Origin of the sequence: Streptomyces sp. NPDC093225, assembly GCF_044753805.1 — a bacterium.
In the GTDB taxonomy this organism is placed as follows: Bacteria; Actinomycetota; Actinomycetes; order Streptomycetales; family Streptomycetaceae; genus Streptomyces.
Genome location: NZ_JBIVNX010000058.1, coordinates 1 through 43,415, shown reverse-complemented (window position 1 = coordinate 43,415; position 43,415 = coordinate 1). Strand labels below are relative to the sequence as shown.

37 protein-coding genes are annotated in these 43,415 nt (G+C 72.8%); 27 read left to right on the top strand and 10 right to left on the bottom strand.

The genetic code is table 11. The features are described from left to right. The first annotated feature begins 536 nt into the window (after positions 1-536). The gene (locus tag ACIQCH_RS33485) at positions 537-2,411 is read left to right on the top strand and encodes an AMP-dependent synthetase/ligase (RefSeq protein WP_402587235.1); all 1,875 of its coding nucleotides are present in this window, start codon (positions 537-539) and stop codon (positions 2,409-2,411) included. Between the two features lie 133 nt (positions 2,412-2,544). Further along, complete coding sequence (locus ACIQCH_RS33480; protein WP_402587229.1) at positions 2,545-4,110, top strand: alpha/beta hydrolase; 1,566 nt, start codon at positions 2,545-2,547, stop codon at positions 4,108-4,110. Positions 4,111-4,149: 39 nt separating this feature from the next. On the opposite strand, the gene ACIQCH_RS33475 is transcribed toward ACIQCH_RS33480, so the two are convergent. Next, positions 4,150-5,340 carry a lipase family protein gene (locus ACIQCH_RS33475; protein WP_402587227.1) on the bottom strand — a complete coding sequence of 397 codons (1,191 nt, stop codon included), beginning with the start codon at positions 5,338-5,340 and terminating at the stop codon, positions 4,150-4,152. Positions 5,341-5,741: 401 nt separating this feature from the next. On the opposite strand from ACIQCH_RS33475, the gene ACIQCH_RS33470 reads away from it, so the two are divergent. After that, positions 5,742-7,481 carry a hypothetical protein gene (locus tag ACIQCH_RS33470; RefSeq protein ID WP_402587225.1) on the top strand — a complete coding sequence of 580 codons (1,740 nt, stop codon included), beginning with the start codon at positions 5,742-5,744 and terminating at the stop codon, positions 7,479-7,481. A 149-nt stretch (positions 7,482-7,630) separates the two neighbouring features. Here ACIQCH_RS33470 and ACIQCH_RS33465 read toward each other — a convergent pair whose 3' ends face one another. Continuing rightward, the gene (locus ACIQCH_RS33465; protein WP_132902898.1) at positions 7,631-7,834 is read right to left on the bottom strand and encodes a cold-shock protein; all 204 of its coding nucleotides are present in this window, start codon (positions 7,832-7,834) and stop codon (positions 7,631-7,633) included. 237 nt (positions 7,835-8,071) lie between these two features. Between ACIQCH_RS33465 and ACIQCH_RS33460 the strand changes: the two genes are divergently transcribed. Beyond that, complete coding sequence (locus ACIQCH_RS33460) at positions 8,072-8,905, top strand: menaquinone biosynthetic enzyme MqnA/MqnD family protein (protein ID WP_402587223.1); 834 nt, start codon at positions 8,072-8,074, stop codon at positions 8,903-8,905. A gap of 69 nt (positions 8,906-8,974) precedes the next feature. Here the strand turns inward: ACIQCH_RS33460 and ACIQCH_RS33455 are convergent, their stop codons facing one another. Further along, complete coding sequence (locus ACIQCH_RS33455; protein ID WP_402587221.1) at positions 8,975-10,108, bottom strand: alpha/beta hydrolase; 1,134 nt, start codon at positions 10,106-10,108, stop codon at positions 8,975-8,977. Positions 10,109-10,326: 218 nt separating this feature from the next. Here ACIQCH_RS33455 and ACIQCH_RS33450 point away from each other — a divergent pair, with 218 nt between their 5' ends. The 6 genes from ACIQCH_RS33450 (at position 10,327) to ACIQCH_RS33425 (ending at position 16,614) form a co-directional block, all read left to right on the top strand. Beyond that, positions 10,327-12,240 (top strand): protein kinase, encoded by a 1,914-nt coding sequence (locus ACIQCH_RS33450; RefSeq protein WP_402587219.1) that lies wholly within the window; start codon positions 10,327-10,329, stop codon positions 12,238-12,240. Positions 12,241-12,324: 84 nt separating this feature from the next. Then, positions 12,325-13,524: a cyclic dehypoxanthinyl futalosine synthase gene (mqnC, locus tag ACIQCH_RS33445; RefSeq protein ID WP_402587217.1), complete on the top strand. Its 1,200-nt coding sequence runs from the start codon at positions 12,325-12,327 to the stop codon at positions 13,522-13,524. 9 nt (positions 13,525-13,533) lie between these two features. Beyond that, complete coding sequence (locus tag ACIQCH_RS33440) at positions 13,534-14,187, top strand: imidazolonepropionase-like domain-containing protein (RefSeq protein WP_402587215.1); 654 nt, start codon at positions 13,534-13,536, stop codon at positions 14,185-14,187. Positions 14,188-14,297: 110 nt separating this feature from the next. Beyond that, positions 14,298-14,945 carry a Uma2 family endonuclease gene (locus ACIQCH_RS33435; protein WP_402587213.1) on the top strand — a complete coding sequence of 216 codons (648 nt, stop codon included), beginning with the start codon at positions 14,298-14,300 and terminating at the stop codon, positions 14,943-14,945. Continuing rightward, complete coding sequence (locus tag ACIQCH_RS33430; protein ID WP_402587211.1) at positions 14,942-15,640, top strand: demethylmenaquinone methyltransferase; 699 nt, start codon at positions 14,942-14,944, stop codon at positions 15,638-15,640. The genes ACIQCH_RS33435 and ACIQCH_RS33430 overlap by 4 nt, the downstream gene beginning before the upstream one ends. Positions 15,641-15,690: 50 nt before the next feature. Then, positions 15,691-16,614, top strand: a complete 924-nt coding sequence (locus tag ACIQCH_RS33425) for a glutaminase (protein WP_402587209.1) — start codon at positions 15,691-15,693, stop codon at positions 16,612-16,614. A gap of 63 nt (positions 16,615-16,677) precedes the next feature. On the opposite strand, the gene ACIQCH_RS33420 is transcribed toward ACIQCH_RS33425, so the two are convergent. After that, on the bottom strand, positions 16,678-17,181 hold the full coding sequence (locus tag ACIQCH_RS33420; protein WP_402587208.1) for a GNAT family N-acetyltransferase: 504 nt from the start codon (positions 17,179-17,181) through the stop codon (positions 16,678-16,680). Between the two features lie 101 nt (positions 17,182-17,282). Here ACIQCH_RS33420 and ACIQCH_RS33415 point away from each other — a divergent pair, with 101 nt between their 5' ends. Beyond that, positions 17,283-18,566 (top strand): geranylgeranyl reductase family protein, encoded by a 1,284-nt coding sequence (locus tag ACIQCH_RS33415; RefSeq protein WP_402587206.1) that lies wholly within the window; start codon positions 17,283-17,285, stop codon positions 18,564-18,566. 186 nt (positions 18,567-18,752) lie between these two features. On the opposite strand, the gene ACIQCH_RS33410 is transcribed toward ACIQCH_RS33415, so the two are convergent. The 4 genes from ACIQCH_RS33410 to ACIQCH_RS33395 form a co-directional block, all read right to left on the bottom strand. Continuing rightward, positions 18,753-19,973, bottom strand: a complete 1,221-nt coding sequence (locus tag ACIQCH_RS33410) for an ABC transporter permease (protein WP_402587233.1) — start codon at positions 19,971-19,973, stop codon at positions 18,753-18,755. 80 nt (positions 19,974-20,053) lie between these two features. Beyond that, the gene (locus tag ACIQCH_RS33405) at positions 20,054-20,770 is read right to left on the bottom strand and encodes an ABC transporter ATP-binding protein (RefSeq protein ID WP_402587204.1); all 717 of its coding nucleotides are present in this window, start codon (positions 20,768-20,770) and stop codon (positions 20,054-20,056) included. Continuing rightward, positions 20,767-22,350 carry a peptidoglycan-binding protein gene (locus ACIQCH_RS33400; protein ID WP_402587202.1) on the bottom strand — a complete coding sequence of 528 codons (1,584 nt, stop codon included), beginning with the start codon at positions 22,348-22,350 and terminating at the stop codon, positions 20,767-20,769. The genes ACIQCH_RS33405 and ACIQCH_RS33400 overlap by 4 nt, the downstream gene beginning before the upstream one ends. Next, entirely contained in the window at positions 22,347-22,802 is a 456-nt protein-coding gene (locus ACIQCH_RS33395; RefSeq protein WP_402587201.1) for a hypothetical protein, read from the bottom strand. Before ACIQCH_RS33395 ends, ACIQCH_RS33400 begins: the two co-directional genes overlap by 4 nt. A 213-nt stretch (positions 22,803-23,015) precedes the next feature. Between ACIQCH_RS33395 and ACIQCH_RS33390 the strand changes: the two genes are divergently transcribed. Next, the gene (locus ACIQCH_RS33390) at positions 23,016-23,429 is read left to right on the top strand and encodes a peptidase inhibitor family I36 protein (protein WP_402587199.1); all 414 of its coding nucleotides are present in this window, start codon (positions 23,016-23,018) and stop codon (positions 23,427-23,429) included. Between the two features lie 23 nt (positions 23,430-23,452). After that, the gene (locus ACIQCH_RS33385) at positions 23,453-24,436 is read left to right on the top strand and encodes a hypothetical protein (RefSeq protein WP_402587198.1); all 984 of its coding nucleotides are present in this window, start codon (positions 23,453-23,455) and stop codon (positions 24,434-24,436) included. A 125-nt stretch (positions 24,437-24,561) separates the two neighbouring features. Here the strand turns inward: ACIQCH_RS33385 and ACIQCH_RS33380 are convergent, their stop codons facing one another. Next, on the bottom strand, positions 24,562-25,410 hold the full coding sequence (locus ACIQCH_RS33380) for a C40 family peptidase (protein ID WP_402587197.1): 849 nt from the start codon (positions 25,408-25,410) through the stop codon (positions 24,562-24,564). Between the two features lie 880 nt (positions 25,411-26,290). Between ACIQCH_RS33380 and ACIQCH_RS33375 the strand changes: the two genes are divergently transcribed. From ACIQCH_RS33375 to nuoN, 14 genes are read left to right on the top strand one after another with little or no spacing between them, the layout of a single operon-like run. Continuing rightward, positions 26,291-26,650 (top strand): NADH-quinone oxidoreductase subunit A, encoded by a 360-nt coding sequence (locus tag ACIQCH_RS33375; protein ID WP_030201784.1) that lies wholly within the window; start codon positions 26,291-26,293, stop codon positions 26,648-26,650. 10 nt (positions 26,651-26,660) lie between these two features. Continuing rightward, positions 26,661-27,215, top strand: coding sequence for a NuoB/complex I 20 kDa subunit family protein (locus ACIQCH_RS33370; protein WP_402587195.1), 555 nt, complete (start codon positions 26,661-26,663; stop codon positions 27,213-27,215). Further along, on the top strand, positions 27,212-27,937 hold the full coding sequence (locus ACIQCH_RS33365) for an NADH-quinone oxidoreductase subunit C (protein ID WP_402587193.1): 726 nt from the start codon (positions 27,212-27,214) through the stop codon (positions 27,935-27,937). Before ACIQCH_RS33370 ends, ACIQCH_RS33365 begins: the two co-directional genes overlap by 4 nt. After that, positions 27,937-29,298 carry an NADH-quinone oxidoreductase subunit D gene (locus ACIQCH_RS33360; protein ID WP_402587191.1) on the top strand — a complete coding sequence of 454 codons (1,362 nt, stop codon included), beginning with the start codon at positions 27,937-27,939 and terminating at the stop codon, positions 29,296-29,298. The genes ACIQCH_RS33365 and ACIQCH_RS33360 overlap by 1 nt, the downstream gene beginning before the upstream one ends. Continuing rightward, on the top strand, positions 29,295-30,068 hold the full coding sequence (gene nuoE / locus ACIQCH_RS33355) for an NADH-quinone oxidoreductase subunit NuoE (RefSeq protein WP_402587189.1): 774 nt from the start codon (positions 29,295-29,297) through the stop codon (positions 30,066-30,068). The genes ACIQCH_RS33360 and nuoE overlap by 4 nt, the downstream gene beginning before the upstream one ends. Beyond that, positions 30,068-31,435 carry an NADH-quinone oxidoreductase subunit NuoF gene (gene nuoF, locus ACIQCH_RS33350; protein ID WP_402587187.1) on the top strand — a complete coding sequence of 456 codons (1,368 nt, stop codon included), beginning with the start codon at positions 30,068-30,070 and terminating at the stop codon, positions 31,433-31,435. The genes nuoE and nuoF overlap by 1 nt, the downstream gene beginning before the upstream one ends. Then, positions 31,432-33,942: an NADH-quinone oxidoreductase subunit G gene (locus ACIQCH_RS33345; RefSeq protein ID WP_402587185.1), complete on the top strand. Its 2,511-nt coding sequence runs from the start codon at positions 31,432-31,434 to the stop codon at positions 33,940-33,942. The genes nuoF and ACIQCH_RS33345 overlap by 4 nt, the downstream gene beginning before the upstream one ends. Then, positions 33,939-35,306 carry an NADH-quinone oxidoreductase subunit NuoH gene (nuoH, locus tag ACIQCH_RS33340; protein WP_402587183.1) on the top strand — a complete coding sequence of 456 codons (1,368 nt, stop codon included), beginning with the start codon at positions 33,939-33,941 and terminating at the stop codon, positions 35,304-35,306. Before ACIQCH_RS33345 ends, nuoH begins: the two co-directional genes overlap by 4 nt. Then, a complete protein-coding gene (gene nuoI, locus ACIQCH_RS33335) occupies positions 35,299-35,922 on the top strand; it encodes an NADH-quinone oxidoreductase subunit NuoI (protein WP_402587181.1) in 624 nt (207 codons plus the stop codon). Before nuoH ends, nuoI begins: the two co-directional genes overlap by 8 nt. Further along, complete coding sequence (locus ACIQCH_RS33330) at positions 35,919-36,764, top strand: NADH-quinone oxidoreductase subunit J (protein WP_402587179.1); 846 nt, start codon at positions 35,919-35,921, stop codon at positions 36,762-36,764. The genes nuoI and ACIQCH_RS33330 overlap by 4 nt, the downstream gene beginning before the upstream one ends. Beyond that, the gene (gene nuoK / locus ACIQCH_RS33325; protein WP_030201756.1) at positions 36,761-37,060 is read left to right on the top strand and encodes an NADH-quinone oxidoreductase subunit NuoK; all 300 of its coding nucleotides are present in this window, start codon (positions 36,761-36,763) and stop codon (positions 37,058-37,060) included. Before ACIQCH_RS33330 ends, nuoK begins: the two co-directional genes overlap by 4 nt. A 14-nt stretch (positions 37,061-37,074) precedes the next feature. Continuing rightward, positions 37,075-39,015 carry an NADH-quinone oxidoreductase subunit L gene (gene nuoL / locus ACIQCH_RS33320; protein ID WP_402587177.1) on the top strand — a complete coding sequence of 647 codons (1,941 nt, stop codon included), beginning with the start codon at positions 37,075-37,077 and terminating at the stop codon, positions 39,013-39,015. 1 nt (position 39,016) lies between these two features. Further along, positions 39,017-40,588, top strand: a complete 1,572-nt coding sequence (locus ACIQCH_RS33315; protein WP_402587175.1) for an NADH-quinone oxidoreductase subunit M — start codon at positions 39,017-39,019, stop codon at positions 40,586-40,588. 35 nt (positions 40,589-40,623) lie between these two features. Continuing rightward, positions 40,624-42,267, top strand: coding sequence for an NADH-quinone oxidoreductase subunit NuoN (gene nuoN / locus ACIQCH_RS33310; RefSeq protein WP_402587231.1), 1,644 nt, complete (start codon positions 40,624-40,626; stop codon positions 42,265-42,267). A gap of 179 nt (positions 42,268-42,446) precedes the next feature. Here nuoN and ACIQCH_RS33305 read toward each other — a convergent pair whose 3' ends face one another. After that, complete coding sequence (locus tag ACIQCH_RS33305; RefSeq protein ID WP_402587173.1) at positions 42,447-43,034, bottom strand: hypothetical protein; 588 nt, start codon at positions 43,032-43,034, stop codon at positions 42,447-42,449. Positions 43,035-43,415 lie beyond the last annotated feature (381 nt).

Genomic DNA, 43,415 nt, shown 5'->3' with positions numbered 1-43,415 from the left:
GGCTTCGGGGCTTCGCCCTGGCCTTCGGCCACCTCCGGCCCGGGCCTGCCTCCGGTCCAGCCTGCCACCCCCGTCAAGCGCCTCCCCCACACACCGCGGGGCGACGGGGTCGGGTCGGGAGGGCGTCACCTGCCACGGGGTGGGCGAGACCGGGCGGAGGTGGGCCGCACGGCTGGGTGGGTGGGGGTGGCTGGAGGTGGGCTGCCTGCCGTGGGAGTGGGCGGGGCGGGTGGAGGTGCGTCGCACGCGTGGGTGGGTGGGTGGGGGAGGGTGGAGGTGCGTCGCACGCCATCGGGCGGCCTGGGGCGGGTGGAGGTGCGTCGCCACGCCATCGGGCGGCCTCGGGCGGCCTGGGACGGGTCGGTGCTGTGTCGTTCGCCGTCCCGTGGGGGACCCGCGGATGGTCTGCGCATGGTGTGCGCAGGGGCTGCGAAGGCCCTGCGAAACGGTGTCGTGGGGGTTCACGGCGTGCTTACCCGGCAGTAAATTACCGGCGGTAACCTCCGAGTCGCCGAGGAGAGCCCGTGTCCCAGTCCGTGTCCGCCCCGCCGGCCGCGCCCGGCGTTCCGGTCAAGACCGTGGTCCAGCAGGTGGTCCGGGAGGTGTACGTGCCGCCCCTGGCCAACCCGCCCCTCCAGGGCTCCCTGGGCGACATCCCCTTCCTCAACGCCCAGGAGGCCCCGGCCGCCCCCGTCCTCGCCCGCAAGCAGCCCGACGGCAGCTGGCGCGACGTCACCGCCGCCGAGTTCGCGGCGGAGGTGCTGGCCGTCGCCAAGGGGCTCATCGCCCAGGGACTGGAATGGGGCGACCGCATCGCGATCATGGCCCGGACGACGTACGAGTGGACCCTGCTCGACTTCGCCGCCTGGGCCGCCGGGCTGATCACCGTGCCGATCTACCCCACCTCCTCCGCGCTGCAGGCGCGCTGGATCATCCACGACTCCGGTGCCGTCGCCTGCGCCGTCGAGGACACCGCCCAGGCCCGGCTCATCAGCGCCGAACGGGCCCAGCTGCCCGGGCTCGTGCACCTGTGGGAGTTCGACACCGGGGCCATCGCGCAGCTCGTCCGGGCCGGCGAGGCCGTCCCCGACGTGGCGGTCCTCGCCCGGCGGGCCCACACCGCCCCGCAGACCGTGGCCACCGTCATCTACACCTCCGGCACCACGGGCACCCCCAAGGGCTGCGTGATCACCCACGGCAACCTCTTCGCCGAGGTCGACAACGCCGTCGAACTGCTGCACCCCGTCTTCAAGTCGGTCAGCAAGGAGCCCGCCTCGACGCTGCTCTTCCTGCCGCTCTCGCACGTCTTCGGGCGCATGGTCGTCGTCGCCTGCATGCGCGCCCGCGTCAAGCTCGGCCACGCGCCGAGCATCGCCACCGAGGAGCTGCTCGCCGACCTGGCGGGCTTCCGGCCGACCTTCCTCCTCGCCATCCCGTACGTCCTGGAGAAGGTGTACAACACCGGCCGCGCGACGGCCGAGAAGATCGGCCGCGGCTCCTCCTTCGACCGCGCCGCCCGCATCGCGCAGCGCTGGGGCGAGGCCCACCACAACGGCGACCGCGGCAGCCTCGGCCTGCGCGCCGCCCGGGCCCTGTACGACCCGCTCGTCTACCGCCGCATCCGCAGCGCCCTCGGCGGCCGCGTCAAGTACGTGATCAGCGGCGGCTCGCCCCTGGGCCACCGCCTCGCCGCCTTCTACGCCGGCGCGGGCGTCGAGGTCTTCGAGGGGTACGGGCTCACCGAGACCTGCGGCGCCAGTACGGTCACCCCGCCGCTGAGCCCCCGCCTCGGCACGGTCGGCTGGCCGCTGCCCGGCACCGCCGTGCGCATCGCCGCGGACGGCGAGGTGCTGCTGCGCGGGGGGCACGTCTTCGGCGGCTACTGGGACTCCGCGCGCGGGACGGTCGTACCGGCCACCGACCACGAGCAGTGGTTCCCCACCGGTGACCTCGGCGTCCTCGACGACGACGGCTACCTCACCATCACCGGCCGCAAGAAGGACATCCTCATCACCTCCGGCGGCAAGAACGTCGCCCCCGCCCCGTTGGAGGACTGGCTGCGCGCCCACCCGCTGGTCGGCCAGTGCCTGGTCGTCGGCGACAACCGGCCGTACGTCGCCGCGCTCGTCACCCTCGACCCCGACGGGCTGTTCCACTGGCGCCAGATGCGCAAGAAGCAGGACGTCCGGACGGCCCAGCTGGTGCACGACGAAGAGCTGCGGGCGGACCTCCAGCGGGCCGTGGACGACGCGAACCGGCTCGTGTCGCGGGCCGAGTCGATCCGCCGCTTCGCCGTCCTGCCGGTGGAGTTCACGGAGGCCTCCGGGCACCTGACGCCCTCGCTGAAGCTGCGCCGGGCCGCGATCACCCGCGACTTCGAGCGGGAGATCGACGAGCTGTACGGGACGTAGGGGGCATCCCCGCGTCCCGTCCCCGCGAGGCCGTCCGCCGCCCCCTTACCCCGGGCGGCCGGCCCGCGCACGCCGGGCGGGGCGCGGGGGCGGCCCGTATCGTGGCTGCGGGGACGACCCCTGGGAGGTGCCCATGCACCGGCCTCGCACGACCCTGCTCTGCGCCGCCGTCCTGGCGGCCACCGCGCTCGCCGCGGCGCCGGGCCCCGGCCCGAGCCCCACGCCGACCGGCGACCCGCTCGCCCGGTTCTACCGGCAGCAGATCACCTGGGGGCGGTGCGCCGAACCCGGCCCCGCCGACATGCGCTGCGGCACGCTGACCGTCCCGCTCGACTACGCCCGTCCCGCCAAGGGCACCGTCGACCTCGTCGTCTCCCGCATCCCGGCCAGCGGCCCGCACCGCCGGGGGCCCCTCGTCCTCAACTTCGGCGGCCCGGGCGTCCCCGGCGTCGCCACCCTCGCCGTCGCCGCACGCAGCTTCGCCGACCTCCGCGAGGCCTACGACCTGGTCGCCTTCGACCCCCGCGGCGTCGGCCAGAGCGCCCCCATCAGCTGTGGCGGCGCCCTGGCCACGGCGGGCACCGGCACCACCGCCGACGAGCAGCTCCAGTCCCTGCGCGCGACCGCCACGGCGTGCGCACGCCACTCCGGGCCGGTCCTCCCGTACGTCGGCACGGCCAACGTCGCCCGCGACATGGACGTGCTGCGCCAGGCGCTGGGCCGGCCCCGCCTCGACTACCTCGGCTTCTCGTACGGGACCCGGGTCGGCGCGGCCTACGCGGCCGAGTTCCCGCACCGCACCGGCCGGATGGCCCTGGACGGCGTCGACAACCTCACCGAGCCGCTCACCGAGCAGGCGAGGGACACGGCGGAAGGCCAGCAGCGCGCCCTCGACGACTTCCTGACCTGGTGCACGCACCGCCCGGACTGCGTGTACGGGACCAACACCCGCACCGCCAAGGAGCGCGTCCGCGCCCTGATCCGGAACCTGGACGCGGAGCCGCTGGTGGGCCACGACGGGTCGCAGTTCACCGGCCAGGACACGGTGGTGGCGATCGGCGCCGCCCTGTACGCGCAGGCGAACTGGCCGCTGCTGGCCGACGCGCTCGCCCGCGTGGAGCGGCAGCACGACCCGAGCGGACTGATCGAGCTGGCCGGTGCCGTGGTGCCCGACCCGGAGCCCCCGTACGAGCCCGATCCCACGCCCTCGGGCAGCGGCGGCACGGACGGCGTCGTCGGCACCACCGAGGTGCCGGCCGACAACATGGACGCCGCGCTGATCGCGGTGAACTGCGCCGACGACCCCGACGGGCTCCGCGACGGCAGCACCGCCGCGGTGGTCCGGAAGATCCTGTCGCTCCAGGCCGAGTTCCAGGCCGCGTCCCCGGTCTTCGGTCCGGCCCAGCTCGGCACGGTGCTGGCCTGCTACGGCCGCCCCGCGGGCAGCGACTTCGTACGGAAGATAGACCGCCCCGGCGCCCCGCGGATCCTGCTCGTCGGCACCCGGGGCGACCCGGCCACCCCGTACCGCTGGACCGAGGAGACCGCCGCGCGGCTCGGCAACGTCACGGTCGTCGACCACAAGGGCGACGGCCACACCGGGTACGGGGCCTCCGCCTGCGTGCGCGACAAGGTCAACGCGTACCTGGTGGACGGCACCCTGCCCCACGGAACGCGCTCGTGCCCGGCGGGGGAGTGAGGGCTCCCGCCGGGCACGGGCGTCACCTGGCGTCACCCCCTAGCAGTTGGAGGGCGCCGGACGGTCGGCGAACCGGTCGGCCAGCCAGTCGCCGGCCGCCGGGGACTGCGTGAGCCCGCCGCCGACGTGCCCGCCGACCGGGACGGTCCGCCACTCCACGGTCGCGCCCCGGGCGCACCAGTCCGCGCGCAGCCGCCCGGCGACCGCGTACGGGATCAGCTCGTCGGCCTGTGCGTGGTACTGGTACACCGGCGCGGCCGGGGCGGTGCGGCCCAGCTTCGACCCGTCCAGGCGGGCCCGCCAGTCGGGCCGGTCGAGGGGGTCTGACGTCGTCAGGTCGGAGATCCGCTTGAAGGCCCCGGCGGTCGCGGCCCCCGTCACGCAGCGGTGGCTGACGAAGTCGACCAGCGCCCTGCCGGCCGGGTTGAGGTAGGAGTCGAGCCGCAGCTCGGGGAAGGCCGCGTCCTGGCCGGCCGCCGCCATGACGACGAGTCCGGAGCCGAGGCCGCCGTCGTTGGCGGCGGCCACCGCGAGCAGGTCGGCCGGGACGCCGCCGGTGGCCGTGCCCTTGACGTGGAGTTCGGGTGCGTACGAGCCCGACAGCTCGGCGGCCCAGCCGGAGGCCTGGCCGCCCTGCGAGTAGCCCATGATGCCGACGGGCGCGTCCGCCGACAGGCCCGCCCCGGGCAGTCGCAGCGCGGCACGGGCGGCGTCGAGCACGGCGTGCCCGGCGGACGCGCCGACGGTGTACGTGTGCAGGCCCGGGGTGCCGAGACCCTCGTAGTCGGTGACGGCGACGGCCCAGCCGCGGGCGGTGAGCAGCCGGATGAGGTCGCCCTCCGGGGAGGTGCCGCGCGGGAGGTGGTTGCTGGGCGCGCAGGAGTCGTCGAGGCCGACGGTGCCGACGGCGTACGTGACGAGCGGGCGCGGACCGGTCCGGCCGTCCTGGGGGACGATCACGGTGCCGGAGACGACGTTCGGGGTGCCTCCGGCGGTCGTGGAGCGGTAGTGCACCTTCCAGGCCTCGGTGTCGGTCGTCCGGCCGGGCAGCGGGTGGAAGGCGGAGGGCTCGACGGAGACGAGGTCGCCGGGCTTTCCGGCGTCCCGTGGTGCGGTCGCGTCCGCGTCCGCCGTGGCGGCGGCGGACGCGGTGGGTGCGGCGGCCGGCAGTGCCAGCGCGGCGACGGCTGCGACGGCGGCGAGGACGGTGCTGCGGATGCGCGTGCGCATGGGCGCTCTCCCAACGGTCCCGTGGAGGGGGGCAGGTGAGGAGACCGTAGTGACCGGCCGTCGGGCCGTGGCCGGTCGCGGCCGTGAAGGTGCGTGTCTTCCCGCGCGGTTCACCCACGCGACGCCCTGGAGGGGGAGAATGGTTGCAAACCGGTGCTCTTCGGGCACTTGGCTCATCGCCGTCGGTCCGCGGCGGCCGCCGCGTTCCGTCGGACCCCAACGCCCGCCCAGGGCTCGCGAAATGCCCCCTATGCACCATTGCCCGCAAGGGCACCGGGACGGGCAAGTGAACAGTCCGTCATAAAGGTGAGGGGGGACGGCGAGTCGGGGGCGAAGACCTGATAGACAGTGAATATTCACGGCTTGACTCGGCCCGCACGCCTTGGGGGGAACGCCGCACTGTGAAGCCTCTTCGCCGACATCTCATCAGCACCTCGCGCAAGGTGCTGTGCACGGCCGCCCTGGCGGCCAGCCTCACCACGGCCGCGGTCGTCGGCAACCCGCCGACGGCCGACGCGGGCGAGTCCGCTCCGACCCCGGACAGCCCGCAGGCCACCGACCGCGGCAACCCGCGGCTGACCCTGCCCGACCTCGCCGCCCCCGCGCCGCCGACCGCCGGCGGCACGGGCCCCGGCGGCGCGTCGAACAACGGGATCCCCGCGACCGCCCTGGACGCGTACAAGCGGGCGGAACTGGCCGTGGGCGCCGCGCTGCCGAACTGCCACCTGCCCTGGCAGCTGGTCGCCGGCATCGGCCGGGTCGAGTCGGTCCACGCCTCCGCCTACGGCCTGAAGGCGGACGGATCGACCGAGCGGCCGATCCGCGGCCCCCGCCTCGACGGCAACGGCTTCGCGAAGATCCTCGACACCGACAAGGGCGCCTTCGACGGGGACGGGCAGTTCGACCGGGCGGTCGGGCCGCTGCAGTTCATCCCGTCCACCTGGGCGCAGTGGGGGGCCGACGGCAACGCGGACGGCACCCGCAACCCCAACAACATCTACGACGCTGCCCTCGGCGCCGGCCTCTACCTCTGCGCCGGCGACAAGGACCTGCGCCGGGCGCAGGACCTCGACAGGGCCGTCCTGAGCTACAACAGCTCGCGCGAGTACGTGAACACGGTCCTCGCGTGGATGCGGCTGTACCAGAACGGCGTGGACGGGGTCACGAACCCGCCCGCCACGGTCCCGCCCAACGACACGGTCCCGCCCGTCACCCAGCCGCCGTACACGGACCCGCCGAACCGGACCCTGCCGCAGCCCAAGCCGAAGCCGAAGCCGGACAAGCCGAAGCCGGAGAAGCCCAAGCCCGAGAAGCCGAAGCCGGAGAAGCCGCAGCCCACGGTGGCCGGGCTGGAGCGGCTCGGCGACGGCACGCTGCAGGCCGAGGCGGGCTCCGAGTTCACGGAGAAGGCCCAGGCCAAGGCGAAGCTCAGCGACGGCAAGGCGGCCGCGAAGGCGGTCGTGGTCTTCGAGATCGAGGGCGACACCTCCGGCACGGTCTTCGCCGGTACGGGCAAGACGCACGCGGTCGTGAAGACCGACGCGGCCGGCGTCGCCACCGCACCGGTCCTCAAGGCGGGCGACAAGGCCGGCGACGAGCCGGGCGCCTTCACCCTGCGGGCCACGGTGTACGGGACGACGCACGAGTACACGGTGAAGTACGCGGGCACCGTCACGCCGAAGCCGGCTCCGGTCGTCAAGAAGCTCGTGCGCACCGGCGAGGACGCCGAGAGGGCGCTCGTGGCCGAGGTCGGCGACGCGAAGTTCAAGCAGTCGGTGAGCGTGCTGGCCGCGGACGCCGACGGCAAGGGCGTCGCCGGGACCGTGGTGACCGCCGGCCTGCTGGCGAAGAACAAGGCCGGGGAGTGGGTGCCGGCCGAGACCGGCCCGTACTTCGCGGACGGGGCCGGGCGGACCGTGCACAAGCTGGAGCTGACGCCGGCCGACGCGTCGGGGCGGGTCGACCTGCCGGCCGTCCGCCTCGCCGAGGACGTCGAGCCGGGCACCTACCGGCTCCGGCTGACCACGCCCGAGGGTGTCGAGCTGGTGATCGAGCTCGAGGTCAAGAAGGCGGCGGACGCCGACCCGGAGAAGGACCCGAACCCGGAGGCGTCGGCCACCCCGCCGGCCACCAAGCCGTAGCCCCCTCCCGGGGGTGGCCCCGCCCTTCGGGGCGGCCCACCCCCGGGCCGGAGCCTGCAAAAGGCAGGAGCCCCGTCCCCTCGCGCGTGCGAGGGGCGGGGCTCCTTGGGTACTGCTATCCCGACCGCGATCCGGTCGGCCCGGGCAACTTAGGCCGGGGTGACGTTCTCCGCCTGCGGGCCCTTCGGGCCCTGCGTGACGTCGAAGTTCACGACCTGGTTCTCCTCGAGGGAGCGGAAGCCAGACGAGTTGATCGCGGAGTAGTGGACGAAGACATCCGGGCCGCCGCCGTCCTGGGCGATGAAGCCGAAGCCCTTTTCAGCGTTGAACCACTTCACGGTTCCGGTAGCCATAAGCCCTCCTTGGGCCAAAGGGTTGCCCTGCTCCAGAACCTGCTAAGAAGTCTGAAAACTACAAAAGCCTGCGGGGTTACATGCTCCGCAGGCTCTGTACTGCAAGGGAAACCAAACTGCAACTTGCGTTGAGCCTAGCACGCAGAGTGCCCGCAAGGGTAGAGGGAAAGATCACGTCACCCGGACGTTTGACACCCCTGTCCGATGCTGACGAACACCGGCGGCTAGTCTCGCGATGTGGACGCCAATCGCTGCCGGCCCCGGGTCGGCCACATTCAGTTCCTGAACTGCCTCCCGCTCTACTGGGGCCTCGCCCGGACCGGCACGCTGCTGGACCTGGAGCTCACCAAGGACACCCCCGAGAAGCTCAGCGAGCAGCTCGTGGCCGGCGAGCTGGACATCGCCCCGATCACCCTCGTCGAGTTCCTGAAGAACGCCGACTCGCTCGTCGCCTTCCCCGACCTCGCGGTCGGCTGCGACGGCCCGGTCATGTCCTGCGTGATCGTCTCCCAGGTGCCGTTGGACCAACTGGACGGCGCCCGCGTGGCCCTCGGCTCCACGTCCCGGACGTCCGTACGGCTCGCCCAGTTGCTGCTCGCCGAGCAGTACGGCGTGCGCCCGGAGTACTTCAGCTGCCCGCCCGACCTCGGCCTGATGATGCAGGAGGCGGACGCGGCCGTACTGATCGGGGACGCGGCCCTGCGGGCCTCCCTCCACGACGCCCCGCGGCTCGGCCTCACGGTCCATGACCTGGGGCTCATGTGGAAGGAGTGGACCGGGCTGCCGTTCGTCTTCGCCGTGTGGGCGGCGCGCCGGGACTACCTCCGGCGCGAGCCCGTCGTGGTCGGCAAGGTCCACGAGGCGTTCCTGGCCTCCCGCGACCTGTCGCTGGAGGAGGTCACCAAGGTGGCCGAGCAGGCGGCCCGCTGGGAGGCCTTCGACGCGGAGCTGCTCGAGCGGTACTTCACCACGCTGGACTTCCGCTTCGGCCCCGACCAGCTCGCCGGCGTACGGGAGTTCGCCCGCCGCACCGGGGTCGGGCACGTGGACGTGGCGCTCCTCGAGCGGTAGTCCGGTCGTCCTCCGGGCCCTCGTCGAGAGGCCCGGAGGGCGCCGGGGCGGGCCGCCCCGGGGGCCCGCTCAGGAGGCCGGGATCGGGGGCTGGAGGACGTCGCTGATCCACTTCATCGTGCCCTCGTTCATGCCCTCGATGTAGGTGCGGGCGTTGTGGTCGCCGCCCCGGATGATCTGCAAGCGGGTTTTGACCGGACCTTTGCCGAAATTGTCGATGAAATTCTGCACCTTCTGAAGCGTTCCGCGCTCCTTCGAGCCCACCTGGAACGCCAGATACACATCGGGTCCGCCATTGGCGATCAGCTGCGGGGCGAGCCGCTCCGGATTGTTCGCTTCCTGTTCATCCTCGTACCCCTGCCACAAGGGTGAGTCGGGGACGATGTCCGGGCCGGAGGCGATCACGGCCTTGAATTTCTCCGGGTACTGCAGCACCGACTTCAGGGCCACGAATCCGCCCGAGGACGACCCCATGAAGGCCCAGCCGTCCCGGGTCTTGAACGTCCGGAAATTGGCCCGGACGAGATCGGGCACGTCCTCCGTCATCCACGTGCCCATCTTCGGCTGGTCCGGGATGTCGCTGCCGTCGTAGTAGTGCTTCTTGTTCGGGTTCAGCACCGGCATCACCACGATGAACGGCAGGCCCTTCCCCTCCTGCGACCAGCGCGCGATGCTGCGCTGCAGCCCGAGGCCGGCCCCGATCCAGTAGTTGCGGGGGTAGCCGTAGCTGCCGGGCAGGGCGATCAGCACCGGGAAGCCGCTGTTGGCGTACTTCGGGTCGAAGTACTGCTTCGGCGCCCAGACCCACACCTGGCCCGTGAACCCGGACTTCGGTCCGGTGTACGTCGTCACGCCGATGGTCGTGCCGTCGGCGAGCCGGCTCTCCTCGCGGAACTCGGCGCGCGGCCCCGTGGGCAGCTGCGTCAGCCGCTCCGAGAGGGAGACCCGCTGCTGCCGCTTGCCCGTGCCCGGGGAGGCCGACGGGCCGCCGGCGGAGGGGCTCGGGGCGTCGAAGCTGACCGGTGCGCCGGGGCCGCCGCAGCCGGCGGCCAGGAGCGTGGCGAGGGCGGCGGCCCCGACCGCTGCGGCGATCCGTCTGCGCGCGCCGGACCCGCGGGGCGCGGCGCCCGCACGGGTCGTCGCGGACCCGTGGGATATCGGGCGGTGCGGCTCGGTCGGACGGGGCGTGGTGCGGCGGATCATCTGGACACGGTCGCACGCTCCGGCAAGATCCGCTTAATCCGGTGTTCATCCGATGTGCCGTTCATCTGAGGAGGCGGGCCGGGAGCCGGCGGTGCGGGGAGGACGGGGCCGCGGGGAAGCGGTGGCCGGGGGCCGGGCACGGCTAGGGTGCTCGCGTCAGGGGGACGGACGTCACGGGGGCCGCGGCAGGCCCGACGGGACAGGCAGGGGAGGCGCGCATGCATCCGCTCGACGCGGACGAACCGCGGAACATCGGCGGGTACCGGCTGCTCGGCAGGCTCGGGGCGGGCGGCATGGGCCGCGTCTACCTGGGCCGCAGCACGGGCGGCCGGACGGTGGCGATCAAGATCGTGCACCCGCACTTCGCCCTCGACGAGGAGTTCCGCACCCGCTTCCGCCGGGAGGTCGCGGCCGCCCGCCGGGTGGGCGGCGACTGGACGGCCCCGGTCCTCGACGCCGACCCCGAGGCGGCCGTTCCGTGGGTGGCGACCGGCTACGTGGCCGGGCCCTCCCTGGACCGCGCGGTGGCCGCGCACGGCCCGCTGCCGGAGGCCTCCGTACGGGCCATGGGCGCGGGGCTGGCCGAGGCGCTGGCGGCGGTGCACGGGCTCGGGCTGGTGCACCGGGACGTGAAGCCCTCGAACGTGATGCTGACCCTGGACGGGCCGCGCCTGATCGACTTCGGCATCGCCCGCGCCTCGGACGGCACGGCCTCCCTCACCTCCACCGGTGTCTCCATCGGCTCGCCCGGCTACATGGCGCCGGAGCAGATCCTGGGCAGGGGGACGACGGCGGCCGCGGACGTGTTCTCGCTGGGCGCGGTGCTGGCGTACGCGGCCACGGGCGAGCCGCCGTACACCGGTGACAACTCGGCCACGCTCCTCTACAAGGTCGTGCACGAGGAGCCGGAGCTGGGGCGGGTGCCGGGGGCCGGCGGGCTGCGCGAGCTGGTGGCGGCCTGCCTGGCGAAGGACCCGGCCGCCCGGCCCGCGCCCGCGGAGCTGTCGGCGGCGCTGGCCCCGGGCGGGGCGGCGGCCGGCTACGTGGCGGGATGGCTGCCGCCGGCGCTGGTCGAGGAGGTCTCGCGGACGGCGGTCCGGCTGCTGGACCTGGAGGCGGGCCCGGCGGAACCGGCGGGCCCGGCCGGCCCGGTGCACACCGCGGGCGGGCCGCTCGCGACGGGCTCCGCGGTCGCGTACGGGACGGGCACCCCGTACGGCAGCGCGGCCGAGCACGCCCCCGCGACCGGGGCCCCCGGCACCCGGACCCCCACCCCCGCCGGGACCCCCTTCGCCGGCGCCGGCCCGTACGGGTCCGGGGCGGGTGCGGTGGCGGCCGGCGGGGCGTACGGGCCGCCGGACGCCTCGTACGGCCCGGCGTACCCGGCCACCGCGACCGGCGTCCCCGGACCGCGGACGGCCGGCGGTACGGGGGGCTCCGCGGACCCGGCCGGGACCGCGGCGGGCGCCGCCGAGGGGGCCGGCGGACTGACGGTCTCGGCCCGGGCCGGGCGGCGGGTCAGCTGCACCGTGACGCTGGCGGTGGCGGCCGCGCTGGCCGCGGTGAGCCTGGGCGGGCTGTACGCCATGGACCTGCTGCCGGGCCGGGGCGCGCGGCACGACTCCGCGAGCGGCTCCGACGCGTCCAGCCCCGGCGCCACGCCGGGCACCCGCGGCCCGGGCACTTCCGGCGGCGACGGCGACGGCACTCCGGACACCCCTACCACCGGCCCGGGCACGGCCTCCCCCGACACCGGCGCCGGAAGCCGGGACACCGTTCCGGCGGCCCTCACCGGCACCTGGAAGGGCACGGTGAAGACGAACGTCGGCGTGAGGGTGCAGTTCGAGATCGCCATCAGGGCGGGCCGCACCGGCGACTTCGTGGGCCGCGACGTGTCCGGGATGGACCTGCTGGGCACCCACTTCGACTGCAGCGGCAACTGGAAACTGGCGAAGGCCACGGACCGCTCGCTGGTGCTCGACACCAGCGGCGGCCCCAATCCGCACCCGGGCGTGTGCGCCGACGGCTCCCCGAACGAGCGCTTCACCCTCAACGCGGACGGCACGCTGCACTACGCCTCGGGCGACGCGGCGGCCGGCAACCCGGAGGGCGACCTGACCAAGCAGGGCTGACGGAACCGGCCCGGGGGGCTGGCGTAGGCTGGATCGGTCCGTACCTCTTGACAGCCCCTGACACCACCGAAAGGTGAGGCACCGGTGACCGACCAGGCCGCTCTCCAGTCTGTCCTCGACCGCGCCGCCGAGGGGGGTCGGATCTCCGCCGAGGAGGCGCTGGACCTCTACCGGCACGCGCCGCTGCACGCCCTCGGCTCGGCCGCGGACACCGTCCGCCGCCGCCGCTACGCGGGTACCGAGCACATCGCGACGTACATCATCGAGCGGAACATCAACTACACGAACGTCTGCGTCACCGCCTGCAAGTTCTGCGCCTTCTACGCGGCCCCCAAGGACACGAAGAAGGGCTGGACCCGCGACCTCGACGACATCCTGCGCCGCTGCGCGGAGACCGTGGAGCTGGGCGGCACGCAGATCATGTTCCAGGGCGGCCACCACCCGGACTTCGGCGTGGAGTACTACGAGCAGCACTTCGCCGCCATCAAGAAGGACTTCCCGCAGCTGGTCATCCACTCCCTCGGCGCGTCCGAGGTCGAGCACATGGCCCGCATCTCCGGCGTGAGCGCCGAGGAGGCGATCAAGCGGATCCACGCGGCCGGCCTGGACTCCTTCGCGGGCGCGGGCGCCGAACTCCTCCCCGAGCGGCCGCGCAAGGCGATCGCGCCGCTGAAGGAGTCCGGCGAGCGCTGGCTGGAGATCATGGAGATCGCCCACGGCCTGGGCGTGGAGTCCACCTCCACCATGCTGATGGGCACGGGTGAGACGAACGCCGAGCGCATCGAGCACATGCGCATGATCCGTGACGTGCAGGACCGGACGGGTGGCTTCCGGGCCTTCATCCCGTACACGTACCAGCCCGAGAACAACCACCTCAAGGGCCGCACGCAGGCGACCATCTTCGAGTACCTGCGGACGATCGCCATCGCCCGGCTGTTCTTCGACAACGTCGCGCACATCCAGGGCTCCTGGCTGACCGTCGGCAAGGAGGCCGGCCAGCTGTCCCTGCACTACGGCGCCGACGACCTCGGCTCGGTCATGCTGGAGGAGAACGTGGTCTCCTCGGCCGGTGCGAAGCACCGCTCCAACCGCCAGGAGCTCATGGACCTGATCCGCAGGGCGGACCGCGTCCCGGCCCAGCGCACCACGACGTACGAGCACGTCGTCGTCCACGACGACCCGGCGAACGACCCGGTCGACGACCGCGTCGTCTCGCACATCTCCTCCACCGCGCTCGAGGGGGGCACCGCCCACCCGGAGCTGAAGCTCCTCGACGCGAACTGAGCCGCGGCCGTGCGCACGCTGCATGCGGCCCCGCTGCTGCTGCCCGGGGGCGCGGCCGCTCCGCTGACGGGCGGTGCGGTGCTGGTCGAGGCCGACCGCATCGCCGCGATCGGGCCGCAGGCGGAGCTGGCCGAGGCCTATCCCACCGCCCGAATACGGGAGTGGCCCGGGGTGCTCACCCCGGGGCTGCGGCAGCCGCGCGCGGCGTGGCTGCTGACCCGCTGCTACTTCCCGGACCCGCGCGAGTACGCGCTGCTGGGCGCGGAGGTGCTGGGTCCGGGGGCGCTCGCGGACCTGGCCCCGGACGCCGCACGGATGGCGGGCAGCGTGCGCCGCGGGCTCCAGCAGATGCTGCGGCACGGCACCACGGCGGTGGCCCTGCCGCCCGGTGACCCGGCGCTGACCGCCCCGGCGGCCCGGCTGGGCCTGCGCCCGGCCGCCCCCGCGGCGGACCCCGGGGAGCGCCAGGAGTCGGCCGCCGACCTGGATCCGCTCGCCACGGCCGGATCCCTCGCGGCGGCCGTCCACGTCCCCCTCACGCTCGGCGCCCCGGCCGACTTCGCGGTCTTCGACGTCCCCGACGAGCCGGCGCTCCTCGCCCGCGGAGCGGCCTCCTGCGTCGCCACGGTCCTCGGCGGACGGCTGCTGTACCGGGGGCGCTGAGGTGCGGCCCCCGCCCGCGCGTCATTCCGCGCGGGCCGTGGTCGTCCCTTCGTGGGTGGGTACTGTCGTATCCGGGGCCGTGTACGACACCCGCGTCCACACTCGCGTTCATGGGAGCAGTGATGGCGACATCCGGTCGAGACGAGCGGGTCACCGAGGACAACTGGATGTTCCCGCCTGCCGACGGCTGGAGGTTCGACCAGGTCAAACACCTCGACCTCCCCTTCGACTGGGAACTCGTGGACGGAGTCGTGGTGGTCCGGGGCCAGACCAGGCTGTGGCACAACGTGGTGCGCGACAAGATCGCCCGGCATCTGGAGCTGGCACGGGTCGAGCCGTTCGAGGTGGTCACCGAGCAGTGCGTGATGTACGACGACCACAACACCCCCAAGCCGGACGTGATCGTCTACGACCCCACGGGGCTGGACTTCTTCGATCTCGAGTGCGTACCCGTCGACAAGCTGGCGCTGGCGGTCGAAGTGGTGTCCCCCGGGTCGCGCCAGGACGACCGTGTGCGCAAGCCCGCCCTGTTCGCGAGCGCACTCGTGCCGTACTACTGGCGGGTGGAGATCGGGCGCGATCGCAGCCTGGCCGTCCACGAGTTCTGGCTGCACCATCGACACCGCGAGTACATCGAGGCCCCGGAGACGCCGGTGCACCGGAAGGTGCTGGTCACCGAGCACCCGTACCCGATCGAGATCGACCTGCGTACCCTGCTCGGCTTCGGGCGACCGCATACCGGCACAATGAGCACGTGACCCGAGCCTCCCTGGACAAGCAGCCGCACGAAGTCGCCAGCATGTTCGACGACGTCGCGGCGAACTACGACCTCACCAACGACGTGCTGTCCCTCGGCCAGTCCCGCCTGTGGCGCAAGGAGGTGGCCAAGGCGGTGGGCGCCCGCCCGGCGCAGAAGGTGCTCGACCTCGCCGCCGGCACCGCGACCTCCTCGCTGCCCTTCGCCGCCACCGGCGCGTACGTCGTCCCCTGCGACTTCTCGCTGGGCATGCTCCGCGAGGGCAAGCGCAAGCACCCGCACCTGCCCTTCACCGCGGGCGACGGCACGAAGCTGCCGTTCAAGGACGGGGTCTTCGACACCGTCACGATCTCCTTCGGGCTGCGCAACGTGCAGGAGACCGAGGGCGCGCTGCGCGAGCTGTACCGGGTCACCAAGCCCGGCGGCAAGGTGGTCATCTGCGAGTTCTCGCAGCCGACCTGGGCGCCCTTCCGGACCGTCTACACCGAGTACCTGATGCGCGCGCTGCCGCCGGTGGCCCGGGCCGTGTCCAGCAACCCCGACGCGTACGTCTACCTCGCCGAGTCCATCCGGGAGTGGCCGGACCAGCCCGCGCTGGCCCAGCTGCTGCAGAAGGCCGGCTGGACCTCGGTCGCCTGGCGGAACCTGACCGGCGGCATCGTGGCCCTGCACCGCGGCACCAAGCCCGCCGCATAGCCCGCACCCGGCACCGCGGACACGGACACCGACACGGACACGGAACGGGCATGAGCACGGTGGTGGACTACCAGGCCGTCCTGGAGCAGGTCGCGGCCGACGTGGCCCCGCTCGTCGGCAGCGGCGAGCCGGCCGCGTACATCCCGGCCCTGGCGGAGGTCGACCCGAACCGCTTCGGCATGGCGGTCGCCGACCTCGACGGGAACGTCTTCGGGGTCGGCGACTGGCGCGTGCCGTTCTCCGCCCAGTCCATCACCAAGGTCTTCACCCTGGCGCTCGTCCTCGCGCACGGCGGGGACAGCGTCTGGGACCACGTGGGCCGCGAGCCCTCCGGCAACCCGTTCAACTCCCTGGTGCAGCTGGAGTACGAGAACGGCATCCCGCGCAACCCGTTCATCAACGCGGGCGCCCTCGTCGTCACCGACCGCCTGCAGACCTGGACCGGCGACGCGAGCAGCGAACTCCTGGAGTTCCTGCGGCGCGAGAGCGGCAACGAGGACCTGGCCTTCGACGCCGAGGTCGCCGCGTCGGAGTCCGCGCACGGCGACCGCAACGCGGCGCTGGCGCACTTCATGGCCTCGTACGGCAACATCGCCAACCCGGTGCCCACCCTGCTCGACCACTACTTCTGGCAGTGCTCGATCGAGACCAGCTGCGCCGACCTCGCACTGGCCGCCCGCTTCCTGGCCCGGCACGGGCTGCTCGCCGACGGCTCGCGGCTGCTCACCCGCAGCGAGGCCAAGCAGGTCAACGCGGTGATGCTGACCTGCGGCACGTACGACGCCGCCGGCGAGTTCGCGTACCGGGTGGGCCTGCCGGGCAAGAGCGGCGTCGGCGGCGGGATCGTCGCCGTGGTGCCCGGGCGGTGCACGCTGTGCGTGTGGAGCCCGGGCCTGGACGAGCGGGGCAACTCGGTGGCGGGCGTCGCCGCGCTCGACCGGTTCACGACGCTGACGGGGCTGTCGGTCTTCTGACCCGGGGCGCCGCCGCGGGACGTCGGGCGGGCCGGGACCTCGGAGCGCCGGGCGGCCGGGACCTCAGAGCGCGAGGCGGTAGCGGTGGCCCCGGCGCTCACCGCCGCTCAGCGCGAACACCTCCGCCAGCTCCATCCCGAGGCGCTCGGCCACCGCGATCGAGCGGACGTTCGTGGACTCCACCATCGCCACCACCTCCGGCACGCCGGCCGCCCGTACCCTTTCGATGGTTTCGAGCGCCGCCGCGGTGACGTACCCCTTGCCCCAGTACGGCCGGGCCAGCCGCCAGCCGATCTCTATGCTGCCCGCCGGACCCCACTCCCGCGGCCACGGCTGCGCCCCGGTGAACCCGATGACCTCGCCGGCCTCGTCGAGCATCGTCCAGAAGCAGAAGCCCAGCTGGGCGTCGTGCATCCGCTGGCGCGCGGTCAGCTCCTCGTACACCGAGAGCTCGGCGGGACCGCCCTGGAAGCGCATCACTTCGGGATCGTTGAACACCCGGTGCCAGGCGTATGCGTCCTCCTCGGTCGGCACGCGGAGCTGGACGTCGGGGAGCAGCTTGGTCATCGGGGCGGCCCTTCTCGGTGGTGATCGCTCGTCGCTGCATAGACTGCCCATGTCCTGTGCCTTCGGCACGCAGAAATTTAGAGTCGTCGGGAGAACCCGCCGTGGCCGAGTCGCTCTCCGAGCACACCGCTGATGTGATCGTCGTCGGGGCCGGGCCGGCCGGCTCCGCCACCGCGTACCACCTGGCCAAGGCGGGACTCGACGTCCTGCTGCTGGAGAAGACGGCCTTTCCGCGCGAGAAGGTCTGCGGCGACGGCCTGACCCCGCGCGCGGTCAAGCAGCTGGTGGCCATGGGCATCGACATCTCGGAAGAGGCCGGCTGGCTGCGCAACAAGGGCCTGCGCATCATCGGCGGCGGGGTGCGGCTCCAGCTGGACTGGCCCGATCTTGCGTCGTTCCCCGACTACGGCCTGGTGCGCAAGCGCGACGACTTCGACGAGCAGCTGGCCCGCAACGCGCAGAAGGCGGGCGCGCGGCTGTACGAGCAGTGCAACGTGGGCGAGCCGATCCGCGACCCGCGCACCGGGCACATCACGGGCGTGCACGCGAAGCTGGGCGACGAGAAGACCCCGGTGACCTTCCACGCCCCGCTGGTGGTCGCGGCCGACGGCAACTCCACGCGCCTGTCGCTGGCCATGGGCCTGCACCGGCGCGAGGACCGGCCGATGGGCGTCGCCGTCCGGACGTACTTCGAGTCCCCGCGGCACGACGACGACTACCTGGAGTCCTGGCTGGAGCTGTGGGACCGGCGCGGTCCGCAGGACCGGCTGCTGCCCGGGTACGGCTGGATCTTCGGCATGGGCGACGGCACGTCCAACGTGGGCCTGGGCATCCTCAACTCCTCCAAGGCCTTCCGGGAGCTGGACTGGCGCGAGGTGCTCAAGGCCTGGTGCGCGTCGATGCCGGCGGACTGGGGCTACACGCCGGAGAACATGACGGGCCCGATCCGCGGCGCCGCGCTGCCGATGGCCTTCAACCGCCAGCCGCACTACACCAAGGGCCTGCTGCTGGTCGGCGACGCCGGCGGCCTGGTGAACCCCTTCAACGGCGAGGGCATCGCGTACGCCATGGAGTCGGGCGCGATCGCGGCCGAGGTCATCGTCCAGGCGCACGCGCGGTCCACCCCGGCGCAGCGCGAGCTGGCGCTGCACCACTACCCGCGGATCCTCAAGGACACCTACGGCGGCTACTACACGCTGGGCCGCGCCTTCGTGAAGCTGATCGGCAACCCGAAGGTGATGCAGATCGCGGCGCAGCGGGGGCTGACGCACCCGATGCTGATGAAGTTCACGCTCAAGATGCTGGCGAACCTGACCGACCCGTCGGGCGGCGACGCGATGGACCGCATCATCAACGGCCTCTCGCGGGTGGCCCCGAAGGCCTGACGCCGTCCGGGCCACGGCCCCGCCCCGAACCCGTTCCGGCGCTCCGCGCCGGTTCGGGGGTCCGGGGCGGAGCCCACGGTTTCGGGAAGGGGCGGGGAGGGGGAGTCGCCCCGCAGGGCAACGACCCGCGGCCGAGCGGCGACGGACGGCCGGGCCGTATCCGGGCCGGGCCGGGACCGGGACCGGTCAGCGGCGGAGGGCTTCGGCGGGGGCGACGCGCGCCGCCCGCACCGCGGGGTGCACCCCCGCGAGGAGCCCCACCCCCAGCCCGACCAGCGGCGCGAGCCCCACGACGTACCCCGGCACGACGGGGGTCCACGACCGGACGACGGCGACGAGCACGACGGTCACCACCCCCACCGACGTCCCCACCAGCCCCCCGAGCGCACCGAGCACCCCCGACTCCGCCAGGAACTGCGCCGCCACGTGGCGGCCCCGCGCCCCCAGCGCCCGCCGCAGCCCGATCTCCGCGCGCCGCTCCAGCACCGCCACCAGCGTCGTGTTGGCGATCCCGACCGCGCCGATGACCAGGCACACCGAGGCCAGCAGCAGGAACAGCGCCCCCAGGTCCGAGGTCACCGTGGTCCGCAGGGCCCGCGGGTCGGGCGGCGGCACCGCCCGCAGGTACTCGGGATGGTCGGGCCGCAGCGCGACCGGCGCCAGCGCCGCCACCTGCCGCGCCGCGCCCAGCTCGGTGGCGATCAGCATGCGCGCGCTCCCCGGGGTGGGCGGCCCCCACAGCTCCTCGGCGGTGGACCGCGGCACCAGGACGGACAGCAGCGCGTCCGGCTGCCGGCGTACGTCGGCCAGGATCCCGGCCACCAGGAACGGTTCGCCCCCGATCCGTACCGCGGGCCGGGCCGCGAGCGTGGTGATGCCGAGCCGGTCGGCGACCCCGGGGCCGATGACGGCCACCCGCTGCCGGGTCCGCTCGGCGAACCCGTCGTACAGCCGCCCCTCGCGCAGCCGCGGGACGGTCGCCCGTACCGCGCCGGGCGAGGCGGCGAGCACGGGCGCGCCCGGATCGCCACCGGCCCCGTCACCCGCGTCGACGCCGCCCGTTCCGGTGGCGCCCGCACCGTCCCCGCCCGGGCCCGGCAGCCGTACGGGCCACCACACGCCCGCGTCGCGGATGCCGGCCAGCGCGCCGATGCGGCGCTCCGCGTCCGCGGGGAAGCCGGGTCCGGCGAACCCGTCCCGCTGCACGGCCACGTCCTCGACGGTCACCTCGGTGGCGGTGAGCGCGTCGAACCGCCCGTCGATGCGGGCCGCGAGGGTCGCCGTCAGCCCCAGGACCGCCACCAGGCTGCCCACTCCGAGCACCGTCCCGAGGGCGGTCAGCGCCGCCCGGCCGGGCCGGCGCAGGATCCCCGCGAAGGCCTCGCCGAACAGGTCGCGGACGGTCATCCGGGTCCGTTCGACGCCCTCGGGGTCCCCGGCATCCCCGCCACCCCGGTCCGCCCCGGGCCGGGTCGTCCCGGTCGTCGTCACGCCCCCACCCGCCCGTCGCGGATGGTCAGGGTCCGGCCGGCCCGGGCGGCCACGGCCGGGTCGTGGGTGATGACGACCACCGTCATGCCGGCGGCGTGCAGTCCGTCCAGCAGCCCGAGGACGGAGGCCGCGTTGGCGGAGTCGAGGTTGCCGGTCGGCTCGTCGCACAGCAGCAGCGACGGCCGCCCGGCGAGGGCCCGGGCGACGGCGACCCGCTGCTGCTCGCCGCCCGACAGCCGGCCGGGCGGGGCGTCGGTGCGGTGCCCGAGGCCGACGCGGTCGAGGGTGTCGCGGGCGCGTACGAGGCGCTCGGCGCGCGGGAGTCCGGTGTAGAGCCGGGCGAGGGCGACGTTCTCCAGGGCGGTGAGGTGGGGCAGCAGGTGGAAGGCCTGGAACACGAACCCGATGCGCCGGCCGCGCAGCGCGGTGCGCGCGGCGTCGCCGAGCGCACCGGTGTCGATGCCGTCGAGGAGGTACCGGCCGCGGGTGGGGGAGTCGAGCAGCCCGGCGACGTTGAGGAAGGTCGACTTCCCGGATCCCGAGGGTCCGACGACCGCCACGAACTCCCCCCGCCGGACGGCCAGGTCGCAGTCCGCCAGTGCTTCGACGGGCGGCGGCCCGGGGTACGTGAGCCCGACGCCGCGGAACTCGATGACGGGGGCCCCGGCCGGGGCGGGGGCGACCGGGGCGGCCCGGCGCCGCAGCAGCCTCATCGCGGTGCTCCCGGGGCCGTGCCGGTGACGACCCGGGTGCCGGGGACGAGGGTGCCCGGCACGGCGGGGGCCACCTCGACGAACCCGTCGCCGGTCGTGCCGGTGCGCACCTCGACCCGGCGCGGGTCGCCGGCGGCGTCGACCGCCGTGACGACCGTACGGCCGTCGGCCCCGGCGGACACGGCGGTGACGGGGACGACCAGGGCGGGCCCCTGGGTGGCGGCGGCCTCGACGGTGAGCCGGACGTCCTGTCCGGCGAACTCGGCGGGCAGCGGGCGGTCCGGGCGGACCACCATCCGGTAGCCGAGGTCGACGGGGCCGCCGCCGGCGCCGTCCCCCTGGCCGGTGCCCGCGCCCGGATCCGCCGACCCGGCGGACGGGGGCCGGCCCGTGGTCCGCTCGGTGGCGACCAGCCGGACCGTGCCGCGGACGTCCTTGCCGGCGGCCTCCGAGGACACGGTCACGGGCTGGCCGGGCCGCAGCAGCCGCCGCTTGTCGTCCTTGAGGTAGGCCTCGACCACGAGTTCGCCCGCGGAGAGGGTGAGGACCGGGCCGGTGGCCGGTGCGCCGACGGCGGCCGCGATCCGGCTGACCCGGGCGGGGAAGGACCGTACGTAGACCACCTCGGCGGCGGGCAGCATCGGCCCGGCGGCCGCCTCGGCCGCCGCCAGCTCGGCCCGCGCGGCGGCGAGCGTCTCGCGCGCCCGGGCCACCTCCCGGTGGAGGCTGCCCTTGGCCCTCCGGTCCGGCGCGCCCGCGCCCGCGCCGGGCCCGGGTGAGCCGGGTGAGCCGGGTGAGCCGGGTGAGCCGGGTGAGCCGCCGGGCCCCGGGGAGCCGGGGGCGGTGGGCGCCCCCGGTCCGGGCGCGGTCGGGCCCGGGGAGCTCGGAGCGGTCGGCGCGGGCGTACCCGAGCCGCTCGGCCCCGAGCCGCCGGCCGGCGCCGCGGCCGCCGCCGCGACGGCCTCGGCGTCCTCCAGGGCCCACCGGGCGTCGCGCACCGCGGTGCGGGCGGCCGCCACGGCGGCCCCGCCGTCCGCGACCGCGGGCAGGGGGGCGTAGCCGACGGCCCGGTAGTGCGCCGTCAGGGCCGCCTTCGTGCCGGCGCCGAAGACGCCCGCCGGGTCGCCGCCCGTGGGGTGGCCCAGCCCGCGCAGCGCCCGCTGGAGCTGCGCCACGTCGGCGCCCACGGCCCCCGGGCGCAGGTCCCGGTAGCCGGGGAGGGCGCCGGGCAGCGCGCACACGGGCCGGCCCGAGACCTCGGCCACCACCTGCCCGGCCCGCACCGGTGCCCCGGCCGCCACCGGCAGCCGGGTCACCACGGCCCGGCCCTCGCCCCCGCCCTGCGGGGCGACCTGCACCGTCTGCCCCGCCACCACGGTGCCGCGCATGACCACGGTCTCGGCGAGCACCCGGCGCTCCACCTCCGCGAGCAGCGGTCCCTGCGGCGGGGGCCCGGTCTCGGCGGCGAGCTGGGCGGGGGACTTCACGAACGCGGTGGCCAGCAGGCCGCCGGTGGTCATCAGGGCCGCCCCGGCGGCGATGCCGAGCACCGCGCGCCGCCCGCGGACGAGCGTGCTCATCCGCCCAGGACGCCTTCCCCGTCGTCGCTCCCGCCCGGCCGCCGGCACTTGCGCAGCTGCTCGGCGTACGTGGTCTTCAGGCTGTGCACCTGTTCCCGGGTCAGCTTCGTGTCGTCGAACTCGCCCGTGACGGGTTTCGGGTCCGGGTACCAGGTGACGCCCTCGCGGCGCATGCAGGCGGTCTCCTCGCGGGCCGCGGCCATCTCCTCGGGCGGGACCGGCTGGGGGCTGGGCGGCGGGGGCAGGAGGGCGAAGCAGGCCTTCTCGGCGGCCGCGACCTTGTCCAGCGGCTGGGACTTGTCCAGCCGGGGGGCTCCGGAGTCCGTGTGCCAGATTTCCAGCCCCTGCCCTTTCAGACAGTCGTAATACGCGATTTCCTCCGCGGTCGGCGGTGGGCCGTCGCTCTCCGCGGGGTCATTGCCACCGGTGCACGCGGCGAGCGAAAGGGACATAAGGAGGACGGCAGTCGCAATTCGCGGCCGCATCGGGGCGCTTGGCATGGACGTGAAGGTTATGAGGGGATTCCGGGGTGCCCCAGACGACTATCGGCCAACCTCGAAAGCCCGCTTGTGCGCGGATAGCGCAGCCCGTTTAATCCCGGGGCGGCACTGCCGTGTCACGCGATGCCTGTGAGCCCAAAAACCCCCAACGGTGAGGAATAGGCGATGAATCAGACACTTCGCAGACTGGCTTCCGCTTCGGTCGCGGCCGCCGCCCTCGGCGCCGTCGTGCTGGCCGCCGCGTCGCCCGCGGCCGCCTACGCGAAGAACGGCTACCTGGAGGCCGACGAGTTCGGGCTCTATTACGAATCCGGCACCGTCGGCTGCGTATTCGATCTGAGCGGCGCGGACGTGAACTTCACCGACGACGCGTTCCGCGGGCCGTCCGGTTGCCTCGGATACGGGCGCAACGTCAACGACAACACGGAGTCCTACCGGAACCGCGACGTGGTCACGTGGGAGGTCTGGACCGACACCTACTACGACGGAAGTCTGGGCTACATACCCAAGGGGTATAGCGGGGACGCGTCGAGCGCGTTCAAGAACCGGATCTCGTCGTCCGTCTACAAGTTCGGTTGATCGGCCGGACGGAAAGCACGCGCATGAGCAGGAATTTCCCGGTCCGTGCCCGCCTCGTGCCGCCGGGCCTCGCGGCCGCCCTGGCGGCCGCCCTCGCGCTCACCGGCTGCTCGGGGCCGGCGCCCGCCGACGCGGAGCGGGCGGCCGAGCCGCCGCTGGGCGCCGTGGCGGTCAACCCCGCCACCGCCTCGCTCGCCCTCCCCCTGGACGCGTACCAGGACACGGCGGAGGAGAACCGGCGGATGGACGCCGTCCAGGACCGGCTCACCTCGCGCTGCATGGCCCGGTACGGCTTCGGGTACGCGGCACCGGCGTCCCCGCCCGCCTCCGCGGCGGCCGCCGGGGACCGGCACAGGTACCTGTACGGCCTCGCCGATCCGGCGTACGCGGCGGCGCACGGGTACGACAAGGACGCCGGCGCTCCCCGACCGCCCAAGCCGCACGGGCCGCCGCTCGGCGACAGCGCGTACACCGTGATGTACGGCGAACGGCCGGGCGTCCCCGGCGCGTCGGGCCCGGACCCGCGCACCCAGGAGGAAGCGGACGAAACGCCCAGCGGGATCGCGGTGGGCGGCCGGCCGGTGCCGCCGGGCGGCTGCCAGCGCGAGGGGTACCGCAAGCTCTACGCGCCCGCCAAGGACAGCGTGGACCTGCTGTACGCGTTCGGGCTGGCCTCCGAGGCGCACACCCGGGCCGGGCGGGACTCGCGGGTGCGGGCCGTGCTCGCGAAGTGGTCCTCGTGCATGGCGCAGGGCGGCTATCCGGGCCTGCCGGGGCCGTACGACGTGCAGCGCAAGCTCGGGCTGGCGGCGGACCCGGGCGGGCCGCGGGCGGTCCGGGCGGCCGTGCGCGACGTGGCGTGCAAGCGCGAGGTCAACCTGGTGGGCGTGTGGGCGGCGGCCGAAGCGGCCTACCAGCAGCGCCTGATCGAGGAGCACGCCGAGACGCTGGCGCTCTACGCGCGGCAGCGCGCGCAGCGCTTCCGGCTGGCCGCCGCGCTCGCCTGAGGGCCGAGCCGGGCCGGGCATGCCGGTGGGATCCCACCGGCGTGCTGCAGCGCCGCGCCGGACAGGCCGGAGGGCCGGCACTCCGCCCCCGAGCGGGGGAGTGCCGGCCCCTTCGGGTCCGTGCGTCAGAGGACGCGCACGGCGCCCGACGGGGCGTCGTAGCTCAGCGAACGCTCGACGATGCCCGTGCTCGGGTTCTGCGCGCCCACGAACTTGCCGCCGCCGATGTAGACGGCCACGTGGTAGGCGCTGCCCGCGCCGCCCCAGTACAGGATGTCGCCGGCCCGGAGGTTGCTCAGCGAGACCTGGGTGCCGGCCGTGGACTGCTCCTGCGAGGTCCGCGGCAGGGAGATGCCCGCCTGCCGGAACGCGGCCTGGACCAGGCCCGAGCAGTCGTAGGCGGAGGGGCCGGTGGCGCCCATCACGTACGCCTTGCCGACCTGGGCCAGTGCGAAGTTGACGATCGCCGCGGCGGAGCCGGTGGCGGTGCTCGACGATCCGGAGTCCGAGGAGCCGGAGTCCGAACCGGAGTCGGAGGAGCCCGAGCCCGAGTTCCCGGTCAGCTTGGTGCGGGTGGAGGTGCGGGAGGCGCGCTCGGCGGCGGCCTTGCGCTCGGCCTCCGCCTTCTTCTCGGCCTCCGCCTCGGCGCGTGCCTCGGCCTTGGCCTTCCTGGCCTCGGCGGCGGCGCTCTTCTCGGCGGCGTGCTCGTGGGCGGTCAGCTCGCCGTCGAGGGCGGCCGCGAAGGTGGCGTCGGCCGACTCCGTCACGGCCGAGGAGACGTCGGCGGCCACGTCCAGCTTGAGGACCGGCATCTCCTGAGTGTCGGTCACCGGCTCGGAGGCCGGGGCCGCGCTCGCCGGCCCCGTCATCGCCAGGGTGCTGAGGACGCCACCGGCAACTCCGGCGCGCACCGCGAGCCTCGCGAGGCGGGGGCGGGGCTTCCGGTGGCTGGGTATGTGAGCGGTATGGGACATGGGGACAACCGCTATCAGCCGTTCGCGGTTCCCTTCAAGAAACGTGGTCTCCGCCACAGTTGGCCCCGCCGTGGCGCGAACCGGGCGTGTCGGATGGCTCATTGACGCCGTAACGGACGAAACGGACAGGCGCTCACGAGGCTCTGATCTCTATGTTTGATCAATACGCCCGAATTGCCCCACCGTCTACCATCCGACGACACCGATGGCCAAGCCCCCTTTCGCGGAAGCGAATTCCGCGTGGCCGAGCTCACAGGACCGTCACGTTTGCGCCACCGCTGTCGAGTTAGGGGCGAAGGTTCGGCCGGGGCGGGGTGCGAGCCACCCGCCTGCCGGTCGCCCGGCGCCCACCCGTCGTCCGCCCACCGCCCACCTGACGCCCGCCACCCGCGACGCCCGCCGATGCGCGCGCCCCGCGCGCTCGTGAACGGGTGCACGCGGTCCCGCCCCGTCCGCGCGGGGGCCCGTCGCCCCGGCGCACCGGCGTCCACTCGCGTACGCACGGACTCCCCCTGCCGGGCGACGCGGGTTCCCTTACCACTCCGGCGCCCCATGGACCAATTTGCGTGCAGACTCCATCGTTTGATAGTGCGCCCCCGCCTTCACCTGCGAAAACACCCTCGGATGTCACCTATGGTGACCACTTGCGTGCTTCCGGTGTGAAGATCACCCCTGATCGGGCTTCATGATCCTTCGTCTCGTGGTGGAGATCACAAACTCGGTCCTGTAACCCGTGTCGCAGATCACAGACGGGCGGGCATAAGATGCGCAGCAGTCCGGCTTGTGAACTGCCTCACATGTGCATGATCTTCGCGAGGTGGGACATCCCCGTCGGGCTCAGCGGTCGAACGGTCAAGGACGACTGGAAGGAGCGGGGAGCGTGAATGCGTACGCGCCCATCCTCGTGCTCGGCGCCCTCGGGGCAGGGTTTGCGATCTTCTCCGTGGTCATGGCCACGCTGATCGGCCCCAAGCGCTACAACCGGGCGAAGCTCGAAGCCTACGAGTGCGGCATCGAACCCACCCCGGTTCCGGCCGGCGGAGGCCGCTTCCCCATCAAGTACTACCTGACGGCGATGCTCTTCATCGTCTTCGACATCGAGATCGTCTTCCTCTACCCCTGGGCGGTCACCTTCGACGCCCTGGGGATCTTCGGGCTCGTCGAGATGCTGCTCTTCGTGCTCACCGTCTTCGTCGCGTACGCGTACGTGTGGCGGCGCGGCGGCCTGGAATGGGACTAGGGGCTCACACATGGGACTCGAAGAGAAGCTGCCGAGCGGCTTCCTGCTGACGACGGTCGAGCAGGCCGCGGGCTGGGTGCGCAAGGCCTCCGTCTTCCCGGCCACCTTCGGACTGGCGTGCTGCGCCATCGAGATGATGACCACGGGCGCGGGCCGCTACGACCTCGCCCGCTTCGGCATGGAGGTCTTCCGCGGCTCGCCGCGCCAGGCCGACCTCATGATCGTGGCGGGCCGGGTGAGCCAGAAGATGGCGCCGGTGCTGCGGCAGGTCTACGACCAGATGCCCAACCCGAAGTGGGTCATCTCCATGGGCGTCTGCGCCTCCTCCGGCGGCATGTTCAACAACTACGCGATCGTCCAGGGCGTGGACCACATCGTCCCGGTCGACATCTACCTGCCCGGCTGCCCGCCCCGCCCCGAGATGCTGATGGACGCGATCCTCAAGCTCCACCACAAGATCCAGACCTCCAAGCTCGGCGTGAACCGGGAAGAGGCGGCCCGCGAGGCGGAGGAGGCGGCCCTCAAGGCCCTCCCCACCATCGAGATGAAGGGGCTGCTCCGGTGAGCGAGACCCACGAGCCGACGCCCGAGAACGGCAACAACGTTCCTGCCCCGCGCGACGCGGGCGGCGAGGTCATCGGCGTCCGCAAGGGCATGTTCGGCGCCCGCAACGGCGGCGACACCTCCGGGTACGGCGGCCTGGTCCGACCGGTCGTGCTGCCCGGCGCCTCCAGCCGGCCGTACGGCGGCTGGTTCGACGAGGTGGCCGACGAGCTGGAGGGGGCGCTGGAGGAGCAGGACCTGCTCCCGGCGAACGCCATCGAGAAGACGGTGGTCGACCGCGGCGAACTGACCTTCCACATCGCCCGCGAGCACCTCGTGCGCGTCGCCCGCACCCTGCGCGACGACCCGGCCCTGCGCTTCGAGCTGTGCACGGGCGTCTCCGGCGTCCACTTCCTCGAGGACAAGGGCCGCGAGCTGCACGCCGTCTACCACCTGCGCTCGATCACCCACAACCGGCTGGTCCGCCTGGAGGTCTCGGCGCCCGACGCCGACCCGCACGTGCCGTCCCTGGTCGAGGTCTACCCGACCAACGACTGGCACGAGCGCGAGACGTACGACTTCTTCGGCCTCGTCTTCGACGGGCACCCGGCGCTGACGCGGATCATGATGCCGGACGACTGGCAGGGCCACCCGCAACGCAAGGACTACCCGCTCGGCGGCATCCCCATCGAGTACAAGGGCGCCCAGATCCCGGCTCCCGACCAGCGGAGGTCGTACAGCTGATGTCCACCTCGAACCACACCTCCGACCACGCGGCCGACCCCGCCGCCGCGAGCGCGGCGGCGCGCGAGACCACCGAGGGCACCGTCTACACGGTCACCGGCGGCGACTGGGACGAGGTCGTCGCCTCCGCGGCCAAGGCCGACGACGAGCGCATCGTCGTCAACATGGGCCCCCAGCACCCCTCCACCCACGGCGTCCTCCGCCTCATTCTGGAGATCGAGGGCGAGACCGTCACCGAGGCGCGCTGCGGCATCGGCTACCTGCACACCGGGATCGAGAAGAACCTCGAGTTCCGCAACTGGACGCAGGGCACGACCTTCGTGACGCGCATGGACTACCTGACGCCGTTCTTCAACGAGGCCGCGTACTGCCTCGGCGTCGAGAAGCTCCTGGGCATCACCGACCAGGTCCCCGACCGCGCCTCGGTGATCCGCGTCCTGCTGATGGAGCTCAACCGGATCTCCTCCCACCTGGTCTGCATCGCCACCGGCGGCATGGAGCTGGGCGCGACCACGATCATGATCTACGGCTTCCGTGACCGCGAACTGATCCTCGACGTCTTCGAGCTGATCACCGGTCTGCGGATGAACCACGCGTTCATCCGTCCCGGCGGCCTCGCCCAGGACCTGCCCCCGGGCGCCGTCGACCAGCTCCGCGACTTCGTGAAGACCTTCAAGAAGAACCTGCCGGAGTACGACAAGCTCGCCACCGGCAACCCGATCTTCAAGGCCCGCATGCAGGACGTCGGCTACCTCGACCTGGCCGGCTGCATGGCGCTCGGCGCCACCGGCCCGATCCTGCGCTCCGCGGGCCTGCCGCACGACCTGCGCAAGTCCGACCCGTACTGCGGCTACGAGACGTACGAGTTCGACGTGCCGACCGCCGACAGCTGCGACTCCTACGGGCGGTTCCTGATCCGCCTCGAGGAGATGCGGCAGAGCCTGCGCATCGTCGAGCAGTGCCTGGACCGGCTGGAGCCCGGCCCGGTCATGGTCGCCGACAAGAAGATCGCCTGGCCCGCCCAGCTCGCCCTCGGCCCCGACGGCCTGGGCAACTCGCTCGACCACATCAAGAACATCATGGGCACCTCCATGGAGGCCCTCATCCACCACTTCAAGCTGGTGACCGAGGGCTTCCGCGTACCGGCCGGCCAGGTGTACACCGCCGTCGAGTCCCCCAAGGGCGAGCTCGGCGTGCACGTGGTCTCCGACGGAGGCACCCGCCCCTACCGGGTCCACTTCCGCGACCCGTCCTTCACCAACCTGCAGGCCATGGCGGCCATGTGCGAGGGCGGCCAGGTCGCCGACGTCATCGTCGCCGTCGCCTCCATCGACCCCGTGATGGGAGGCGTCGACCGATGACCACCGCGTCTTCTCGGGGGCAGACCCCCGAACCCCCCCTCTCCCTCGGCATGCCGCAGCTCCCGGCCCCGGACTTCCCGGAGGACGTCCGCGCCCGGCTCGAGGCGGACGCCCGGGAGGTCGTGGCCCGCTACCCCGACAGCCGCTCCGCGCTGCTGCCGCTGCTGCACCTGGTGCAGTCGGAGGAGGGGTACGTCTCCCGCACCGGCATCCGCTTCTGCGCCGAGGTCCTGGGGCTGACCACCGCAGAGGTCACCGCGGTCGCGACCTTCTACACGATGTACCGGCGCAAGCCGTCGGGCGAGTACCAGGTCGGGGTGTGCACCAACACCCTGTGCGCGGTGATGGGCGGCGACGCCATCTTCGACGAGCTGAAGCAGCACCTCGGGGTGGGCAACAACGAGACCACCGAGGACGGCAAGGTCACGCTGGAGCACATCGAGTGCAACGCGGCCTGCGACTTCGCCCCCGTCGTGATGGTCAACTGGGAGTTCTTCGACAACCAGACCCCCCGGTCCGCGAAGGACCTGGTCGACGACCTGCGCGCGGGCCGCCCGGTCTCCCCGACCCGGGGCGCGCCGCTGTGCACGTACAAGGAGACCGCGCGCATCCTGGCCGGCTTCCCCGACGAGCGCGAGGGCGCCGTCGCGGCGAGCGGCGGCGCGGGCCCCGCCTCCCTGACCGGGCTGCGCCTGGCCCGCGGCGAGGCGGCCCCGCACAGCAAGGTCGTGCACCCGCGCGGCGAGGCCGCGGGCGAGGAGGGGGAGTGATGACCGTGACCGCCGAGTCCAACGACGGGGGAACCTCCCAGCCGGGGGCCGGGAACGCCGACAAGCTGTTGGCGCCCGTGCTCTCCGCGTTCTGGGACGCCCCGGAGTCGTGGACGCTCGAGACCTACCGGCGCCACGAGGGCTACGAGGGCCTGCGCAAGGCGCTCGCGATGTCCCCGGACGACCTGATCGCGTACGTGAAGGACTCCGGACTGCGCGGCCGCGGCGGCGCCGGCTTCCCGACCGGGATGAAGTGGCAGTTCATCCCGCAGGGCGACGGCAAGCCGCACTACCTCGTCGTCAACGCCGACGAGTCGGAGCCCGGGACCTGCAAGGACATCCCGCTGCTCTTCGCCAACCCGCACTCCCTCATCGAGGGCATCGTCATCGCCTGCTACGCGATCCGCTCCGAGCACGCCTTCATCTACCTGCGCGGCGAGGTCGTCCCCGTCCTGCGCCGGCTGCACGAGGCGGTGCGCGAGGCGTACGAGGCGGGCTACCTGGGCGAGAACGTCCTCGGCAGCGGCCTGAACCTCGAACTCACGGTGCACGCGGGCGCCGGCGCGTACATCTGCGGTGAGGAGACCGCGCTGCTCGACTCGCTCGAGGGGCGCCGCGGCCAGCCCCGGCTGCGTCCCCCCTTCCCCGCGGTCGAGGGCCTCTACGCGTGCCCCACCGTCGTGAACAACGTCGAGTCCATCGCCTCGGTTCCCGCGATCCTGAACCGGGGCAAGGACTGGTTCAAGTCGATGGGCACGGAGAAGTCCCCGGGCTTCACCCTGTACTCGCTGTCCGGGCACGTGGCCAACCCCGGCCAGTTCGAGGCCCCGCTCGGGATCACGCTGCGCCAGCTGCTCGACATGAGCGGCGGGATGCGGCCCGGGCACCGGCTGAAGTTCTGGACCCCGGGCGGCTCGTCCACCCCGATGTTCACCGACGAGCACCTCGACGTGCCGCTCGACTACGAGGGCGTGGGCGCGGCCGGCTCGATGCTCGGCACCAAGGCCCTGCAGTGCTTCGACGAGACCACCTGCGTGGTCCGCGCGGTCACCCGGTGGACCGAGTTCTACGCCCACGAGTCCTGCGGCAAGTGCACGCCGTGCCGCGAAGGCACGTACTGGCTGGTCCAGCTGCTGCGCGACATCGAGGCCGGCAACGGCGTGATGTCCGACCTCGACAAGCTGAACGACATCGCCGACAACATCAACGGCAAGTCCTTCTGCGCCCTCGGCGACGGCGCCGCCAGCCCCATCTTCTCCTCGCTCACGTACTTCCGCGAGGAGTACGAGCAGCACATCACGGGCAAGGGCTGCCCCTTCGACCCGGCGAAGTCGACCCTGTGGGCCGACACGGAGGTGACCGCATGACCATCACCAGCTCCGCACCCGCCGGGGGCGGCGAGGCCGCGGTCCCGCCGGCGGACCTGGTCTCCCTGACCATCGACGGGGTCCAGGTGTCCGTACCGAAGGGCACCCTCGTCATCCGCGCCGCCGAGCAGATCGGCGTGGAGATCCCGCGGTTCTGCGACCACCCGCTGCTCGACCCGGCCGGCGCCTGCCGCCAGTGCATCGTCGAGGTGGAGGGCCAGCGCAAGCCGATGGCCTCCTGCACGATCACCTGCACCGACGGCATGGTCGTGAAGACCCAGCTCACCTCGCAGGTGGCGGACAAGGCGCAGCGCGGCGTGATGGAGCTGCTGCTGATCAACCACCCGCTGGACTGCCCGGTCTGCGACAAGGGCGGCGAGTGCCCGCTGCAGAACCAGGCGATGTCGCACGGCAACGCCGAGTCCCGCTTCGAGGGGAGGAAGCGGACGTACGAGAAGCCGGTGCCGATCTCCACGCAGGTGCTGCTGGACCGCGAGCGGTGCGTGCTGTGCGCGCGCTGCACCCGCTTCTCGAACCAGGTGGCCGGCGACCCGATGATCGAGCTGCTGGAGCGCGGCGCGCTGCAGCAGGTCGGCACCGGCGAGGGCGACCCGTTCGAGTCGTACTTCTCCGGCAACACCATTCAGATCTGCCCGGTGGGCGCGCTGACCTCGGCGGCGTACCGGTTCCGCTCCCGCCCCTTCGACCTGGTCTCCTCGCCGAGCGTGTGCGAGCACTGCGCGGGCGGCTGCGCCACCCGCACCGACCACCGGCGCGGCAAGGTGCTGCGCAGGCTGGCCGCGGAGGACCCGGAGGTCAACGAGGAGTGGGTGTGCGACAAGGGCCGGTTCGGCTTCCGGTACGCCCAGCGGCCCGACCGGCTGACCACGCCCCTGGTGCGCAACGCCACGACGGGTGAGCTGGAGCCGGCGAGCTGGCCGGAGGCGCTGGACGCGGCCGCGCGCGGACTGGCGGCCGCGCGCGGCCGGGCCGGCGTGCTGACCGGCGGCCGGCTGACGGTCGAGGACGCGTACGCGTACGCCAAGTTCGCCCGGACCGTGCTGGAGACCAACGACATCGACTTCCGGGCCCGGGTCCACTCGGCGGAGGAGACGGACTTCCTGGCCGCCACCGTCGCCGGACGCGGCAGGGACCTGTCCGGGACCGGTGTCACGTACGCGTCGCTGGAGCAGGCCCCCGCGGTGCTGCTGGCCGGCATCGAGGCCGAGGAGGAGGCCCCCGGGGTCTTCCTGCGGCTGCGCAAGGCGTGGCGCAAGCACAAGCAGCGGACCTTCGCGCTGGCGCCGTTCGCGACGCGGGGCCTGGAGAAGGCGGGCGGCACGCTGCTGCCGGCCGCCCCCGGCACCGAGCCGGAGTGGCTGGCGGCGCTGGCGTCCCGCACCGGCCTGGAGGCGGGCGGCGACGAGGCGGCCGAGGCGCTCCGGCAGCCGGGCGCGGTCATCGTGGTCGGCGAGCGGCTGGCGGCCGTACCGGGCGGACTGACCGCGGCGGTGCGGGCGGCCGCGGCCACCGGCGCCGGGCTGGTGTGGATCCCGCGCCGGGCCGGCGAGCGGGGCGCGGTCGAGGCGGGCGCCCTGCCGTCGCTGCTGCCCGGGGCCCGGCCGGCCACCGACCCGCGGGCCCGCGAGGAGGTCGCGGCCGCCTGGGGCCTGGACGAGCTGCCGCACCGGTACGGGCGGGACACCGGGCAGATCGTGGAGGCCGCGGCCACCGGTGAACTGGGCGCGCTGCTGGTCGGCGGCGTCGAGGTGGCCGACCTGCCGGACCCGGCGCGGGCGCGCGAGGCGCTGGCGGAGGCCTTCGTGGTGTCGCTGGAACTGCGGCCGAGCGAGGTCACCGAGCGGGCGGACGTGGTCCTCCCGGTGGCGGCCGCGGCCGAGAAGGCCGGCGCGTACGTCAACTGGGAAGGGCGGCTGCGGCCGTTCGAGGCGGCCCTCAAGCCCGACCAGATGACCCGGCCGCTGGCGCCGGCCGACGGCCGGGTGCTGCACATGCTGGCGGACGCGGACGGCCGCGCGCTGGGCCTGCCCGACGTGCACGCGGTGCGCGCCGAGCTGGACCGGCTCGGGCACTGGGCCGGGGAGCGGGCCGCCGAGCAGTCCGCGGACACCCGGGCCGTGCCCCGGCCGGCCGCCGGCGAGGCGGTGCTGGCCGGCCACCGGCTGCTGCTGGACCTCGGCCGGCTCCAGGAGGGCGACGAGGCGCTGGCGGGCACCCGGCACGAGGCGAGCGCCCGTCTGTCGGCGGCCACGGCGGCCGAGACGGGCGTCAAGGACGGCGACGCCCTGGCGGTCACCGGCCCCGCCGGCACCGTCGAACTGCCGCTGCGGATCACGCAGATGCCGGACCGGGTGGTCTGGCTCCCGCTGAACTCCGTCGGCGGCGGCGTCCTCTCCGACACGGGCGCCCAGCCGGGCTCCCTGGTCCGTATCGGCCCGTCCGTGGCGGACGGTGCCGGCGACACGACGCCGGAGGTGCGCGCGTGAACGCGGTACAACTCGCGGCCGAGGACCTTTCGCTCTTCGGCCGCGACCCCTGGTGGCTGGTCCTGCTGAAGGCGGTCTTCTGCTTCGCCTTCCTGATGGTGACCGTGCTCGTCTCCATCGTCATGGAGCGCAAGGTCGTCGGCTGGATGCAGCTGCGCATCGGCCCGAACCGGCACGGACCGTGGGGCTTCCTGCAGTCGCTGGCCGACGGCATCAAGCTGATGCTGAAGGAAGACCTGATCGTCAAGCGGGCCGACAAGGTCGTGTACGTCCTGGCCCCGATCATCGCGGCGGTCCCCGCGTTCATGGCGATCGCGGTGATCCCGTTCGGGCCCGCGGACGACGAGGTCTCGATCTTCGGCGTCCGCACGACGATGCAGCTGACCGACCTGCCGATCGCGATGCTGTACGTCCTCGCGGTGGCCTCGGTCGGCATCTACGGCATCGTGCTGGCCGGCTGGTCGTCCGGGTCGACGTACCCGCTGCTCGGCGGCCTGCGCTCGTGCGCGCAGATGATCTCGTACGAGATCGCGATGGGCGCGGCCTTCGCCTCGGTCTTCCTCTACTCCGGGTCGATGTCGACCTCGGCGATCGTGGAGGCGCAGGCGGACCGTTGGTACATCGTGCTGCTGCCGGTGTCCTTCATCATCTACGTCGTCACGATGGTCGGCGAGACGAACCGGGCCCCGTTCGACATGCCGGAGTCCGAGGGCGACCTGGTCGGTGGCTTCAACACCGAGTACTCGTCCATCAAGTTCGCGATGTTCATGCTGGCCGAGTACGTCAACATGGTCACCGTCTCGGCCGTGTCGGTCACCCTCTTCCTGGGCGGCTGGCGGGCCCCGGCGCCGATCTCCACGTACTGGGAGGGCGCCAACCACGGCTGGTGGCCGCTGCTCTGGTTCGTCATCAAGGTGCAGCTGCTGCTGTTCTTCTTCGTCTGGGTGCGCGGCACGCTCCCGCGCGTGCGCTACGACCAGCTGATGAAGCTCGGCTGGAAGGTGCTCATCCCGGTCTCGGTGGTGTGGCTGATGCTCGTCGCCACCGTCCGGGCGCTGCGCAACGAGAACTACGACTTCGGCCGGATCGTGCTCTACGTCGGCAGCGCGGTGATCGTCGTGCTGCTGCTGTCCTTCGTCGCCGACCTCTTCCGCGACCGGCGGTCCAAGGCGGCGGAGGCCACCGCGAAGGCCGCCCCGCCGGCCACCTTCGACCCGATGGCGGGCGGGTTCCCCGTACCGCCGCTGCCCGGGCAGACCCTTCCGCCGGTGCCGCGCCGACGGCCCCGTCACGAGCGGGAGCTGATTGTCAGTGGCGGAACCGATACTGACAGTGACCGAGAGGAGGGTGCTGAGAATGTCTGACGAGAAGTGGCAGAACCCGGTGGCCGGCTTCGGCGTGACCTTCAAGGCCATGTTCAAGAAGCGGCTGACCGAGCAGTACCCGGAGCAGCCGAAGACCACCGCCCCGCGGTTCCACGGACGGCACCAGCTCAACCGCCACCCCGACGGTCTGGAGAAGTGCATCGGGTGCGAGCTGTGCGCCTGGGCCTGCCCCGCCGACGCCATCTACGTGGAGGGCGCGGACAACACGGAGGAGGAGCGCTACTCGCCGGGCGAGCGGTACGGGCGCGTCTACCAGATCAACTACGCCCGCTGCATCCTGTGCGGGCTGTGCGTCGAGGCGTGCCCCACGCGGGCGCTGACGATGACGAACGAGTTCGAACTGGCCGACGCCAGCCGCGAGTCGCTCATCTACACCAAGGAGCAGCTGCTCGCCGGCCTCACCGAGGGCATGGTCGAGGCGCCGCACGCGATGTACCCCGGTACGGACGACCAGGACTACTACCGGGGGCTGGTGACGGGCGCGGCGCCCGGGACCGAGCGGCAGGTGGCCGTGTCCAAGGGCGAGGGCCCGCAGGGGTCCGACGCCGTCCCGGGTCCGGCCGAGCCGGCGTCGGGGAAGGTGGCCGGCCGATGAGCGCCCTCCTCACCACCGCGGCCGACGCCTCGGTGACCTCCAGCGGCGAGGCCGTGCAGTTCTGGGTCCTCGGCACGGTCGCGGTGATCGGCGCGCTGGCCACCATCCTGATGAAGAAGGCCGTGCACAGCGCACTGAGCCTCGCCGCGACGATGATCGTCCTGGCGGTGTTCTACCTGGCCAACGGGGCCTACTTCCTGGGCGTCGTCCAGGTGATCGTCTACACCGGCGCGATCATGATGCTGTTCCTGTTCGTGGTCATGCTCGTCGGCGTCACCGCGGCGGACTCCCTGAAGGAGACCATCAAGGGCCAGCGGTGGCTGGCCGCCGCGGCCGGTCTGGGCTTCGGCATCCTGCTGATCGCGGGCATCGGGAACGCGGGGCTGAAGTCCTTCACGGGCCTGGGCCGGGTCAACTCCGGCGGGCACGTCCAGGCGCTGGCCGAGCTCATCTTCACCAAGTACGTCTTCGCGTTCGAGATCACCGGCGCGCTGCTGATCACGGCGGCCGTCGGCGCGATGGTGCTCACGCACCGCGAGCGCACCGAGCGGGCCGCGACCCAGCGCGAGCTGGCCGAGCAGCGGGTCCGCGAGGGCAAGCAGCTCCCGCCGCTGCCGGCGCCGGGCGTGTACGCGCGGCACAACGCGGTGGACGTCGCGGGCCTGCTGCCCGACGGCACGCCGTCGGAGCTGACCGTCAACAAGACGCTGCGCTCGCGCGGCCAGGTCCGCGACGTCTCGGCGCAGGCGCTCAAGGACCTCAAGACGCTGGAGCAGCGGTCCGCGGAGCGACTGGGCCGGGAGCTCAACCAGGGCGCCGGGCGTGAGGAGGCGTCCAAGTGAACCCCGTCAACTACCTCTACCTCTCGGCCCTGCTGTTCACGATCGGCGCGGCCGGGGTGCTGATCCGGCGCAACGCGATCGTGCTGTTCATGTGCGTCGAGCTGATGCTGAACGCCTGCAACCTCGCGTTCGTCACCTTCTCGCGGATGCACGGCAACCTCGACGGCCAGGTCATCGCGTTCTTCACGATGGTCGTCGCCGCCGCGGAGGTCGTGGTCGGCCTCGCGATCATCGTGTCGCTCTTCCGCACCCGCCACTCGGCCTCGGTCGACGACGCCAGCCTGATGAAGCTGTAAGGGGTCGATCAACAGTGGAGAACCTGATTGCGCTGCTGGTCGCGGCGCCCCTGCTCGGAGCGGCGGTGCTGCTCTGCGGCGGCCGCCGGCTCGACCGGGCCGGCCACTGGCTGGGGACCTTGCTCGCGGCCGTCTCGTTCGGCGTCGGACTGGCGCTGTTCGCGGACATGCTGGGCCGCTCCGGCGAGGACCGGACGATGACCCAGCACCTGTACAGCTGGATCGCGGTGGGCGACTTCCGGGCCGACGTCGGCTTCCAGCTCGACCAGCTGTCGATGACCTTCGTCCTGCTGATCACCGGCGTCGGCACGCTCATCCACGTGTACTCGATCGGGTACATGGAACACGACGAGCGCCGCCGCCGCTTCTTCGGCTACCTCAACCTGTTCCTCGCGGCGATGCTGCTGCTCGTCCTGGCCGACAACTACCTGCTGCTGTACGTCGGCTGGGAGGGCGTGGGCCTCGCCTCGTACCTGCTGATCGGCTTCTGGCAGCACAAGCCCAGCGCGGCCACCGCCGCGAAGAAGGCCTTCCTGGTCAACCGGGTCGGCGACATGGGCCTCTCGATCGCGATCATGCTGATGTTCACCACCTTCGGCACCTTCGCCTTCGAGCCGGTGCTGAAGGAGGCCGGCGAGGCCACCGAGGGCAAGCTGACGGCCATCGCCCTGATGCTGCTGCTGGCCGCCTGCGGCAAGTCGGCCCAGGTGCCGCTGCAGTCCTGGCTCGGCGACGCGATGGAGGGCCCGACCCCGGTCTCGGCCCTCATCCACGCCGCGACGATGGTGACCGCGGGCGTCTACCTGATCGTCCGCTCCGGAGCGATCTTCAACGGGGCGCCCGACGCGCAGCTCGTCACGACCGTGGTCGGCGGCGTCACGCTCCTCTTCGGTGCCATCGTCGGTTGCGCGAAGGACGACATCAAGAAGGCCCTCGCCGGCTCGACCATGTCGCAGATCGGCTACATGGTGCTGGCCGCCGGACTCGGTCCGATCGGCTACGTGTTCGCCATCATGCACCTGGTGACGCACGGCTTCTTCAAGGCCGGGCTGTTCCTGGGTGCCGGCTCGGTGATGCACGGCATGAACGACGAGGTCGACATGCGCAAGTACGGAGGCCTGCGGACGTACATGCCGATCACCTTCGTCACCTTCGGCCTCGGCTACCTGGCCATCATCGGCTTCCCGTTCCTGTCGGGCTTCTTCTCCAAGGACGCGATCATCGAGGCCGCCTTCGCCAAGGGCGGCACCGAGGGCTGGATCCTCGGCGGCGTGACCCTGCTGGGCGCGGCCATCACCGCCTTCTACATGACCCGCGTGATGCTGCTGACGTTCTTCGGCGAGAAGCGCTGGCAGCCCGCCCCCGACGCGGACGAGGCGGCCGGCGTCGAGCCGGCCGGCGAGCACCGCGCCGGCGAGCTGCCGCACCCGCACGAGTCGCCGAAGTCCATGACGATCCCGATGGTCCTGCTGGCCTTCGGATCGGTCTTCGCGGGCGCGTTCTTCGCGGTCGGCGACCGGTTCCTGCACTGGCTCGAGCCGGTGACGGGGCACGAGCACGGCAACCCGCCGGTCAGCGCGATGACGGTCACGCTCGCGACGATGGCCTGCCTGGTCGTCGGCGTCGCGATCGCCTGGTCGATGTACGGCCGCCGGCCGGTCCCGGTCACCGCCCCGCGCGGCTCGCTGCTCACCCGCGCCGCCCGCCGCGACCTGTTCCAGGACGACTTCAACCACGTCGTGCTGGTGCGCGGTGGCGAGCACCTGACCCGCTCGCTCGTGTACGTCGACCACAGCCTGGTCGACGGGGTCGTCAACACCACGGCCGCCGCGGTCGGCGGCGCCTCCGGCCGGCTGCGCCGGCTGCAGAACGGCTACGCCCGCTCCTACGCGGTCTCGATGTTCGGGGGCGTGGTGGTACTGATCGCCGCGACCCTGCTGATGAGGGCGGTGTGAAATGAGTTTCCCGCTTCTGACGGCGACGGCCGCGCTCCCCGCGGCCGGCGCGATCCTCACGGCGGCCGTACCGGCGGCCCGCAGGACCGCCGCCAAGTGGCTCGCGCTGCTCTTCTCCGTGGCGACGCTCGCGCTGGCCGCGGTGGTCGCGGTCCGCTTCGAACCGGGCGGCGCCCGCTACCAGCTCACCGAGTCCCACGCCTGGATCGAGGACTTCGGCGTCCGGTACCAACTCGGCGTCGACGGCATCGGGGTGGCGCTGATCGCGCTCACCGCGCTGCTGATCCCGTTCGTGATCGCGGCCGGCTGGCACGACGCCGACCCGCTGGAGACCCGATCCACCCGCTGGCGGCCGACCCAGGGCTTCTTCGCCCTGATCCTGATGGTCGAGGCCATGGTGATCATCTCCTTCGAGGCCACCGACGTCTTCCTCTTCTACGTCTTCTTCGAAGCCATGCTCATCCCGATGTACTTCCTCATCGGTGGCTTCGGCGACCGCGCGCACAGCGGTACGGACGACAACGCGGCGGCCCAGCGCTCGTACGCGGCCGTGAAGTTCCTGCTCTACAACCTGGTCGGCGGCCTGATCATGCTGGCCGCGGTGATCGGCCTGTACGTGGTCACCCACACCTTCTCCCTCACGGAGATCGCCGACCTGCGCGCCGCCGGCAAGATCGACATGGCCACCAACACCGAGCGGCTGCTGTTCCTCGGCTTCTTCTTCGCCTTCGCGGTGAAGGCCCCGCTGTGGCCGCTGCACACCTGGCTGCCCAACGCGATGGGCGAGGCCACGGCCCCGGTCGCCGTCCTGATCACCGCGGTGGTCGACAAGGTCGGCACCTTCGCGATGCTCCGCTTCTGCCTCCAGCTCTTCCCCGAGGCCAGCAAGTGGGCGACCCCGGTCATCCTGGTGCTCGCCCTGATCAGCATCGTGTACGGCGCGCTCCTCGCGGTGGGGCAGCGCGACATCAAGCGGCTGGTCGCCTACGCGTCGATCTCGCACTTCGGCTTCATCATCCTGGGCATCTTCGCGATGACCACCCAGGGCCAGTCCGGCGCCACGCTCTACATGGTCAACCACGGCCTGTCGACGGCGGCGCTGATGCTGGTGGCCGGCTTCCTGATCTCGCGGCGCGGCTCCCGGCTCATCGCCGACTACGGCGGCGTGCAGAAGGTGGCGCCGGTCCTGGCCGGCACGTTCCTGATCGGCGGTCTGGCGACCCTGTCGCTGCCGGGCCTGGCGCCCTTCGTGAGCGAGTTCCTGGTCCTGGTCGGCACGTTCGCCCGGTATCCGGTCGTGGGTGTGATCGCCACCTTCGGCATCGTGCTCGCGGCGCTGTACACGCTGGTGCTGTACCAGCGCACCATGACCGGTCCGGTCAAGGAGGAGGTCCGGGCCATGCCCGACCTGCGTCCGCGCGAACTGCTGGTGGTGGCCCCGCTGATCGCGCTGCTGATCTTCCTGGGCGTCTTCCCGAAGCCGCTCACGGAGATCGTCGACCCGGCCGTCCGCCACACGATGTCCGACGTGCAGCAGCACGACCCCCGGCCCGAGGTGGAGGCGGCCAAGTGAGCACGAGCATGGTGGGCATGGCGGGCCTGACGGGCATGGCGGGCATGGTGGGTCATGCGTCCGCGGCCGTCGACCCCGTCGAGCGGATCCCCGCCCCGCACATCGAGTACGCCCAGCTGTCCCCCACCCTGATCGTGGTGGGCGCGGCGGTCGTCGGCGTCCTGGTCGAGGCGTTCGTCCCGCGCAAGTACCGCCACTACACGCAGGTGTTCCTCACGATCGCCGCGCTGGCCTCGGCCTTCGCGGCGGTGGTCGGGCTCGCCGCCGCCGGGTACGGCACGACCAAGGCGCACATCGCGGCCATGGGCGCGATCGCCGTGGACGGCCCGGCGCTGTTCCTGCAGGGCACGATCCTGCTGGCCTCGATCGTGGCCGTGTTCACCTTCGCCGAGCGCCGGCTCGATCCGGCCGCGCACGGCAACAAGGTGGACTCCTTCGCCGCCCAGGCGGCCTCGGTCCCGGGCAGCGACAGCGAGAAGGCCGCGGTCCGGGCCGGGTTCACCACCAGCGAGGTCTTCCCGCTGGTCCTGTTCGCGATCGCGGGCATGCTGGTCTTCCCCTCGGCGAACGACCTGCTGACCCTGTTCGTGGCCCTGGAGGTCTTCTCGCTGCCGCTGTACCTGCTGTGCGCCGTGGCCCGCCGCCAGCGGCTCATGTCGCAGGAGGCCGCGGTCAAGTACTTCCTGCTCGGCGCCTTCTCGTCGGCGTTCCTGCTGTTCGGCATCGCCCTGCTGTACGGATACGCGGGCACCGTCACGTACGCCGGCATCGCCGACGTCGTCGACGGCACGGTGGCGACGATCGACCCGACGCTGGCCGCGACCATGGGCAACGACGCGCTGCTGCTGATCGGCGGTGCGCTGGTGGTGATGGGCCTGCTGTTCAAGGTCGGCGCGGTTCCGTTCCACATGTGGACCCCGGACGTGTACCAGGGCGCCCCGACCCCGGTGACCGGCTTCATGGCCGCCGCCACGAAGGTCGCCGCGTTCGGCGCGCTGCTGCGGCTGCTGTACGTGGTGCTGCCGGGCCTGCGCTGGGACTGGCGGCCGGTGATGTGGGGCGTCGCGATCGTCACGATGCTGGCCGGTGCGGTCATCGCGGTCACGCAGACGGATGTGAAGCGCCTGCTGGCGTACTCCTCGATCGCGCACGCCGGGTTCATCCTGGCCGGTGTCATCGCCACCACCCCGGACGGCATCTCCTCGGTGCTGTTCTACCTGGCCGCGTACTCGTTCGTGACGATCGGCGCCTTCGCGGTGGTCACGCTGGTGCGCGACGCGGGCGGCGAGGCCACGCACCTGTCCAAGTGGGCGGGGCTCGGGCGGCGCTCGCCGCTGACGGCGGCGGTCTTCGCGGTCTTCCTGCTGGCCTTCGCGGGCATCCCGCTGACGTCCGGTTTCGCCGGGAAGTTCGCGGTGTTCTCGGCGGCCGCGGAGGGCGGGGCCGGGGTGCTGGTCGTGGTGGGTGTGCTCTCGTCCGCGATCGCCGCGTTCTTCTACATCCGGGTCATCGTGCTGATGTTCTTCAGCGAGCCGAAGGCCGACGGCCCGTCGGTTGCGGTGCCGTCCCCGCTGACGATGACGACCATCGCGGTGGGGGTGGCGGTCACGCTGGTGCTGGGGCTCGCGCCGCAGTACTTCCTGGATCTGGCCAGTCAGGCGAGTGTGTTCGTGCGCTGAGGGGCTTGGAGCTCGGAGTTCCGGGCTTGGTGCTGGGAGTTCGGAGCTTGGTGCTTGGAGTTCGCAGCTAGGAGTTCGGAGCTTGGTACGGCCGGGGCCCGGCCACCCTTGAAGGGGTGGTCGGGTCCTGGTGTGTTGTGTGGGTGGTGGGTGGTGGGTGGTGGGTGGTGGGTGGTGGGTCAGTGTGGTGGGGTGGTGCTGCCCGGTTTGCAGGTGACGGTGGGGTTCCAGGTCTTGTACGTGCCGTCCGGGTTGTCCTTCCACAGCCACACGTGGAGGTCGTAGTGGACCGGTTGGCCGGGCTTGTGGCCCGGCATGGGGCCGTTGAACTGCTGGCCGAAGATCGTGGGACGGTCCTGCGCGGTGGTGAGGTCGCCGTCCTTGTCAGGGACCAGCCACTCGGCGCCGACCAGCTCCCGCTCGCCGGTGCGCGGGTCGTCCTCGTAGAGGAGGGCGGCGGGGCGACTGGGGTCGGTGGAGCCGATGTTCTCCGGTTTCCAGTAGTGGATGCCCATGGCTCCGCCGCCCTTGGGGTCCTTCATGCAGAAGGTGTCGGGTTGCCAGCCGTCGTTGAGGGCGTACGGCTCCCAGACGTAGCGTTCCGTGGCCGCGTAGGCCTTGGTGAGGTCTCCCCAGACGGCCGGGTCGGGCGGTTCGGAGCCGACCGGGCCGGCCGCGGCGGCGGGGGCCGCCGTCAGCGCCAGGGAGGCCGCGGCGGCCAAGGGGAGCAGCGCCTGGAGGCTGCTGCGTGGCGTTCGAGCGGGCATGCGCAAGCTCCTCGGGGTCCGCGGTCCTCACCTGACCGCCACACAGCAGGATGTCCCGGGGTCGTGCGCCCTGCCACCGGGGCGGGCTGTCGGGGTGAACGGCGTTCCGCCGTGCCCGTGTGCCCTGTGTGCCTTGTGCCCCGTGTGTCCTGTGCCCCGTGTGTCCCGAGCGCTTCTGTGTGAGGTGCTGGGGGCGAGGGGCCCGCTTCGAGGGGTGGGGCGGTGTCGGGGTGGGCTCGCTTCGGGGGTGGGTCCCGTGGTGTGTGGGTCCCCTCGGCGCTTGACGGGGGTGGCCTGCAGGCCCTGCGGCAGGCCCACCCCGGAGGCTTTGGGGCTTCGCCCTGGCCTTCGGCCACCTCCGGCCCGGGCCTGCCTCCGGTC

Excerpts from the sequence above, each read along its gene's own strand:
- ACIQCH_RS33315 (WP_402587175.1), top strand. The coding sequence starts at position 39,017 with ATGAGTTTCCCGCTTCTGACGGCGACGGCCGCGCTCCCCGCGGCCGGC.
- nuoI (WP_402587181.1), top strand. The coding sequence starts at position 35,299 with ATGTCTGACGAGAAGTGGCAGAACCCGGTGGCCGGCTTCGGCGTGACC.
- ACIQCH_RS33395 (WP_402587201.1), bottom strand. The coding sequence starts at position 22,802 with ATGTCCCTTTCGCTCGCCGCGTGCACCGGTGGCAATGACCCCGCGGAG.
- nuoE (WP_402587189.1), top strand. The coding sequence starts at position 29,295 with ATGACCACCGCGTCTTCTCGGGGGCAGACCCCCGAACCCCCCCTCTCC.
- ACIQCH_RS33360 (WP_402587191.1), top strand. The coding sequence starts at position 27,937 with ATGTCCACCTCGAACCACACCTCCGACCACGCGGCCGACCCCGCCGCC.
- ACIQCH_RS33400 (WP_402587202.1), bottom strand. The coding sequence starts at position 22,350 with ATGAGCACGCTCGTCCGCGGGCGGCGCGCGGTGCTCGGCATCGCCGCC.
- ACIQCH_RS33480 (WP_402587229.1), top strand. The coding sequence starts at position 2,545 with ATGCACCGGCCTCGCACGACCCTGCTCTGCGCCGCCGTCCTGGCGGCC.
- ACIQCH_RS33465 (WP_132902898.1), bottom strand. The coding sequence starts at position 7,834 with ATGGCTACCGGAACCGTGAAGTGGTTCAACGCTGAAAAGGGCTTCGGC.
- ACIQCH_RS33330 (WP_402587179.1), top strand. The coding sequence starts at position 35,919 with ATGAGCGCCCTCCTCACCACCGCGGCCGACGCCTCGGTGACCTCCAGC.
- ACIQCH_RS33345 (WP_402587185.1), top strand. The coding sequence starts at position 31,432 with ATGACCATCACCAGCTCCGCACCCGCCGGGGGCGGCGAGGCCGCGGTC.
- nuoF (WP_402587187.1), top strand. The coding sequence starts at position 30,068 with ATGACCGTGACCGCCGAGTCCAACGACGGGGGAACCTCCCAGCCGGGG.
- ACIQCH_RS33370 (WP_402587195.1), top strand. The coding sequence starts at position 26,661 with ATGGGACTCGAAGAGAAGCTGCCGAGCGGCTTCCTGCTGACGACGGTC.
- ACIQCH_RS33420 (WP_402587208.1), bottom strand. The coding sequence starts at position 17,181 with ATGACCAAGCTGCTCCCCGACGTCCAGCTCCGCGTGCCGACCGAGGAG.
- ACIQCH_RS33425 (WP_402587209.1), top strand. The coding sequence starts at position 15,691 with ATGAGCACGGTGGTGGACTACCAGGCCGTCCTGGAGCAGGTCGCGGCC.
- ACIQCH_RS33380 (WP_402587197.1), bottom strand. The coding sequence starts at position 25,410 with ATGTCCCATACCGCTCACATACCCAGCCACCGGAAGCCCCGCCCCCGC.
- ACIQCH_RS33455 (WP_402587221.1), bottom strand. The coding sequence starts at position 10,108 with ATGATCCGCCGCACCACGCCCCGTCCGACCGAGCCGCACCGCCCGATA.
- ACIQCH_RS33450 (WP_402587219.1), top strand. The coding sequence starts at position 10,327 with ATGCATCCGCTCGACGCGGACGAACCGCGGAACATCGGCGGGTACCGG.
- ACIQCH_RS33390 (WP_402587199.1), top strand. The coding sequence starts at position 23,016 with ATGAATCAGACACTTCGCAGACTGGCTTCCGCTTCGGTCGCGGCCGCC.
- ACIQCH_RS33435 (WP_402587213.1), top strand. The coding sequence starts at position 14,298 with ATGGGAGCAGTGATGGCGACATCCGGTCGAGACGAGCGGGTCACCGAG.
- ACIQCH_RS33410 (WP_402587233.1), bottom strand. The coding sequence starts at position 19,973 with ATGACCGTCCGCGACCTGTTCGGCGAGGCCTTCGCGGGGATCCTGCGC.
- ACIQCH_RS33305 (WP_402587173.1), bottom strand. The coding sequence starts at position 43,034 with ATGCCCGCTCGAACGCCACGCAGCAGCCTCCAGGCGCTGCTCCCCTTG.
- nuoN (WP_402587231.1), top strand. The coding sequence starts at position 40,624 with ATGGCGGGCATGGTGGGTCATGCGTCCGCGGCCGTCGACCCCGTCGAG.
- ACIQCH_RS33405 (WP_402587204.1), bottom strand. The coding sequence starts at position 20,770 with ATGAGGCTGCTGCGGCGCCGGGCCGCCCCGGTCGCCCCCGCCCCGGCC.
- ACIQCH_RS33475 (WP_402587227.1), bottom strand. The coding sequence starts at position 5,340 with ATGCGCACGCGCATCCGCAGCACCGTCCTCGCCGCCGTCGCAGCCGTC.
- ACIQCH_RS33385 (WP_402587198.1), top strand. The coding sequence starts at position 23,453 with ATGAGCAGGAATTTCCCGGTCCGTGCCCGCCTCGTGCCGCCGGGCCTC.